56 protein-coding genes and 1 pseudogene (1 of these 57 running past the window's edge) are annotated in these 57,671 nt (G+C 47.3%); 42 read left to right on the top strand and 15 right to left on the bottom strand.

Annotated features, from left to right (window positions below):
• Positions 1-62: 62 nt before the first annotated feature.
• The gene (locus tag ACH59B_RS20040) at positions 63-818 is read left to right on the top strand and encodes an alpha/beta hydrolase (protein WP_318300684.1); all 756 of its coding nucleotides are present in this window, start codon (positions 63-65) and stop codon (positions 816-818) included.
• Positions 819-824: 6 nt separating this feature from the next.
• Here ACH59B_RS20040 and ACH59B_RS20035 read toward each other — a convergent pair whose 3' ends face one another.
• The 3 genes from ACH59B_RS20035 to ACH59B_RS20025 all read right to left on the bottom strand — a co-directional run bounded on the left by ACH59B_RS20035 (position 825) and on the right by ACH59B_RS20025 (position 3,525).
• Positions 825-1,565, bottom strand: a complete 741-nt coding sequence (locus tag ACH59B_RS20035) for a GTP pyrophosphokinase family protein (RefSeq protein WP_016820046.1) — start codon at positions 1,563-1,565, stop codon at positions 825-827.
• Positions 1,566-1,752: 187 nt separating this feature from the next.
• Positions 1,753-2,562: a histidinol-phosphatase gene (locus ACH59B_RS20030; protein WP_025674075.1), complete on the bottom strand. Its 810-nt coding sequence runs from the start codon at positions 2,560-2,562 to the stop codon at positions 1,753-1,755.
• A gap of 60 nt (positions 2,563-2,622) precedes the next feature.
• Positions 2,623-3,525, bottom strand: a complete 903-nt coding sequence (locus tag ACH59B_RS20025) for a LysR family transcriptional regulator (protein WP_016820048.1) — start codon at positions 3,523-3,525, stop codon at positions 2,623-2,625.
• 425 nt (positions 3,526-3,950) lie between these two features.
• On the opposite strand from ACH59B_RS20025, the gene ACH59B_RS20020 reads away from it, so the two are divergent.
• From ACH59B_RS20020 to ACH59B_RS20000, 5 genes are all read left to right on the top strand, one after another.
• Positions 3,951-4,409 (top strand): chemotaxis protein CheX, encoded by a 459-nt coding sequence (locus ACH59B_RS20020; RefSeq protein ID WP_025365744.1) that lies wholly within the window; start codon positions 3,951-3,953, stop codon positions 4,407-4,409.
• 39 nt (positions 4,410-4,448) lie between these two features.
• Positions 4,449-5,228 (top strand): SDR family oxidoreductase, encoded by a 780-nt coding sequence (locus ACH59B_RS20015; protein WP_016820049.1) that lies wholly within the window; start codon positions 4,449-4,451, stop codon positions 5,226-5,228.
• A gap of 121 nt (positions 5,229-5,349) precedes the next feature.
• Entirely contained in the window at positions 5,350-6,741 is a 1,392-nt protein-coding gene (locus ACH59B_RS20010) for a DEAD/DEAH box helicase (RefSeq protein ID WP_404302456.1), read from the top strand.
• 18 nt (positions 6,742-6,759) lie between these two features.
• Complete coding sequence (locus ACH59B_RS20005) at positions 6,760-7,506, top strand: ABC transporter ATP-binding protein (RefSeq protein ID WP_013372855.1); 747 nt, start codon at positions 6,760-6,762, stop codon at positions 7,504-7,506.
• Positions 7,507-7,508: 2 nt separating this feature from the next.
• Positions 7,509-8,732: an ABC transporter permease gene (locus ACH59B_RS20000; protein ID WP_045244881.1), complete on the top strand. Its 1,224-nt coding sequence runs from the start codon at positions 7,509-7,511 to the stop codon at positions 8,730-8,732.
• 122 nt (positions 8,733-8,854) lie between these two features.
• On the opposite strand, the gene ACH59B_RS19995 is transcribed toward ACH59B_RS20000, so the two are convergent.
• Entirely contained in the window at positions 8,855-8,971 is a 117-nt protein-coding gene (locus ACH59B_RS19995) for a hypothetical protein (protein WP_013372853.1), read from the bottom strand.
• Between the two features lie 206 nt (positions 8,972-9,177).
• Between ACH59B_RS19995 and ACH59B_RS19990 the strand changes: the two genes are divergently transcribed.
• The gene (locus ACH59B_RS19990; RefSeq protein ID WP_016820053.1) at positions 9,178-10,455 is read left to right on the top strand and encodes an ATP-binding protein; all 1,278 of its coding nucleotides are present in this window, start codon (positions 9,178-9,180) and stop codon (positions 10,453-10,455) included.
• A 107-nt stretch (positions 10,456-10,562) separates the two neighbouring features.
• Here the strand turns inward: ACH59B_RS19990 and ACH59B_RS19985 are convergent, their stop codons facing one another.
• Positions 10,563-11,861 carry an aminotransferase class I/II-fold pyridoxal phosphate-dependent enzyme gene (locus tag ACH59B_RS19985; protein ID WP_016820054.1) on the bottom strand — a complete coding sequence of 433 codons (1,299 nt, stop codon included), beginning with the start codon at positions 11,859-11,861 and terminating at the stop codon, positions 10,563-10,565.
• Positions 11,862-12,041: 180 nt separating this feature from the next.
• On the opposite strand from ACH59B_RS19985, the gene ACH59B_RS19980 reads away from it, so the two are divergent.
• Entirely contained in the window at positions 12,042-12,827 is a 786-nt protein-coding gene (locus ACH59B_RS19980) for an AraC family transcriptional regulator (RefSeq protein ID WP_016820055.1), read from the top strand.
• 140 nt (positions 12,828-12,967) lie between these two features.
• On the opposite strand, the gene asd is transcribed toward ACH59B_RS19980, so the two are convergent.
• Positions 12,968-13,765: an archaetidylserine decarboxylase gene (asd, locus tag ACH59B_RS19975; protein WP_016820056.1), complete on the bottom strand. Its 798-nt coding sequence runs from the start codon at positions 13,763-13,765 to the stop codon at positions 12,968-12,970.
• Positions 13,766-13,853: 88 nt separating this feature from the next.
• A complete protein-coding gene (locus ACH59B_RS19970) occupies positions 13,854-14,981 on the bottom strand; it encodes a YheC/YheD family protein (protein WP_016820057.1) in 1,128 nt (375 codons plus the stop codon).
• Between the two features lie 206 nt (positions 14,982-15,187).
• Here ACH59B_RS19970 and ACH59B_RS19965 point away from each other — a divergent pair, with 206 nt between their 5' ends.
• Both ACH59B_RS19965 and ACH59B_RS19960 read left to right on the top strand, forming a co-directional pair.
• Positions 15,188-16,351 carry a glycosyltransferase family 4 protein gene (locus ACH59B_RS19965; protein WP_016820058.1) on the top strand — a complete coding sequence of 388 codons (1,164 nt, stop codon included), beginning with the start codon at positions 15,188-15,190 and terminating at the stop codon, positions 16,349-16,351.
• Positions 16,352-16,465: 114 nt separating this feature from the next.
• A complete protein-coding gene (locus tag ACH59B_RS19960) occupies positions 16,466-17,251 on the top strand; it encodes a WIAG-tail domain (protein ID WP_029514348.1) in 786 nt (261 codons plus the stop codon).
• 140 nt (positions 17,252-17,391) lie between these two features.
• On the opposite strand, the gene ACH59B_RS19955 is transcribed toward ACH59B_RS19960, so the two are convergent.
• Positions 17,392-19,401 carry a serine hydrolase gene (locus ACH59B_RS19955; protein ID WP_016820060.1) on the bottom strand — a complete coding sequence of 670 codons (2,010 nt, stop codon included), beginning with the start codon at positions 19,399-19,401 and terminating at the stop codon, positions 17,392-17,394.
• A gap of 281 nt (positions 19,402-19,682) precedes the next feature.
• On the opposite strand from ACH59B_RS19955, the gene ACH59B_RS19950 reads away from it, so the two are divergent.
• On the top strand, positions 19,683-20,273 hold the full coding sequence (locus ACH59B_RS19950; RefSeq protein ID WP_016820061.1) for a sensor domain-containing protein: 591 nt from the start codon (positions 19,683-19,685) through the stop codon (positions 20,271-20,273).
• Between the two features lie 181 nt (positions 20,274-20,454).
• On the top strand, positions 20,455-22,068 hold the full coding sequence (locus ACH59B_RS19945; RefSeq protein ID WP_016820062.1) for a hybrid sensor histidine kinase/response regulator transcription factor: 1,614 nt from the start codon (positions 20,455-20,457) through the stop codon (positions 22,066-22,068).
• 166 nt (positions 22,069-22,234) lie between these two features.
• Here the strand turns inward: ACH59B_RS19945 and ACH59B_RS19940 are convergent, their stop codons facing one another.
• Positions 22,235-24,013: a M4 family metallopeptidase gene (locus ACH59B_RS19940; protein ID WP_016820063.1), complete on the bottom strand. Its 1,779-nt coding sequence runs from the start codon at positions 24,011-24,013 to the stop codon at positions 22,235-22,237.
• 556 nt (positions 24,014-24,569) lie between these two features.
• Here ACH59B_RS19940 and ACH59B_RS19935 point away from each other — a divergent pair.
• From ACH59B_RS19935 to ACH59B_RS19850, 18 genes are all read left to right on the top strand, one after another.
• Positions 24,570-25,508, top strand: a complete 939-nt coding sequence (locus tag ACH59B_RS19935) for a glycosyltransferase (RefSeq protein ID WP_016820064.1) — start codon at positions 24,570-24,572, stop codon at positions 25,506-25,508.
• Complete coding sequence (locus tag ACH59B_RS19930) at positions 25,505-26,440, top strand: glycosyltransferase (RefSeq protein ID WP_016820065.1); 936 nt, start codon at positions 25,505-25,507, stop codon at positions 26,438-26,440. The genes ACH59B_RS19935 and ACH59B_RS19930 overlap by 4 nt, the downstream gene beginning before the upstream one ends.
• A complete protein-coding gene (locus tag ACH59B_RS19925; protein ID WP_044787305.1) occupies positions 26,437-27,228 on the top strand; it encodes a glycosyltransferase family 2 protein in 792 nt (263 codons plus the stop codon). Before ACH59B_RS19930 ends, ACH59B_RS19925 begins: the two co-directional genes overlap by 4 nt.
• A complete protein-coding gene (locus tag ACH59B_RS19920; RefSeq protein WP_016820067.1) occupies positions 27,225-27,956 on the top strand; it encodes a sugar phosphate nucleotidyltransferase in 732 nt (243 codons plus the stop codon). Before ACH59B_RS19925 ends, ACH59B_RS19920 begins: the two co-directional genes overlap by 4 nt.
• Positions 27,957-28,028: 72 nt before the next feature.
• Positions 28,029-29,492, top strand: a complete 1,464-nt coding sequence (locus ACH59B_RS19915) for a glycosyltransferase family 2 protein (protein WP_285692571.1) — start codon at positions 28,029-28,031, stop codon at positions 29,490-29,492.
• Between the two features lie 118 nt (positions 29,493-29,610).
• Positions 29,611-29,898, top strand: a complete 288-nt coding sequence (locus ACH59B_RS19910; protein ID WP_016820069.1) for a hypothetical protein — start codon at positions 29,611-29,613, stop codon at positions 29,896-29,898.
• A 29-nt stretch (positions 29,899-29,927) separates the two neighbouring features.
• Positions 29,928-30,260: a hypothetical protein gene (locus tag ACH59B_RS19905; protein ID WP_013372833.1), complete on the top strand. Its 333-nt coding sequence runs from the start codon at positions 29,928-29,930 to the stop codon at positions 30,258-30,260.
• Entirely contained in the window at positions 30,260-30,610 is a 351-nt protein-coding gene (locus tag ACH59B_RS19900) for a hypothetical protein (protein ID WP_016820070.1), read from the top strand. The genes ACH59B_RS19905 and ACH59B_RS19900 overlap by 1 nt, the downstream gene beginning before the upstream one ends.
• The gene (locus ACH59B_RS19895; RefSeq protein WP_039269198.1) at positions 30,558-30,917 is read left to right on the top strand and encodes a hypothetical protein; all 360 of its coding nucleotides are present in this window, start codon (positions 30,558-30,560) and stop codon (positions 30,915-30,917) included. The genes ACH59B_RS19900 and ACH59B_RS19895 overlap by 53 nt, the downstream gene beginning before the upstream one ends.
• A gap of 183 nt (positions 30,918-31,100) precedes the next feature.
• A complete protein-coding gene (locus ACH59B_RS19890) occupies positions 31,101-32,192 on the top strand; it encodes a glycosyltransferase (RefSeq protein ID WP_016820072.1) in 1,092 nt (363 codons plus the stop codon).
• A 33-nt stretch (positions 32,193-32,225) separates the two neighbouring features.
• Positions 32,226-33,359, top strand: a complete 1,134-nt coding sequence (locus ACH59B_RS19885; RefSeq protein WP_016820073.1) for a glycosyltransferase — start codon at positions 32,226-32,228, stop codon at positions 33,357-33,359.
• A gap of 61 nt (positions 33,360-33,420) precedes the next feature.
• The gene (locus tag ACH59B_RS19880) at positions 33,421-35,070 is read left to right on the top strand and encodes a glycosyltransferase (protein WP_016820074.1); all 1,650 of its coding nucleotides are present in this window, start codon (positions 33,421-33,423) and stop codon (positions 35,068-35,070) included.
• Positions 35,071-35,191: 121 nt separating this feature from the next.
• Complete coding sequence (gene wecB, locus ACH59B_RS19875) at positions 35,192-36,283, top strand: non-hydrolyzing UDP-N-acetylglucosamine 2-epimerase (RefSeq protein WP_016820075.1); 1,092 nt, start codon at positions 35,192-35,194, stop codon at positions 36,281-36,283.
• Complete coding sequence (locus ACH59B_RS19870) at positions 36,276-37,262, top strand: polysaccharide biosynthesis protein (RefSeq protein ID WP_016820076.1); 987 nt, start codon at positions 36,276-36,278, stop codon at positions 37,260-37,262. Before wecB ends, ACH59B_RS19870 begins: the two co-directional genes overlap by 8 nt.
• Complete coding sequence (locus ACH59B_RS19865) at positions 37,259-38,113, top strand: SDR family oxidoreductase (RefSeq protein ID WP_016820077.1); 855 nt, start codon at positions 37,259-37,261, stop codon at positions 38,111-38,113. Before ACH59B_RS19870 ends, ACH59B_RS19865 begins: the two co-directional genes overlap by 4 nt.
• On the top strand, positions 38,074-39,072 hold the full coding sequence (locus ACH59B_RS19860; protein ID WP_019688493.1) for an NAD(P)-dependent oxidoreductase: 999 nt from the start codon (positions 38,074-38,076) through the stop codon (positions 39,070-39,072). The genes ACH59B_RS19865 and ACH59B_RS19860 overlap by 40 nt, the downstream gene beginning before the upstream one ends.
• The gene (locus ACH59B_RS19855; RefSeq protein ID WP_017427324.1) at positions 39,069-39,785 is read left to right on the top strand and encodes a glycosyltransferase; all 717 of its coding nucleotides are present in this window, start codon (positions 39,069-39,071) and stop codon (positions 39,783-39,785) included. Before ACH59B_RS19860 ends, ACH59B_RS19855 begins: the two co-directional genes overlap by 4 nt.
• Before the next feature lie 27 nt (positions 39,786-39,812).
• Positions 39,813-41,012 carry a glycosyltransferase family 2 protein gene (locus ACH59B_RS19850; RefSeq protein WP_044787316.1) on the top strand — a complete coding sequence of 400 codons (1,200 nt, stop codon included), beginning with the start codon at positions 39,813-39,815 and terminating at the stop codon, positions 41,010-41,012.
• Here ACH59B_RS19850 and ACH59B_RS19845 read toward each other — a convergent pair.
• Entirely contained in the window at positions 41,009-41,395 is a 387-nt protein-coding gene (locus tag ACH59B_RS19845; protein ID WP_237709738.1) for a hypothetical protein, read from the bottom strand. The two genes, ACH59B_RS19850 and ACH59B_RS19845, sit on opposite strands and share 4 nt — an antisense overlap.
• Positions 41,396-41,470: 75 nt before the next feature.
• Here ACH59B_RS19845 and ACH59B_RS19840 point away from each other — a divergent pair, with 75 nt between their 5' ends.
• Genes ACH59B_RS19840 through ACH59B_RS19825 form a run of 4 tightly spaced genes read left to right on the top strand, consistent with a single transcriptional unit; the run spans position 41,471 to position 45,475 of the window.
• Positions 41,471-42,799, top strand: coding sequence for a sialidase family protein (locus tag ACH59B_RS19840; protein WP_016820082.1), 1,329 nt, complete (start codon positions 41,471-41,473; stop codon positions 42,797-42,799).
• The gene (locus ACH59B_RS19835; RefSeq protein ID WP_016820083.1) at positions 42,799-44,025 is read left to right on the top strand and encodes a sialidase family protein; all 1,227 of its coding nucleotides are present in this window, start codon (positions 42,799-42,801) and stop codon (positions 44,023-44,025) included. The genes ACH59B_RS19840 and ACH59B_RS19835 overlap by 1 nt, the downstream gene beginning before the upstream one ends.
• 33 nt (positions 44,026-44,058) lie before the next feature.
• Positions 44,059-45,279 carry a glycosyltransferase family 4 protein gene (locus ACH59B_RS19830; protein WP_016820084.1) on the top strand — a complete coding sequence of 407 codons (1,221 nt, stop codon included), beginning with the start codon at positions 44,059-44,061 and terminating at the stop codon, positions 45,277-45,279.
• Positions 45,280-45,301: 22 nt separating this feature from the next.
• On the top strand, positions 45,302-45,475 hold the full coding sequence (locus tag ACH59B_RS19825) for a hypothetical protein (RefSeq protein ID WP_016820085.1): 174 nt from the start codon (positions 45,302-45,304) through the stop codon (positions 45,473-45,475).
• 65 nt (positions 45,476-45,540) lie between these two features.
• On the opposite strand, the gene ACH59B_RS19820 is transcribed toward ACH59B_RS19825, so the two are convergent.
• Both ACH59B_RS19820 and ACH59B_RS19815 read right to left on the bottom strand, forming a co-directional pair.
• Entirely contained in the window at positions 45,541-45,966 is a 426-nt protein-coding gene (locus ACH59B_RS19820; RefSeq protein WP_017427329.1) for a hypothetical protein, read from the bottom strand.
• 25 nt (positions 45,967-45,991) lie between these two features.
• Complete coding sequence (locus tag ACH59B_RS19815) at positions 45,992-46,339, bottom strand: hypothetical protein (RefSeq protein ID WP_017427330.1); 348 nt, start codon at positions 46,337-46,339, stop codon at positions 45,992-45,994.
• A gap of 242 nt (positions 46,340-46,581) precedes the next feature.
• On the opposite strand from ACH59B_RS19815, the gene ACH59B_RS19810 reads away from it, so the two are divergent.
• The 3 genes from ACH59B_RS19810 to ACH59B_RS19800 all read left to right on the top strand — a co-directional run bounded on the left by ACH59B_RS19810 (position 46,582) and on the right by ACH59B_RS19800 (position 48,905).
• Positions 46,582-47,226 (top strand): DUF1796 family putative cysteine peptidase, encoded by a 645-nt coding sequence (locus ACH59B_RS19810; protein WP_016820088.1) that lies wholly within the window; start codon positions 46,582-46,584, stop codon positions 47,224-47,226.
• Positions 47,219-47,845: a DUF1796 family putative cysteine peptidase gene (locus ACH59B_RS19805; protein ID WP_045244873.1), complete on the top strand. Its 627-nt coding sequence runs from the start codon at positions 47,219-47,221 to the stop codon at positions 47,843-47,845. The genes ACH59B_RS19810 and ACH59B_RS19805 overlap by 8 nt, the downstream gene beginning before the upstream one ends.
• 130 nt (positions 47,846-47,975) lie before the next feature.
• Positions 47,976-48,905 (top strand): NAD-dependent epimerase/dehydratase family protein, encoded by a 930-nt coding sequence (locus ACH59B_RS19800; protein WP_016820090.1) that lies wholly within the window; start codon positions 47,976-47,978, stop codon positions 48,903-48,905.
• A gap of 103 nt (positions 48,906-49,008) precedes the next feature.
• Here the strand turns inward: ACH59B_RS19800 and ACH59B_RS19795 are convergent, their stop codons facing one another.
• Positions 49,009-50,445 carry a glycoside hydrolase family 1 protein gene (locus ACH59B_RS19795; RefSeq protein ID WP_193190298.1) on the bottom strand — a complete coding sequence of 479 codons (1,437 nt, stop codon included), beginning with the start codon at positions 50,443-50,445 and terminating at the stop codon, positions 49,009-49,011.
• A gap of 409 nt (positions 50,446-50,854) precedes the next feature.
• Between ACH59B_RS19795 and ACH59B_RS19790 the strand changes: the two genes are divergently transcribed.
• Positions 50,855-51,325: a L,D-transpeptidase gene (locus ACH59B_RS19790; protein WP_016820092.1), complete on the top strand. Its 471-nt coding sequence runs from the start codon at positions 50,855-50,857 to the stop codon at positions 51,323-51,325.
• Positions 51,326-51,369: 44 nt separating this feature from the next.
• On the opposite strand, the gene ACH59B_RS19785 is transcribed toward ACH59B_RS19790, so the two are convergent.
• Positions 51,370-52,200: a hypothetical protein gene (locus ACH59B_RS19785; RefSeq protein WP_045244870.1), complete on the bottom strand. Its 831-nt coding sequence runs from the start codon at positions 52,198-52,200 to the stop codon at positions 51,370-51,372.
• Positions 52,201-52,539: 339 nt separating this feature from the next.
• Here ACH59B_RS19785 and ACH59B_RS19780 point away from each other — a divergent pair, with 339 nt between their 5' ends.
• The 3 genes and pseudogenes from ACH59B_RS19780 (at position 52,540) to ACH59B_RS19770 (ending at position 55,088) form a co-directional block, all read left to right on the top strand.
• A complete protein-coding gene (locus ACH59B_RS19780; protein ID WP_016820094.1) occupies positions 52,540-52,938 on the top strand; it encodes an RrF2 family transcriptional regulator in 399 nt (132 codons plus the stop codon).
• 113 nt (positions 52,939-53,051) lie between these two features.
• On the top strand, positions 53,052-53,957 hold the full coding sequence (locus tag ACH59B_RS19775; RefSeq protein ID WP_016820095.1) for an NAD(P)/FAD-dependent oxidoreductase: 906 nt from the start codon (positions 53,052-53,054) through the stop codon (positions 53,955-53,957).
• 50 nt (positions 53,958-54,007) lie between these two features.
• Positions 54,008-55,088 (top strand): annotated as a pseudogene (locus ACH59B_RS19770) (MFS transporter).
• 81 nt (positions 55,089-55,169) lie between these two features.
• On the opposite strand, the gene ACH59B_RS19765 reads toward ACH59B_RS19770, so the two are convergent.
• Positions 55,170-56,201, bottom strand: coding sequence for a LacI family DNA-binding transcriptional regulator (locus ACH59B_RS19765; protein WP_016820096.1), 1,032 nt, complete (start codon positions 56,199-56,201; stop codon positions 55,170-55,172).
• Positions 56,202-56,416: 215 nt separating this feature from the next.
• Between ACH59B_RS19765 and ACH59B_RS19760 the strand changes: the two genes are divergently transcribed.
• Positions 56,417-57,671, top strand: partial view of a DUF4038 domain-containing protein gene (locus tag ACH59B_RS19760; RefSeq protein WP_016820097.1) — the 5' portion only. Its footprint extends 26 nt past the window's final position; the window shows 1,255 of its 1,281 coding nt (coding positions 1-1,255); the start codon lies at positions 56,417-56,419; the stop codon falls past the right edge of the window.

The following is a 57,671-nucleotide window of genomic DNA, read 5'->3' as shown; positions in this document are numbered from 1 at the left end:
ATTAAGATAGACGGACTAAGGAATGTAAAAGATACAGGACGCAATAAAAAAGGGAGGATCACATGCCATACGTAAAAACTCGGGATTTAGAAATGTATTACGAAAAAATGGGTGTAGGAGACCCCGTCATATTTTTGCACAGTCATTATTCAAGGGGAGTCCTGGCTTTTTCATCTCAATTACTTGATTTTCAGCAAAAGTATACATGTTATTTTCCAGACCATCGGGGACATGGCAGAACGAAATGTGATAGCCTGGAATGGAGTACCCCTCAACTCGCAGAAGATGTGCTTGATTTTATGCAGGCGTTACATATTTCTAAAGCTCATCTTATTGGGTACAGCTGCGGAGGCAATGTGGCTTTATACTGTGCGGTGAAGCCCCCTCAAATGTTCGCAACCGTTACTACCATTGGGTGTAGTGGAGTCGCATGTCCTGAGGGGGCAGATGAGTTTGAGCCGGAGTGGCTCATTAAGAACGAACGCTATGAAATGATCCATCAAATGATGGAACGCCATGAGGAAGCACATCAAGGTAATTGGCAGGAATTTATGCGTCAGAGCGCTCAGGATTGGCGCCAATATCCGCAATTGACACGTAATGAGTTAAGCCGCATTACGTGCCCTGCATTATTTATCGCCGGTGAACATGACGACTTTGCCACAGAAGAGCAGCTTCAGGAATTATGCTCATGCGTCCAAGATTCACGTTATCGAGTTGCTCTGGGTTGTAGTCATCGACCGCATATGCTTAGAGAGCAGCCCATCTTAATCAATGATTCTATTCTTCAATTTTTGAATAATCACGCTATTAGTTGATTCAGATTATTCCCCTAGAAGCTTCAAAAAATTGGCTGGTACCGTAATCTGCTGATTATTAATCATAATCTTTCGAAGCTCTTCCATAGAGTCTTCTTCACCTCTGGCATCTTTAATCTCCTTGATTTCACGATGCAGACGTTCCATTTGCAGATCCAGCGCATTAGCGGAATCCGCTGCGTTCTTTAATTCACGTGTCAGACTCTCGGGAACAGACTGGTTGTATTTATAAAAGATTTTATGCTCCAGGCTTGCCCAAAAATCCATCGCAATGGTTCGAATCTGCACCTCTACGCAGACTAGTTCCTCACAGTCCGACATGAATACAGGAACTTGAATCAGCAAATGCAGGCTTTGATAACCGTTCGGCTTGGGATTCTTGATGTAATCCTTGATTTCCAGCACCTTGAGGTCACTCTGTCTCTGAAGCATGTTACTGACATCATAAATGTCAGAAATAAAAGAGCAAGTAATACGCAAGCCCGCGATATCCTTGATAGAATCTTTGATAGCATCCAGCGATAACTCGCTATTTTTACGAAGCATTTTGTTCATGATGCTCTCAGGAGATTTAAGGCGTGATTTGGTATGCTCAATAGGGCTGTAATCGTGCAACGCCTGAAACTCCTGCTTTAATATTTCAATCTTGGTTTCCATTTCATCGAGTGCAAACTTATAGATGAGCATAAAGCGCGTGATGTCATGCTTTAGCTTTTTGAGCTTGTCCATAGGATCTTCCAATTGCATATGTAATTCTCCTCACACAAGATGTTGTTTATTAAAAATAATGGAGCTGTACGGTTTAAGGCGATTGGTAGCAGAGCGAGGATTTGAATCTGGAGAAGCGTAGTGTTCGCCTTTGCAATGGGATTATTACTCTATAAAGAAATACCTAAGCATCCCATTGCATCAGCGATCCCACCTTTCATGCCTTTTAAAGCGCCACAGGGATTTTACGTTTTTCTTTAAAATAAACCCATTCCCGGAAGCCGATATCCTTCAGCATCGCCTTTACGTCTTCCCAATCGTCGCCTACCCGCGAAGGCTTATGGGCATCCGAACCAAAAGTAACCTCCACACCAAAATGGTGCGCTCTTTCTAAAATAGAAGCAGACGGGTACCATCCGCCACTCAGCTTGGTTTTACCCGAAGTATTAATTTCAATCGCCACATTGGATTCCGCAATCACTCGCAAGGTTTCGTCAATGGCTTCATCGGCAGGAATGTCTGAAAAGGCAGGGAAATTCCCCTTCATGGCGTCAATATGACCTAAAATCTGAAACATGCCGCTTCGCGCAGATTGCTGAATGAGCGCATAGTAGGCTTGTTTGACCTCGACTTTACGAGCGTCACTTAATTTTTTCCAACGGTTGCGGTTAAAAATGCTATCCCCTTCGACATTGTGAATCGACCCGATAAGGTAATCAAATGGATAAGGAGCCAAAGTGGAACGATACAATTCAGCAAAATCAGGGAAATAATCCGTTTCCAATCCAAGGAGCACGTCAATACGGCCCTCGTATTCCTGCTTAAGCTCCTGTACTTCTTTTACATATTCAGCAAGCTGTGACTTGGCCATATAAATTTTAGGAAAAGCCTGATCCTTTTCGCTACATAGGAAGGGGGAATGGTCGGAAATACCAATAGCTTGTAAGCCTGATTGAATACCTGCTTCGATGTAATCCCGAATGTTGCCGTCTGCATGACCGCAGCGGAAATGATGGGTGTGCAGATCAAATTTCATGGACTGTCTTCCTTTCGTAACCAAGGTTTATATTGTGTATGTTGTTCATAGCGAATTACGTTATTCAGAACTGGTGAAATTCGTCTCCGGCATCCCCTTCAGATCGCTTAAAAATTGCTGCATTGCTGAGTTTAGATAGCGGCCAGATTTATAAATCACCCCTACCGGATGACTAACTTCCAGCTCGGGAATATGGATCATTTTTAATGTGCCTGTACGCAGTTCAGAAGTGACTGACAATCTGGAAATGATGGCAGCCCCGAGATTGATTTCAACCATCCGTTTGACTTCCTCACTGCTGGACAACTCGATCACAACATGGGGAACGATTTGGTGCTTTTTAAAAACATCGTCCACGAATTTCCGTCCTACCGTATCGGGAGAGAGCAGAATGAGCGGAATTTCCCGAAGGGCTTCAATGGTAGCGTGTGGTTGCGAGGCCAGCGGATGAGTAGGAGACACGACAAGTTCAAAGGAATCATAGTACAGAACTGAAGTGCTTAGATTGGGATTACGTTCGATCAGATAACCGATACCAACATCAATAAGTCCGTTCTCCACCTGCTGATAGATCATCGAGGAAGCCATCGATTGAATGGAGGTTTTGATGAGAGGGAACTGATCCTGAAAGTAGGAGAGCACACGCGGTAAAATTTGAATGGCGATGGATGTTGTGGTACCCAGTGCAATGTGACCCTGCGGTGTTTCGTTTAAGTCGTACAATCTCTGTCTTAATTCCTCAACTACCTCTAATATGCGCTCGGCGTGTTCCAAAAAAACAACTCCCCGGTCGGTCAGGGTGACGGGCTGGTTGCGGTCAATCAGAATGGTTTTGAACTCATCCTCCAGACTTTTGATTTGGGCGGACACTGCCGGCTGCGTCAAATTGAGAAGTTCTCCGGCTTTACGGAAGCTCATCGTTTTGGAAATCATGATAAGCGTTTCAAGTTGACTGATGTTCATGAAGTTCCTCCTCTCTTTTCTTTAGCTTGTCGCAGCTGTATAGACTGAGTTTAGCCAATCTACTTGTTTATATGTAAAACCATCGTTATGCTTTATTTCATTAGATTATAGGTTATTCGAGCAGGAAGGGCAATGAATCGAAGCAGTACATCGTAAAGTGTGGTATATTGGGAAATAAAGACTAAAGTCCTGATATACTTTAAAATTAACCTGTCTAAATTCGGCATGGAGTAAAGATATAGGACATTATTCACATTTTTTGTGCTTTAGCTATAAAAAATTGCCGGACTGCTGTCGATAAGTGATAGAGAGAGCATTTTATTGCAGGTTGAGTCGTTATACAGCATTATTTGAATAAAAAACTCAAATTAAAATGGGACTTTTGTTGTGTGTCTAAAAGCCCATCGTAAAGGGGCGCAATGATCGTGAAGGCAGAAGTGATAAATCCTTTTTTGGAGTCGGCGAGACGGGTCATTGAACAATTGATCCAAGTATCTCCTTTACCCGGAAATCTCGGTGTGAAAAATGTCGAGCTGGTGGACGACCATATCTGGATTATGATCGGGATGACTGGACAGCTTAGCGGAAATATTGTGTTCGGCCTGAATGAACAGGTGGCGCTACGTATGGTATCGGCGATGATGGGCGGATTTGTGTTGACTGAAATTGATGAGATGGGAAAAAGCGCAATTTCGGAATTGGGCAATATGATTAGTGGCAATGCCAGTACAATTTTGTCCAGTCAAGGAATTGTCGTGGATATCACCCCTCCGCAGGTCATGAAATCAGAAAACTTGACCACTTTTGTGCCTCAGCGTGCCCTTTGTATTCCGCTTTCGGTGGAAGGAATCGGTGAGCTGGATATTCAGGTGATGATCTCTTAATATTAAAGGAGTAAGTTTCTTTAATGTGGAGGGATGTCCATGAGTACATTGCAGGATAAGGTAATTGTGATTACAGGTGCATCCAGTGGAATTGGCGCCCTTTGCGCTCAGTTGTTGAGCGCAAAGGGCGCGATTCCTATTTTAACAGCGCGCTCGCAGGAACGACTGAAGCAAGTATCTGCGGGAATCAGCGGCAGGCACGAGCTGATCCCACTGGACGTAACTTGCCAGGAGCAGGTAGAGGCTGTGGCTGCACGAGTATTGGAAGAATACGGACGGGTTGATATATTGCTCAACAATGCGGGGTACGGTAAGTTTGAGTATTTTAATGAGACCGACCTGACAGAGTTCGAACAAATGATGGACGTGAACTATATGGGGGTTGTTCGCTGCATCAAGGCATTTCTGCCACAAATGACAGAGCGGAACTGTGGGCAGATTGTTAATGTAGCATCGATGGCTGGGAAAATCGGGACAGCCAAATCGGCTTCTTATACGGCCACGAAGCATGCGTTGCTCGGTTTCAGTAATGCGCTCCGGCAAGAACTGCGCGGAAGTGGAGTGACCGTAACGACGATTAACCCCGGGCCGATTGATACACCGTTTTTTGAGCTGGCAGATCCCTCCGGGGGTTATGTGCGGAATGTTGGCTGGTTTATGCTAAAACCTGATAAGGTGGCACAGCATATCGTAAGGGCGATGGAGCTTGGTAAGGAGGAGGTTAATCTGCCACAGTGGGTATCTCCTTTTCTCAAGTTGTATCAATTAGCTCCCAGACTGATCGACAGGCTGGGGCATGGTGTGATGAATAAGAAATAATAGATGTCCCGTAGCCATTAGGTGTGGTGAGGGACATCTTTTATTTTTGTGATTTGGTAACAAGGCTATTTTCGCATATAATGGAGAGTAACGAATTTACGTATAGGGGTTGGACCTTTTCATGACATTGAATTTTGAAGCGCTCGGCGTTGAACAAGATCTGCTGGACAAACTGACCGAGCATGAAATTACACAGCCTTCGCCAGTTCAGGCAGAGGCTATACCGGAAATAATGAAGGGACAGCATGTATTGGCACGCTCGCAAACCGGCACAGGAAAAACACTGGCTTATTTGCTACCGCTGCTACAAGCGATTGACCCACAGAAAAAGGCTACGCAAAAGCTGATACTGGCTCCAAGCCAGGAATTGGCCATGCAAATTGTACGTGAGGGTCAGCGCTACGGAGAGCATCGTGGAATCCGTGTACTGGGTCTGATTGGTGGGGCAGCCATCAAGCGCCAAATCGAAAAGCTAAAGGATCACCCACAGCTTGTGGTAGGCACACCTGGCCGTGTACGGGAACTCATCGCTTCGAAAAAGCTGAAGATGCACAATATTACAACGATTGTCATCGATGAGGTGGATCAGATGTTCCAGCTCGGCGGAGCAGGCGATGTGACCAATATACTGGGCTCTGCCCAACGTGACCGTCAATTGGTATTCCTGTCCGCAACGCTGAATAATGAGATTCAGTCGCTGGCACAACGGGAGATGCCTGATTACGTAGAAATCGGGATTGATCCTGACCAGAAGACGGCCAGTGGACTGGAACATTACTACTTTGTATCCGAAGAACGGGATAAGGTGGATATGCTGCGCCGTCTGGTACGGCACTTTAATCCGAGAAAAGCGCTGGTGTTCGTGAATACAACCAATGCTATTGGGGAAATTGAAGCCAAGCTCAAGCATATGGGTCTAACTACGGCATCCTTGTATGGAGATGCAGATAAAGTCACGCGCAGCAATGTGTTGGCTCGATTCCGCGAGGACAAGCTCAAAGTGCTGGTCGCTTCCGATGTAGCGGCCCGTGGTCTGGATATTGAGGGTCTTGAAATGGTCATTCATTTTGACCCGGCTACGGATAGTCAAGCTTATGTTCACCGCGCAGGGCGGACAGGACGTATGGGACGCAAAGGATTAGTAGTGTCGGTTGTGACCGACCGCGAAACGTTCATCATGCGTAAGTTTTCTCGTGAACTGGGAATCGATATTGCAGAGCGTGCGTTGTACGGAGGTCGAGTTGTGGTGCCGCGCCCGGCGGATGCCAAGCGTGTCCCTGTAAGGCCGTCTGAGACTAGATCCAATTCCAATGGAACAGTGACGGAAAATCGCAAGACACCTGTTCGGACTGAAGCAGGACGTCCAGGCAGGAATTCCGTGAACGGTTCAGCTCCAGACAAGAGCAAAGGAGCAGCCTTATCCAAAGCAGGAAAGGCACAGCGCGAGCGTGATCGTAAAAACAAGGGTGCGCCAAGATGGCTGAAGGAAAAAGGATCAAAACCGAACGAGTAAGGGAGAAGAGGGGGAGCCATGGAACAACAGCCTGTGTTGCAAATTAACGGACTGACCGGTGGATACAGCGCCAAACGCCCGGTGCTGCATCAGATTTCGCTCGATGTGAAGCCGGGCGAAATGGTGGGACTGATCGGTCTGAACGGGGCCGGGAAAAGCACGACCATGAAGCATATTTTGGGACTGATGACACCGCAGGCCGGAGAAATTCGCGTACAGGGTCATAAGCAGGATGAGAATCCCGAAGCATATCAGGGAGCTATTGCTTTTGTACCCGAAGCTCCAGAGCTGTATCCTGAAATGACAGTGATGGAGCATATGGAGTTTACGGCTAGAGCATACGGAGTCAGCGAAGCAGATTTCCGCACGCGCAGTGATCAAATGCTGGATTTGTTTCGTATGCGGGATAAAAGCGGAAGTATGTCGATGCATCTCTCCAAAGGGATGCGCCAAAAAGTGATGATTATGTGCGCATTTTTAGCGGGACCGCCGTTGTATGTCATAGACGAGCCTTTTTTGGGTTTGGACCCGCTCGGCATTCGTTCTCTGCTTGACTTTATGTTGGAGATGAAGCGTTCGGGCTCGTCTATTTTGCTCAGTTCTCATATTTTGTCCACGATTGAAAATTATTGCGATCGTTTCATTGTGCTTCATCAGGGTGCCATCATTGCTCAGGGTACGCTGGATGAAGTGACAGCACAGGCGGGTAAGCCGGGCATGCCGCTGGAAGATGCATTTTATGAGCTGGTACAGGGCAGGGAATGAGCATGGATTTGCAACGTTTGCATAAAGAAAGACGTCTAGCGTTCTGGGGACAGGTGCTGCCTTATCTGGGCTATGTCATTCAGAGCGGCCTTGCAGTGGTCTTCGGCTTTGCGCTGATTGCCTTTGCCGCATGGTACACGTCGCTACTCATGCATATTCCGCCGGATTTGCCCATCCGCTGGATCATGCTTATTGTAGCTATTCCAATTGCGCATGCGAGCTTTCGAACGTATTTGAATGCGGCAGATATAGTCTTCCTTCGTCCCCAGGAGTACGCGATGCCACAATATTTTAAGGCCAGCCGGATTCGAGGTGTGGTGTACAAAATATTCGGTCTGCTGCTGCTGTCCATGATTTTGTGGCCGTTGTATATCCGCAGTGATGCTGCACCTAAGCCGCTGCTACTGACTCTGCTGCTGTTCGTGCTACTGAAGGTGCTATTTAGCTACGGCGGCTGGCAGGAGCTTCGCATGGTATCGGTTGGCGGGAGCATAGGCTATCGTCTACTGCGGTGGGTGCTGGCTGTGCTGATGGTAGCCGCATGGCTATGGCAGCCTCCGTTACACAGCTTGCCGTTTATCGTATTGGTTGGCGTGGTGTACGTGCTTGTTCTGCGTTTGCCGGTCAAACTGCTAGTGGCTTGGGAAAAACTGATCCGCACAGAGGCTATGCAGGCTGCCCGCGTGATGCGTACGTTGGGCTGGTTTGTCGATGTGCCTGCCCTTACACAGAGAGTGACGCCGCGTCGCTGGCTCTCCTGGCTGGGTGGCAACATACCTTGGAACAGAAAGGGAGCGTATCGTTACCTGCTGTTTAAGACGTTCTTGCGTACAGAACCAGCAGGCATTGTCATTCGGTTAGGTATTCTGGGTCTGTTAATTATATATATCACCCATGCTAGCTGGATTGGTATTGCCGTATATTTATTTTTTATATTCCTCATAGGTGTTCAGATTACTTCATTAAGACAGTATCATAGGGATTCGTTATGGCTTCAGTTATATCCGATTCCTGCGCATAGTCGCCGTGCGTCTTTTCTTGACTTTGTTGTTCGGTTGACGTTGCCGGCTGCGGCGGTGCTGTGGCTTCCTTTTCTGGCAAAAGGAACGGAGGATTTACTGTCTACATTGCTCACGTTGGTTGGGGGAGTCCTTGTTGTGTTCCTGCTCCGTGGTACTCAAGCCAAAAAATGGCGTTTGGACGGACAGGATGAGGAAGAAGTGTGATCCATATCTGTGTCAATAAAGTAAAGGCTAATTCGCAAGCAGCAAAAGCTGAGCTGCCTGCGGATTAGCCTTTTTTGTACATTCACTGCTTATGGTAGTCGTGGGTGCAGATATCGGTCTGCTTAAACGAAGATCGTTTTGCTGATGATAACTAACAAAATGAACAGTACCAAAATTGTTCCTGTACTTGTGAATGCGCCGTAACCACCGTAACCGCCTCTTGTTTCTTCTGCTCCCATGCTCATTCTCCTCTCGGTCATTGTGATAAAGGATACATCGTATCTTATGAAGTGGGTTTCCAGATTGCGTGGGCCAATGTTCTGGTGTGTTGCCGAATCGCCCTATATTTTTCATCAGATGCAGGAGATGAGAGAGGAAAAGGTACGTATTATCGAGAATAGAAGAAGTATGTAATCATTATCACTTGGAAAGTGGGAAAGACGAGATGCTGGTAGATAAGCTGCTCGTGAACATATTTCTTGTGTTTGTACCGTTACTCGTATATAGCGCTTTGTCGGATCATCGGCATAGGAAGCATACCCCGCTGCTTATGGGAGGGGTGCTGGGTGTTTCTTCGGTGCTTTGCCTTATGTTTTCGTACATTTGGTACGGATTATATTGGGATCTTCGGTATGTTCCTTTGATTCTCTCTGTTTTATATTTTGGTCCCAAGGCAGGTCTAATGAATGTGACGCTAATGGTAATGGCTCGTATGTATGTAGGCCCCGAGTCTATGGTGGTGGGGCTTCCGAGCATGATGTTGTGTTATTTGGGACCTCTCTTGGTAAGAAAAAAATTTATGCAGCTCAAAAGCATGTTGCTTCGAGTGGGCATGAATATGGTAATGAGTATATGGATCACTGGAGTTATGCTGATTTTTCTTTTAATACATTCTTGGATCAATGGCAGACTGGATGAGGATGAGATTGAGCTGATTCGCTCAATACTCTGGTTCGGTGTGATTCAATTCCTAAGTATTGGAGCCTCTTCTTTCTGGATGGAATTTAGTTTGGAGCGGGAAGAAATGAGAAGAAAAATTAAATATGCCGAGCGTCTGAATACGTTGGGTGAACTGGCAGCCTCGATGGCTCATGAAGTACGGAATCCTTTAACCGTCGTAAAAGGGTTCCTGCAAATGGTTCAGTCAGGATTAGAAGGGAAAAATCGCAGATATGTTGCTTTGGCACTGGCAGAGGTGGATCGGGCTGAAAGAATTATTAGCGATTATCTGAATTTATCCAGACCGCAGATTGGGAACACAGAACGGATGGATCTGTCTGGCATGGTTCAACAGATCGTTTTGCTTCTGAAACCAATGGCGACCAAGCAAGGCGTAAGGCTGTATACAGAGCTAAGGAATGAAATTTATGTACATACAGATCGTAACCAGCTGCTACAGGCGTTAATACATGTGACGAAAAATGCGATTGAAGCTGCGGAAGATGGAGGCAGGGTATACATAAAGCTGGCGATACAGGAAGAGCAGGCATGTCTGAGTATCAGGGATACTGGAAAAGGCATGAGCCAGGAGCATCTCGAACGAGTGGGTACTTTGTTTTTTTCAACCAAAGAGGTAGGAACAGGACTGGGAACGGTCGTTTCCTTTCGAATTATTGAAGCCATGAACGGGAGTATACGCTATGAAAGTGAGCCCGGAGTGGGAACGGAGGTCGTCATCCTGCTGCCACTGGCACAGGAATCTCTGCTCGCTGCGGAAGGATAATTGTGCGGACGTATGATGGACAATAGTCAGCCGACCCAAAAAGCGGTATGCCCTAATATCTGGCATACCGCTAGTTATACTATATATTCTAACCTGATACAGACAGATTAGGCGTTCAACAAATCTTGTGCACCACGATACACAATGTCATATAGGTCTTCCAGATACTCCTCTTCGATACATGAGAACGCGATACGAAGATCGTATTCACCCAGTGCAATCGTGCCTACCCCATATTGTTCCAGCAAATGTGTGCGCAGTCGTTCAGCAGACAAGCCGTTCAGCTTGAGACACATAAAATAGCCTGAATTGAAAGGATAGTAGCTCCATACATCCCCGTATTTTCCGCTATCGAGCAACGCTTTGACTTTATTAGCCCGCCCCTTCATAATTTGGAACTTTTCATTCTTCTGTTGTTCAAATTCTGGTGATTTGAGAGCATCCAGTACGAAGGTTTGAGATGGGTGAGGACCGCTCGAAATCGTTGCCCGGATAATCCCTAGTGTTTTTTGTTCCAGTGCGCTCAGTACATCCTGATGCTCTGAAGCAAAGGTAATAAATCCCACACGGAAGCCCCAAACGAATTCTTCTTTGGTAGCTCCGTCAATTTTGACTGGTAAAATTCTCGGATGAAGCCCGGCTAGCTGACCGAATAGTGATTCATGCAGAGAGTCCTCGAAGAACAGGCCAAAATAAGCGTCATCTGTCACAACTACGACATTGATGCCTGCTTCCGCCGCTTCCTGAATGGCAGCGACAATTGCTTTACCTTCTTCAAGGCCCGGTGTATAGCCTGTCGGGTTGTTCGGGAAGTTCAGTACAACGATCGCTTTGCCGTATTCTTTCTGCGCCAGTAGCGCCTCGCGTAGTCCCTCACTATTAAAACGGTGATCCTCTGTGAACAACGGGAAATTCACCAAACGTCCATGACGGCGAATACCGAAAGTTAGTTCATAGTTCTCCCAGTTTTTATCTGGATAAATGACAGCATCTCCTTCATCCGTAAACAGGTCGGCAACGATGCTCAAACCGTGGGTCAGCGCGTTGGTAACTACAGGAAGGCCGTAGCCTTTTCCAGCCAGCGAAGGATTTTCTTTCAGCATTTTGTCACGCCATACGCTACGAAGTTCAGGCTTGCCCGCAGGGGGAGCGTAAGGATACAAATCCTTGGGACTGTAAGCGGACAGCTTCTCCTGAATAACCTCCAAATGCATAGGACCATTGCCTTCAGTAGCAATCCCGATCGTAGCATTATACTTTTTGGCAAGTTTCCCTGCCTCGGCGGATTGACTCAAAATCCCTTCTTTTGGAAAATAAATCTCTTTACCTAAAAGAGAAAGCATTTGATATACATGCTCGTTGCCTGTCTGAATGTTTTGATTTAACTGCGCTGCCAGTGGATTCATTCCCGTTTCATCCTTCCAAGTCATTTTGATTACATATTATAGCATTACACACGGTAAGCGTCACGCACAAGCATTAGGGGCCATAAGAGCGTATTTTTTGCTTAATCGTGGCGCTGCGCTTATATTATAAAATAACGGGATAACAGGACAACCAGAGATGAACCAAAGGAGGTACAGATTTTGCTGGATACATCTGCGTCATCGTTTATCCTGCTGCCGGCCTTTGCCAAAATTGTGTGCGAGCCGGGCTGGAAATGGCAGGTACGCGAGAAGCCGATGCCAAACTATGATTTATTTTATGTATGGAGTGGAGAAGGAACGGTTGTATTAAATGGGGAAGCCTATCCGGTGAGCAAGGGCAGTTGTTTTTTGTTCAAGCCGGGAGACGATACCCGTGCCACACATAATCCGCAAAAGCCGCTCATACTTACTTATATTCATTTTGATCTCACCGAACAACCCAAGCAAATTCCAGCCAGCTACCGCATGCTGGAAGAAACGTTCGAGGTGGAGCATATGCTTGCCAGATATGTCCGTCTGCGTCTGGAGCGTGCCTATGGGGCTGATGAGGAGGGCCGGCTGATCCTGAAGCAACTGATGATTCATCTGCTGCGTGCAGATCGGAAGGAACCGCAGGAGCAACAGGCCAGTAACCAGCTCACCGAGGTCATTCGAGAAACGGCCAACTACGTGCGCCAGCATCCGGGACTTCCTCATCGAGTCGAGGATTTGGCAGCACGTGCAGGGCTGTCACCGCGTTATTTTTCGATAAAATTCAAGGAGCTGCTAGGTGTTTCCGTGCAATCCCATATAATCAGCATGCGGATTGAGCGCGCGCAGCATCTGTTGCTACATGCCGGAATGAATGTAACTGAGGTGGCGGAGGCTTTGGGGTACCGCGACATCTTTTTTTTCAGCCGCCAATTCAAGCAGTATACAGGAAAAAGTCCGTCTGAGATTCGATAAGCTATTAGCGCATGACGAATATAAAGGATAAATCAAAAAGGACCGAAGCAGTTACGCTGGGTCCTTTTTCGTATGAGCCATTTGAATCATTCGATCCCCATGCTCAAATGTGCAGCTATTTTTTTGTTACAATCCTTTATTTATGCTTTAGGATCGTGTCGAAAGCTACCAAGACGTTGTCCCATTTTCACCACGTCCCCCAGCTTCAATGCGGGGTCTGGCTCAAATGTGCCGTTTTCAGTCAGCAAAACGACGGTTGAGCCAAATTCGAAATAGGCGAGATCGTCACCTTTTGTCCAGGAAGTCGCTTGTTCATCGGTATATTTGATGCTGCTCACATTCATTGCGCCAACCTTGACGACCGCCACCTCACCATATTCGTGGGCCATGTACGTAATCTGTCGCTCATTGCGGCTAAGAACTCCTCTCATATGCTGCAAGCCGAAGTCATTCACTGGGTATACTTTGCCGCGCAGATGCTCCTTTTCTACCAGTGTACCGGATACCGGTGCATGAATACGATGATAATCCGTCGGGCTGAGATAGAGCACAAAAGCATAGCCGTGTGTGTACTTCTCAAGACGTGGAGAGCGGTTAAGAAGCTCTTCCAGCGTATAGTCTTGCCCCTTGACGTTTAAAAGAGTGCCAGACGTAATTGGGCCGGTAAAAGTAATCCGTGCATCCACCGGACTGGTCATCACCTCGGCGTTCGTATCAATCGGGCGCATGCCCGCTTTTAATTTGCGTGTAAAATAGGCGTTCAGGGAGCGGTATTCTTTCCAATCCTGTTCCGCCTCATGCGTCTGGATCTGGTACGTACGTATAAAGGTGGGGATAAAAAGTCGGCTTGCACCGCTTTGCGCGAAGGAGCCCACAATCCGGCACACCCACTTGCGCGATGATAGCTCCGTCATAAGCCGCAGCCACTGTTTTGCCATTACAGATCCCCCTTGTTCATTTCCGAGCCGTCTTGGCCGGAACCTGTCCGGCCGCTCTGAACTATATTGACACAGAATGTGACGTAAATCAATACAGGGGACGGCCTGGTGAACGTTCGGTGCCTGACGAAGACATTTGTTCGAGAAGCCAACGAGCGTAAGCCATCGGCTGAGCATATGTTTCTTTCCAGACATTACTCATGCCTGCCTGGCTAAAGCCATAGCGCTGATCACGACCGTTGCATTCGATAAAAATAATCTTGCCTTCATGGGTAATTCCCAGATCCAGTCCGACATCGGCGAGACGGGGTAGGTGTTGTGCCAATCGGTGGACGATTTGCAATGAGAGTCTCTCTAGCTCATTCATCAGCCGGGCTATGTTTGAGGTCTGCACCGTCTCTGTTCGTGATAACACCTCTGGTAGGGAACGGGCCGTACCGCCCTGGGCTACATTCGAGACGAAAGTGTGGGATGGAGCAATTTTGGCAAACATGCCTGTCACGCCCCAGATTCCGCCATATCCGCGCTGAACGGTCACACGGATATCAAATGGACGATTATCGCATAAAGCAAGCGGAATGGTTTCCTGAATGATATGAGGTACACGCATCAGTCGCTTATGCAGAAATAAAGGGAGTTCTCCGACATTCAACCGTAGTGTGGACCAACGCCCAGGTATCGTTGGATGAGCACATTGCAATGTCCAGCTTCCGCTGGAATGCCTCAGCCGCATAATTCCTCTACCCACGCTGCCGCTACTGGGCTTAATTACAACATCCCCGGTTTGCTCCATCAAGGTGCGGATGGAAGAAGGATCGCCTTGCAATGTTTTGGGCAGGTGGGAATGTAGCAGAGGGTCTTCCTGTAGAATTGCATGTATATGGTCTTTGCCGAAACGGTTTTGTTCATTAAAAATATAGAATCCCTTGTGTACCAGCCTGTTGATATCGCGGGCATTTTCATTTTGCCGATAGAGAGTGCGATTGTGGATGACTGGCGGCAACGGAAGAGTCATCTGCCGATACTCGTTGCCGTTTTTAACAAAAGCCCGGCATGTTCCGGTCGATATATGAATATCTTCCAGACGAAGAAAGCAGGGGATTAGCTCGTAGCTTAACCCGGCCTCCTCGTAATTGGCGATAGATTCATATCGCGTCCTCATGACGGGAATGCCCCGGTAAGTTGCCGGGTTGAGCATGACGCCGACATGCAACATGAGTATGTCCGCCCTCCTTATCGTCAATCCAACTGACCATATTGTGATTCTAGTCCATCATATGTATCAAAGATCGGCCAGGCATGGACGCTAGCCTTGCGATATGCCCAAAGTCATAAACCAAGCACCTTTCAGAGCAAGAGACGATATGATACAAGATGAGTGTTGAAGGGTGAAGGAATAAGGTAAGGAAAGTAGGTGAGGTGATGCAGAGGCTGAAGGTAGCAGTCATTACACCGGGCTCTTTTGTTATACCTTCGTCCCGCAGCAGTTCAGTGGAGAGGGTAATTGCTCGTATGGTACCACTGGCTAGCCATAAGCTTCAGGCACAGATCTATGGCATAAGAGGGGCAGAAACACCGGATCACGGCGATGTTGACGGAATTCCTTGTATGCGCTATACGCGGGGAGCAGGATATATTCCCGAGGTAATCGCTGATTTGAAAAGATGGTTACCTGCGGTTATAGATGTACACAACCGCCCCGCAGTTGCTTATGCCATTCGCGAGGCTTTGCCCAATAGCAAAATTGTGCTGACTTTGCATTCCACCACGTTCATCCGGGAGCCTCACCTCAAACGGAAGGACATGGGTAGGCTGCTGTTGCCGCTGGATCGTATTATTGTGAACAGTGCGTATTTAGGGGCTGTTGTGGCTTCTGACAGTCCCGATGCGGTCAGAGAGCGCATCGTCATCAACAAGCTGGGTATTCATCCTGGCGATTTCCTACCACGGTGGACTCCTGCAGCAGAAGCGATCAGGTCGGCTCGATTGGAAGATTTCGGCTGGTCAGGCCGCCGAATCGTGTTATATGCAGGCAGACTGGTGCCGGGGAAGGGAGTTCATCGGTTGCTAAAGGCCTTGCGGCGTATCGTCCATACCTGTCCGGACGTGCTGCTGCTTATAGCAGGGAGTGCCTATTACGGTCACGACCGCCTCACGCCATACACCGCAGCATTGCATCGGCAGATACGTAAACTAAGGTTGGCGAGGCATGTGCACTTCCTGGGTTATGTGCCGCATCCGGCATTGGCCTCGTTATATCAGTTAGCCGATGTGGCGGTTGTTCCTTCAGTAGAAGCTGAAGCCTTCGGGCTGGTCAATCTGGAAGCCATGGCGGCAGGCGTGCCTGTGGTAGCCTCACGAATCGGTGGTATTCCGGAGGTTATACAACACGGCAAGACAGGCTGGTTGGTTTATCCGTCACACGGCGAGCAGGAAATGGCCGACGCCATCATCAGGTTGCTCCAGCAGCCTGACTTACGGCAACGGATGGGAGAAGCCGGGCTGGGGGAGGTGCGGAGCCAATTTTTATGGCAGCACTCTGCAGAACGCTGGGCTCAAATTGTAACAGACTGTGCAATTGAGTGACGTGGTCGTGGTTACGTGCATAGGCTATCGCATAGGCATTAGGCCATGATTCCCACCTGGGTGAATGAAGCGGAGCGACCGCTGTTTCACTCCTGTGTCAAAGGAGCGGTCATCATGAACCATCGCACGAACCATAACCCTAAGGATAAAAAAATAGCACGGCGTAACCATTCCAATACTGTCCCCTCTCCCCGTGTAAACAAGGAGAAAACGGTTTCGCCTGCTGGCGCTGGCAGTCACAGACCCACTCAGCGTGGAACGGCAAGTATACCTGTCCCCGTAGAGAAGAATACCTCGCTTCAAGCTGTAGAGGAAGCGGCATGGAAAAAGCATAAGCTTCCCAAAACGCTAGAGGAAGCGATGCAGATGAATCGAGCATCTGTGCTGCTGTTGTCTGTGCCTGACTCAGATACCGAATGCGGAACGGAACACGACATTGCATCTATGAAGACGGAAGGTCAGACCGAGCAAGATTCGTTATTGGATTGTTCCATAACCAGTATTCACATTGCGGAAGGGAGACAGCGTCCAAAGCAGCGAATGCGCTTGCTAGAGCAAGAAAACCATCTAGCTTCTCAGACTGAAAAAGAATTAGGTCGGAATGCCATTCATGATGGCTCAGTGACCGATGACGGGACTACTGACAGTGAAGTGACTTCACCTCAATTTGGTAGCACTTCTTTTTATCTTCCTGCACAAGAAGTTACAAGCAAAGTGAACGTTGTGTTTGAGAAGCCTTTTATAGATACGCAATATGCAATCACCGCCAATGCGAGCTTACCAGGAATAACCGTATCTGTTACCCAGCGACAGAGGTATTCGGCAGTGCTTACAGTGGAACGCAGACAATCGGGTTCGACATGTGAGGGATGGGTTCATTGGATTGCAATGGGACACTAGTAAAAGGCCAGAATGTAAGTTGCAAATCAACTTCATAATGAAAAAAGGCGTCCCATAATGGGACGCCTTATACATAAGGGTGGAGGCGGCAACGCGTGGAGAAGTTAGAAGGGACGTCAGATAATTGGTGAAGGCATTTTTTACTTCTGTTTAATAGGCAAAGCATGATAGCCAAAAGCCAAATCAAGCAAGGCGCTCGCTTCTTGACGCAGCAATAAATTCTTTGGACGGAAGGTAAAGGAGCCATCAGTATTGATGATGGTATCCGGATCTACGATTCCCTGTGAGGCAAGGGCTTGAATGGACTGGACCGCCCAGGCATCTGCAGCGTCGAGCAATTTCACCTGAGTGGCTTGGTCAGGTTGAATCTGCTTCAAGTTTTGAATCATGGTTGCTGCGACTTGTCTGGTAATCGGAGTTGCGCGATCATATTTTGGTATGCCTACTTTGAGTTGCTTCTTGATTTTTTCGATTTCGTCTGGGAAAATATAACCTCCATGTGCGAGCAACAAGGCGTCAGCAAATTCCCCTTGTGTCATCGTGCCCTTCGGGTTAAATAGATTACCTGTTTTAGCATTCATGATGTTTAAAGCATGAAGATTGTCTATATGGCTTCTATAGTTACTCTTTTGCGGGACATCTGCAAAAGGCGGTTTGAGATTGATTTTCTGAGATTGAGCTACAACGCCTAGACCTTTAGGACTGGTGTAATAAAAATACGCGATTTCTCCAGCTTTGTTTTTCTGGAAAGCGAGCTTGTTTCCTTCTGCATCTTCAAACAACAATGGGTGAATCATTTTGAGTACTTGCTTTCCCGCAGTTTCATCTTCCATGACCAACGCCCCATTCTCATAGGAAAAGTGAGTACGAATCGCGAATACACGTGTATTTTGATACATACCGACGTATTTTTGCGCTTCTTTTTCCGCTAACTGGTGGTACGTTGGTTTCTTCACAGTGATAGTTCGAGGGAAGTAATGATCCATGAACGCATCGTACACATCTAGACTCATCATGGAATCATTATTGTAGGACATGAAAAATGCGGTTTTTTGTTCAGGCACCAAAACCATCAATGAAGAATGTCCCGGCATGTTTCCGCCTTTTAAAACTACATGTTGACCGTTGGCAAAGTCGTTGAAATATGTCTCAAATCCAACTGTCGCAATAGGAATCGTCTTATCTGCGAAAACTTGGTAGGCATGCATCATATCTATGCTTTTTTTACTTACGATTTGTTTACCTCCAAACTTTCCATTCTGTAGCTGCATAATCATGTACTTTGACATGTCTTCTCCAGTAGACAAAATGCTTCCTTGTGGTCCATCAGTTGGAGCGTGCCCATATGTTGGATGAGGATCACCAGTGGGACTGTAATGTGTAGCCATTCTCTTGAGAAGGTCAGGCGTAAAGCGCACACTGGTAGACTTCATGCCTAAGGGTTTAAAAATATTCTTTTCCATATATCGTGAGAAAGGTATGCCCGTAACATTCTCTACTGCATATCCTGCGAGTAAAAATGAGAAGTTGTCATACGTATAAGCTTCACCGGGCGATCGTACCACTGTCGGCATATGTTTAGGAATAAACTCCTTCATAGATATATTTCGATTAACGTATTCGGGTCCGGTTATCGTGGTGATATCGGGATAATCTACGCCGCTGGTATAGGTCAACATATCAAACAAGGTGAGGGCTTTTCCTGTTTTATTGGGTATTTTTAATCCACCGAGATACCGTTGTACATCTTGATCTAGTTTAAGCTTTCCTTTATCGACTTGTTGCATCACGGCCAAGGCGGTAAAAGTTTTCGAGACTGAAGCGATTTGGAAGACCGTGTCCTTATTGACTGGAATCTTCTTCTCTTTATCTGCATAACCGTACCCTTTATTGACGACGACTTTTCCATCATGGACCACGACAAAACTTGAACCGTTCACATTGTACTTCTTCATTTTTTCCGCGAATAACGGATCAGCAAAAGATTCTACTTCTTTTGCATTATTGGGAGCTTTCGTCATTTGAATATTGGCCGTAGATGTCGATGGTTTTAATTCTCCAACTTCTAGTGATTGTTGGGAACAAGCAGAGATCATGCTGGTAGAAATGAGTAGCAGTGCAAGGCTTGCTTTATTTATTGCTTTTTTCATTTTCGAACTCTCCTTTTTTATTGCGATGTTCTTGTCAGCACACCGAGTTGTCGACTCACCCGTGTATGAACCGAGTGTAGCAAGCGGCAAGTCATAGTAGCTAGTGACCTTTCGTCTTCTAATGCATGACATCAAAAATAGAGCGTAGTACGGCGTGTTTTATAGTCATGACCTACAAATCATGACACTTTGACACTACCGTATGTGACAGACAACAAGTTAGGATTCGAAGGGCAATCATAACGTATTAGCAAATAAAATAAAGAGTAGGAGAGAATCAAATGACGAAAGAATCAGCTCGAAAAAGGTTGCAAGATTTCTACTTTTTGTTGTTTACCTTCGGATCTGGACTGTTTTATTTTTGCTTCTATTTGGCCAGCATTACATTTGCGTTAGCGATGACGGTTATCTTCGTGGGTATTCCCTTGTTGGCGCGTGTGTTGCGAACAACTCACACGTTTGTCCAATATGAACGCATTCAGACGAAGGTTTATACGGACATATCAATAGAGCCAATCCTGACAAGGACAAACAGTGGAAGGGATAAGTGGATGAAAGCGAGAGAAGCAATTCTTAGTAGTAGCAATTGGAGGGCCGTTTTTTGGCTTATGCAGAAATTTTTTATTGGTGTGATTAGCCTCATATGTGCCGTTATATTGTACATAGCTCCGCTCGTATTTATCGTTACACCGATACTTTTTCAACATCTTGAGCTATACTTATTGGGATTCGCTGTGGATTCATGGGAAAAGGCTATAAGTGTCATGATCGCTGGGTGTATTCTCGTCTGGATCAATACCCGCATTGGAAAGAGCCTAGTTCAAATCGTTGGAATGTACACGCGCTCTATGTTCAAAGCTATTAAGGAGTGATAATTTGTTTACAGCCTGGAAACAATGGCTCTGGTATGACTGGTTATTGCTTTGTATACGTTTTGTCATCTGGTTCTCATTGATGATAACTACGATCCAACACCAAGACCATTTAACTGTGCCCCTTTGGATCATCATTCTTTGGGAAGTTGTCTCATTTTCAGTACCTTGGATTTGTTTAATGTTCAGTTATCGCTACTATCTGCTTACTGAGATGGTTTTGTTTGGCGGAGTGTGCTTCTACTTAACCTTATTATTTCCGGGGGCGTATCTTGCATTTTTAATGCCAACTTTCATGATCGCGGCAAATAGTGCTCATAAATCATTCCGTTGGTCGGGTTCTATCACAATTGTTTTATTTCCGTTGCTCATTGCAATGTTTTCCCCAGGAACAGATCTATGGGCGATTATCCCACAAATCGGTCTGACTTTTGCGATGGGATTTTCCTTTCACTTACTAGTTTCTAATTACCGCCAAAATGAAGTTATTCGCAATCAGAAGCTTGTGCTGGAACAGTACCTATCTCAGATTGAGCAGATTACTTTGTTGGAGGAGCGCGATAGACTTTCCAAAGATTTGCATGATACGATGGGGCATTCCTATACCTCGATCATTATGGGGTTGGAAATATTGCGTACGGAATTAGCGACAAAAGATGGAGAGCAAAAAATCGACTCATTATTGCAATTGGCCCGTAACAGTATGGAGGAAGTGAGAGCCTATTTGCATCAAATAGATTCACCACAAGAGTCACTTCCCTTGACTGTTACTTTGCAACAATTAGCAGAGGAGTTCCAGAAACATGCACAAGTAAATGTACGCACTCGAATAATAGGGGAAGAGTACATAGTCTCCAAACAAGCGAAAATGACGTTCTATCGGAGCTTGCAGGAATCGCTGACTAATGCCGTGCGCCATGGACAATCCACTGAAATCATTGTGTCACTGCATTTTGAACCGCAACAGACGAGATTGGATGTGCAGGATAATGGCGGCGGAGTGGAGGAGTGGAAGGATGGCTTCGGATTAACTGCAATGAAAGAACGTGCGACACAGTTACAAGGAAGAGTCACTGTATACTCCGAAAAAGGCGAAGGGACGTTCATTTCATGTGTGTTACCCAGACTGGTACAATTGTCCGATGAACGAATCCGCTTGTGTATCGTCGATGATCATTCGTTTATCCGAGACAGTCTCCATACCATCTTGGACGGACAGGAGGACCTAGAGGTGGTGGGGGTGGCCGAAGATGGGGAACAGGCTGTGGAATTGTGCAGAAGCCTGAATCCGGATTTAATATTAATGGATTTGGAGATGCCCAATCAGGATGGGATTCGAGCAACCCAAATAATCAAGGAGACATGGCCTGACATTCGCGTCCTCATCCTGTCAACGTTTCAGGATACAGAGAGGGCGAAGGAAATCATGCGAAGCGGCGCTGACGGCTATTTGCTGAAATCCATAGAATCGCGTGAACTGGCTGAAACGATTCGCCTCGTCTATCGGGGAGGCACGGTAATTAACCAAGATTTGTTCCATAGAATGTGGGACGGAAATGATGATGAAGAGTCAGTCGGACCGAGGTCAGATGGAGAAGAGTATGGCTTAACGAAACGTGAACTAGAGGTTTTGAATCTTTTATCTCAAGGAAACCGTTATAAAACAATTTCTGAGAAACTTTACCTATCCAACGGGACAGTAAGAAATTACGCCTCCACTCTCTATGACAAGCTGGGAGTCAACAATCGAGAAGAAGCTGTGCAAAAAGCAAGAGATACAGGATTACTTTTATAAGAGAAAAGGACGCCCCTTTGAGGGGGCGCCATAAATAAGGGGGGAAGGGGTGCAGACTTGTACACTGCACCCCTATTTTTCGTCCATGGTATGGGCAGAGCCAAGTGACAGTTGCACAATGGCAAAGGTCTATGGACGAGAAAATGAGGAGGATCGTGTATGTGATTTAGTTTACGCCTACAGCGTCAAAAGACTTGGCAGCTGCAGTTGCTTCTGCTGAGTTCGCCCCGTACAGATCTTTTGCGGCTTGGATCACAGCAGCACGTGCGTTGGAGAAATCGGAAGAAGAAGTCAGGTAGTTCGTAAAGGCACTATAATAAATTTGCACCGCAGCATCGCGGCCAATTCCATTTACAGTAACGCCATGGAAAGTACCGCCTTGTGCCAACAAGTAGTAGGCTTTATTGATAATACCGCTGTTTGTATGAACGCCGCCGTTATCGGAGCTGCCTTTATACAGGTTAGAATAGTGATCTGGTTGATCGTACAGAGTAGGATTGGACATTGAGCGAAGGGCATCGCCCGCAATGTTTGGCGTATAAATATCATCGCCTACAAGCCAGTTTTTGCGTTGAATGTCATTACCGATAACGTCCGAGAAAGCCTCATTCAATGCGCCGGACTCTCCGTAATATTCCAAATTCGAAGTATACTCTGTGACACCATGTGTAAGTTCATGTCCTACTACATCGGGGTCCCCGCTGAAGGCGATAAATGTGCTACCGTCTCCATCTCCATAAGTCATTTGGGAGCCGTTCCAGAAAGCGTTGTTGTAGCGGCTGCCGTAATGGACTGTCGAACGGAGTTGCAGACCACGTCCGTCAATGCTGTTGCGTCCAAATTTGGATTTATAGTAATCATAGGTTTTGGCAGCATACGCATGGGCATCCACACCGGCTGGATCATTCCATACATTATCAGCATCTGTCAAAAGGGTGCCTGGGATGCTTTGGCGGTTGGAGGCCGTGTAAGTCACGATACCGTTACCGCGTGTGGTATCTTTTAACTGGTAGCTACTGCCGGAAGCGGTAGTAGTGAACGATTTGGAATCACCAAGCACACCTTTACCTGTGCCTGTCGCTTCATTAATGATGTCATACTGGAATACGATGCTGCCGTCATTGGCATCAATAATGTAGCGGGTACGCAGTGGGGCAGGTTCTAAAACATTAACTTCTGTCACATAAACTAGCAGCAGGTCATCCCCTTTAGGGTAGTAGTAGAGTTCTGCTTTAGGATCTACTTCAGGCTGTAGATTAGCGATTTTGGCAATGGAACTTTTTTCGGCCTCCACTGCTTCAATTTTGCTATCTTTCAGGACAGATGCCTTATCAAGACTCAGCTCGTCCTTATCAACAGAAAGCGTTTTGTCGTTGTTAGCTGCTTCGGCGTAAGTATCTTTACTTACACTGCTTGGCTCCTCAGCGTCTTTAGAAATAGTATCGTCGGAGGTAGGGAGGGCTTCAATACGTGCAGCTGCTTCTTTATATGCGGTGTAAACCGCTTCAGAAGCGCTGATTTTTGGAGTTGTACCTTGCGTAGCTTCTTCCTGCTGATCCTCATTAATCACCGCTCCTAAGTAAGAGGTGACCTCACCAGATTTGCCCACATGAATAGTTTGCTCAGCTCCATATACGGGAATCCCGTTTACATACTGCTTCAGTCGATAATGGCTCACACCGGACTTGTCGCTTGTGCGATCAACGATTCGGAATTGTTCACGTACACTGGAGCTATCCACACCCAGTAACGATTTCTTTTGTCGATTCAAATAGCTCCATACAATGTCGTCCCCTGATACCGAGGAAGGAGCTTTCCATTGCTCGGCGTGGAAGGTCGGTGTAAGCTGTGCTGGTCCCGAAACGGAACTCTCCGCAGATGCACCAGACGCCACAGACCCTAATAACATAGCTCCTCCAAGAAGCGAAAACCATACTTTTTTCATAAAAATTCACTCTCCTCGATTAATGTCAGGACGAATTATCCTGCTTTGAATAAGGCATTACGCCATTTATGTAGGTCGTGTTGTCGTCTGGAATAGAAGAATGGAACATGAAGTGAAATACCGAAGTGTTTTTCATGAAGCGTGCGTGAAAAGAGGGTACTGCATTTGAAGCAAGTAGCCTAAAAAGGTAACAAACTCCTCCCTTCCTGTCGTATAAAAAGATAGTGGAATAAAAGCGGATAATGGAAAAAAGTTGCCTTATGCAAAAAAAACAAAAGTTGATTTTTCGAACTCCCATCATCTGGCTCTGATATTAGCACAGAGAATGACGGACGAGAAGATCTATGTAACAAATTTATCCAAAATGATTCTTTAGACCCTAAAAACTCATTTATTTAATAGGAATAATAAGTTTTGTAAAATAAAGTCGAAAATTGCTGTGTCGAAAAGACTCCACGCTTGCCGTTACACACGGCTTTTGGACCGCATAGGTTATGTTGAACTGTCCTAATCATGCTGTTCATCTATACAGCAGCAAGGGAGGTGAGACGGGAGCATGAAAAAGCGTGGAAGAGCTGGATTCAAGATTAATCGGAGGCGGCATTCAAGGGCTTATTATCATTCTAAGATGTGGCTGCCGTACCGAATGCCGAACATGGATAAGAAGCCGATAGTCTCTGACAAGAGCGATGTACTCGAAACGGAGAGAGGGGCACAAATCGGCGAAGCGCGGCCATCTGAACCATCATCAGCGGGAAAGATTATCGTATCTGTCATTATTCCGGCCATGAATGAGCAAAGAACAATCGGAGCTGTGATTCGCGAAGCGCGCCATGTCCATCCACATACAGAGGTTATCGTCGTTGAGAACGGATCACACGATAGAACGGCGAAGGTGGCTGCGGCGGCGGGGGCTCGTGTACTTTCCTTCCCGGAACCGCTCGGACATGATGTTGGCCGTCGTATTGGAGCGGAAGCGGCATCCGGACAGATCCTGCTTTTTCTGGATGGTGATATCGTCATTCCCTGCGTCAGACTTCGGCCATTTATACAGGCCGTAAGTGCAGGAGCGGATGTGGTGCTGAATGATTACCATGGACCTGTGAATCGCACGCCCATACATCCTGTAGTTGAGGCAAAGCATGTATTGAATATCTTGTCGAATCGTGCTGATTTAGGGGGAGCCTCTATGACTGGTATTCCACACGCCATAAGTCAAAAGGCTTTAAAGGAAATAGGTCTAAAGTCCTTGGAGAAACCTCCGCTATTTCAAGTGATGTCTATCGTCTCCGGGTTGCGAGTGGTGACTGTACATGGAATAGCTGTCGGTAAAATGAACGCAACACGTAAAAAACAGAACGGCAAGGACCCGCTGGCAGATGTAATTGTCCAGGATCACCTGGATGCTATTGCCTGGCTTACATCACGTCTGGGAGCACGTGCGGGATATACAGATTTGGAGCGCAAACGGATCAGAGACGAGGTGAAAACGTGACTAGAGTATATCGTAGAAGAAAGCGTGAAGACCCGGGCTGGGGGCTAAGACGTATACAGCGAAAACGAGAAACGACGGCTTCGATGCATAGCCGCAGGGTGAGAAAACTCTCACCTCGGGCAAAAGAAATGCCCGAAGTCCATCTGACTGAGGAACGTGAAGCCTCCAGTGATATTGTATTGCAGGGGACCGCAGCAGCCGTGGTCAGCGTCTGTAATGAGGAGACTACGATTGACCGGGTACTGGGTGAGCTGGAAAAACTTCCGCTTGCGGATATCGTGGTCGTATTAAACGGCTGTACGGATGGTACGCGCTCCGCCGTAGCCAAACGTCATCCTGGCGCGACTCTCGTCGACGTACCGGGTCGTCTGGGGCATGATGTTGGCCGTGCGGTAGGCGCACGTCTGACGCAGGCTGATATTGTGCTGTTCGTGGACGGAGATTTGCCGATCCCAGCGTCTGATTTGCTGCCTTTTCTTCAAGCGGTGGATCAGGGAACGGATGTGGCGCTTAATGATCTGGGCAGACATTTGCCGCCTTATACCCAGCAGGACAGCGTAACACGGTGCAAAGGGTTTCTGAACCGCGTACTGCGCAGGTCGGATCTTGGAGCAAGCTCATTGACCGCTGTACCGCATGCATTATCTCGGCGTGTGCTGGATCAACTTGGGCCAGCCGTGCTTGCGGTACCGCCGAAGGCCCATGCGATGGCGATTCTGCATGGCATGATCGTGGCAGCCGTACATGCTGTCGATGTGATTAAAACAAACCGCAAGCGGACCTTCAATGTCGGGAAAGGGAACGCTATGGAGCAATTAATTATCGGCGATCATGCAGAGGCGCTGACGGCCGTGTTTCAGGTAGCCGGGTATTCTCCGTTAGGGCCTGTTCCAACACGGGTAGACGTTGCCAAAGGGAGGAATGCACGATGAGTCTGACGAGCATCATTATTCCGACTTATAATGGCCTGCATTTATTAAAACCGTGTATCGAGGCGATTCGAACACATACCATAGATGCACCGTATGAAATTATTGTTGTGGACAACGCTTCGAATGACGGGACGGATGATTTTTGCGCATCTGAGCGGCTAATTAGCATACGTCTTCCTGAAAACAGGGGCTTTCCGGCAGCTTGTAACAGAGGAATTCGTCTGGCTTCGGGTGACCAATTCGTCATTTTAAACAATGATGTGACGGTTACACGGGGATGGCTATCGAATATGTTGGCTGCTTTGCATAGTGAAAGCACAGTGGGATTGGTGGGACCGGTGACGAATTACGTCAGCGGTATTCAGCAGATTTACGGAATAGAAGGAGATATGGCCAGCTGTCTGAGGTATGCGGAGCAGAATAATGCAAGTAATCCCTCCAGATGGCAAGAGGTCAAGCGGTTGGTCGGGTTTTGCCTGTTATTCCGGCGTGAGCTGATGGAACGGATCGGATTGCTGGATGAACGGTTCAGCCCCGGACATTATGAGGATGACGACTATTGTCTGCGTGCACGCGTGCATGGCTACAAGCTGCTAATGTGCAATGACTGTTTTGTCTATCACCAGGGAAATGCGAGCTTTTCGCGCTCGGAATCTTCCTGGCTCAAAGAGCTGATCGAGCGGAATTATCGATTATTTATAGAAAAATGGAGCGTAGATCCCAGAGTGTTTATCGAAACGGGAATCCCATGCACTGAACATGCTGTCGAAGGAGGAAGGAAGATATGAAAGGGGTTATTCTCGCAGGAGGAACCGGGTCGCGCCTTCATCCGTTGACTACATTACTCAACAAGCATCTGCTTCCGGTCGGCAAGTATCCGATGATCGTATATGGTATTGAAAGGCTGCGACAAGCGGGGATTACCGATATGCTCATTATTATTGGTAAACAATCGGCCGGACTGTACACTGATTTTTTAGGCAGCGGCAGTAATTATGGTGTCCAATTGACATACCGGATTCAAGAAAAAGCGGGCGGCATTGCGGAAGCACTCGATTTGGCAAGAAGCTACATGCAGTCAGAGGAGAAGTTCACTGTTTTATTAGGTGATAATTTGTTCAAGGAAGACTTGGGACCTGTCATCGAACGCTTCAAACAACAGCCACCGGGGAGTGCCAGAGTCTTGCTGAAAAAGGTGGCAGATGCCCGTCGTTACGGGGTACCTGTGTTTGATCCCGAGCGCCCGGAGAGCATTACGCGGATTGAAGAGAAGCCGCAGCATCCCCAGTCCAAATATTGCGTTACGGGTATCTATATGTACGATACTGCCGTATTCGATAAGATCCGGGAAATAACGCCTTCAGCACGTGGTGAGCTTGAGATCACCGATGTTAATAACTGTTATGCTGCTGAAGGCAAGCTGGAATATGATATTTTACGGCGCTACTGGAGCGACGCAGGAACCTTCGATTCCCTTCAGGAAGCTGGAGTGAAAATGAAGGGACTTCTACCTTGATTTCAATGAAACACCATCCAGCCGGGCCAGGCATATAGTATAGGCATAATGCCACCCGGAGGAGTGAACGGCATGAAACGCCTGAGTACGCAAAGGAAACACAGCAAACGGCTCGGAAAGAAGGGCTATTGGTCAGGATATAACAGGGGCCAGGAGCAAGGCAGGAAGTTGGGGCAGGCTTCGTTCGGCAAGATTTTTGAAGGCGTAAGTATTATCATTGTGTCCTGCAATCAGCTTCAACAGCTCCGTGCTTGCATTCATCATATTGAGGAGAATACGAGCCATCCTCACGAAATTATTGTAGTGGACTGCGGCTCGACGGACGGGACACCTACCTATTTGCTCCGTAAAAGCATCGCTGTACGCTATGCGCTGCTAACAAAGGATGTTCAGATGATCGGCAGTCTGAATCAGGGACTGATGATGGCCAAAGGTACAACTATTGTTGTACTGGACCCAAACTCGATGGTGACTCCTGGCTGGCTGGACCGGTTGATGGGCTGTTTATACAGCGATTCGCGTATGGGAGTTGTCGGCCCTGTAACGAATGGTCCATTCGGAGAACAGCAGATTGAGGTTCCTGATATGAATGAAAATGAAGTACGTCCATTTGCCACGGCCCATAATATTCCCAACCCGGATGCATGGCGAGAGACTGAAAGCCTGGCCGCATTTTGTCTACTACTGCGCAGAGACACTTTGGTAAAGACGGGATATTGGGACGAAGGATGCCACAGTATTGAGGAAGCCCATGCAGATTGGCTGCTGCGTGTACGCTTGTTGGGGATACGTATGGCAATTGCCGGAGATGCGTTTATCCATTTTGCAGAAAGTGATCGGGATACGGTTTATGGTTTTCCTCAAACGGCCGAAAGCATCGGTTCAACGGAGGAAAGGAGCCGGAACCGATCCTTTTTTGTCCAAAAGTGGGGGGACGCGGATAAGCTGTTCCACGACCCGGAATTTGGAACAGCAGAGCCGCACGGCCAAGGATTATCAAGTAAGGAAGCCTACTTATCAGCAGCAAGTTTTTATCCCGTCGGAGCGCTTGTTCAGGGACCTTCCGGTGCAGTATTTCGGATAGAGCCGGGAAGTAGACGGCGGCTGCATGGAGCCAGTGATGCGGGAGATAAACATGTGCGTCTCGTTAGAGTGTCTCAGCTTGATTTGTTGGCGCTTCCCTTGGTAGGTGAGCCGGAGGCGACAGTCTCCGGCAGCGCTGACGCCCCGCCTGTAGCTGTGGCGCCTGAGGAACCCTTGCCCGTGCTGGCGGCTCCTGAGCTGGGGAACATGTCCATGTTGCCCACACTTCATATCCCGGCTCAACGCAAACGATGGATTGAGTTACTGTATGCTGAAGGTGGGCAACTGTACCAAATCGGCAACGGCTGGAAAAGACCGTTCCTTTCCCTCTACGCTGTGATGAGCTGGCAGGCTGAGGACTATCCAATTCAGTTTTTGTCCTCCGAAGAATTGTCGGCATTGACGGAGAAGCAGCCTATTATTGCTCCACCGGTGTTGCGAGGGCATTTATGATGATCGAATAGGCTTTTTTAGGCGGAACCGACTACTCGCTGCGGCATACGCTGTAGTAGCGGAAAGCCCGTAGGTATTTCGTGCGTTCCGCACGGCGGAACACATAAAGGAGGGGCTTATGCATAACGAGTTAGATGATTTGCTGATCCATATTTCGCACTCGCAGCAGCAGATGTCTAGGCTGTTAGATGCGGAACGGCAGGTGGTCGTGCGCATGGCACAGATCATACATGAACTGCCGGATGAGGAGCCGCGTTTTGATGGAATTCCGGGCATTATTGATAGCTCGGGACAAGTAAACAAAAGCATTGTTGCCTATTTGAACGGTATTGCCGACCTTCAGGAAGCAATGGCTGAAATGCTCGTTCGTGTCGTGAAGGAGACGGCATACTCGGAAGAGGAGTAGTGTAACAATCGAGGGTAGGGAGTGAACACATGAGTAGGGAAAAAGCAATGATTCACATGTTGGACGCAGCCTCCAAGATGCAGCGGAATGTGTCTATGATCCTGGAGGCCAAGGCGGTCGAAGCAGAAAAAATGCGTAATTGGACGCTGAACCATCTGGCGCCTCACGCATTTGACACCGATGAAGAGCAACTGGGGCGGCCTTTGGAAATTCACGAGCAGATGGTGGAAATGCTGGAGGGATTAACCCGGCTTCAGACTGGACTATGCAGCAATCTCAAAGCATTGCTGGACCAGGATGAGCAGCAGGGTGGCGGAATGGAAGGGATGATGGGAGGCATGGGCTCGGGGGATATGAACTAATGAGCATGAGGCGTGAACGTGAGATTAAGCTGGATATGATGGAGTCTATTGCTGCCAGCCAGCACGCCGTTGCCCGGATGCTGACCAGTCTTGCGGACTTGACGCCCCATGCGGATATGTCGGCTCCCCGTCTGGAAGAGACCATCCGTATACTCAGCAACTATCAGGGAGAAATCACGAAAATGTTGGCAGGTATTCCTTTAAGAAGACAGGTATATGGGAAACCGACGAAGCCGTGGCTCCATGTGCCTGTTCAAAAAAATGAAACCCAGACGAGAAAGCAAAGGAGGAATGAAAATGAGTACAAGGTGGGAACGCACTACTCGAGACAAAGCGCGCAAAAGACGTAAAGATGCCCGGCGTTCTAGCATTCGCAGGTTAAAACGGAGAAGAAGACGTCTGCTTGCTCTTAGACGCCGTAAAAGGGGGCTTCATTCAGTACGTAGAAGACGTTCTCTTCTGCGGCGGCGGAAAAAACCTCAAGCTAATCCAACCGCAGCTCCTTCTGCGGAGAACCCACAGCCCGTTCCTGTTGTATTGGAGCATGACCCGCAGGCATTCCAGCAGGGATATGATGCTGCTTACAATGAGGGTTTCAATTCAGGCTTTGCCAAAGGTTATGAAGATGGCCACCAGGTCGCTTACAAGGCACAGTAAACTATGAAAATCATCTATTACGGTTAACCCCCCCGAAGCCTAGCAGCTTCGGGGTTATTTGCGTTTCGGTAGTTGGACGGGCAAACGCCAATTTTGTCCGGGCAGTGGCAGTCGTCCATGATGCGTTTGACCCCTGTGCATATAGTTTAGGAGTGACAGAAGTTTATCCTACAACAGGACAGGGTGAAGGATGTGAATGATCAACGAAGCGGAAATGAACGCGAAGCACACCGATGCGGCTATCGGGAAGGGCGCAGAATGGGCGGTTGCACGGCTGCTCTGTCACAGGTCGTGGCAATACAACCTGCGGTTCGCCAGTTGAAAGTGTTGTATATTCCGCAAGGTTTCGCAGCTATAGACACAGGTGTGCAAGAAGCATTGAGCCAAATATGCAGCTCGTGCGCCATCGGTACTCCTGCCACGATGCTGGCTGACGCTGAGGCTCACCGTCCAGACCTCTTATTGGTCATGAACGGGCTGCATGTTTTTCCAGCGGATCATCTGGAACAGGTACAACAAATACGAGCCATGGGCATTCGGACGGCCATATGGTTTGTAGATGATCCCTACTTTACGGAGGATACGGCGTTGATCTGTCAATCCTACGATGTCGTTTTTACGCATGAAATTTCTTGTCTGCCGTTTTATCGGGATCAAGGAGTAACGAGGGTTCACTATATGCCGCTTGCTGTGTCAGCCCGTATCTTTTATCCACGTCGGGTAGAGCGTGAGCATCAGCATGATATTTGCTTCATTGGGAATGCCTTCTGGAACCGTGTGAAGCTGTTTGACTACCTTGCTCCCTTCTTGGCGGATAAAAGAGTGCTGATCGTAGGTGGGCACTGGGATCGGCTAACCCGGCGGGATGTGCTGGAACGCTTTATCCGTCCGGGTTTTATGGAACCGGAAGAGACCGCTCAATACTATAACGGCTCCAAAATTGTTATCAATATGCACCGCCCGACAGAACCCGGACTGGATAATCGGAATACACACCAGTTGTCAGCGGAGTCCATCAATCCTCGGACATACGAAATTTCTGCTTGCGGAACGCTTCAAATGACGGATGTGCGGAAGGATCTGAGCCGTTATTACCAACCAGGCTATGACATTGAGACCTTCTCGGGAGCAGAGGAATTGAAAGTGAAGCTGGACTACTATCTCAAGCATGACTGGGAACGCGAACGCATAGCCTGGCGCGCATTGCACACAACCATGCAAAAGCATAGGTACTCGAATCGTATGGAAGAATTGCTGGACAAGGCGATGGCCTAAAGTAAACACCATAAACAGTGAGGAGTGAAAGTGATGACGATATCTACGACAGGACCGTATGACCCAGCTGTTCACCAGACGGCGGCGGCCTCCTGGGAGAAGGGGAGAGCTGCGGGAATCCATGACGGATACGACGAGGGATACCTGCGCGGACGTGCTAACGCGATTATGTCGCGAACCAAAGCAACGTTCCCTTCTCGACAGATCCATGTACTGTATGTCGTCTCGGGCAAAGGCCTTCCGTATTCTCCGCTGGATGAGGCGGTCATTACCACGTTGCAGAGCATGACGGCTCAGGTTACCGTAACAGACCCACGCCAGCCGGTAGGAGATATTGCCGCTCAGCTTCGTCCGAATCTGATGCTGGCACTGGATGGAATGGATCTACCGTTAGAACAGGTGGCTGCAGTACGCCAGTTGGGCATTCCCACTGCCATCTGGCTGACGGACGATCCCTATTACACCGATACGACGACCAAAATTGTGACGAATTATGATTATGTGTTCACCTTAGAAATGAACTGTATAGAACTGTATCGTCAGTTGGGTTGCACGTCTGTACACTATTTGCCCTTTGGAGCATTTTTGACTCACTATTTCCCACTCAGCTCGCCTGCTTCAGTCCGGCGTGAGATTGGATTTACAGGTTCAGCCTACTGGAATCGCATCTATTTTTTCAATCCGATTATGCCGCAGCTCATGGCTCGTAACATTAAAATCAACGGAATCTGGTGGGATCGTCTCCCGGATTATCAGTCGTATGGTGACAAAATTGAGCTGGGACGCTGGATGTCTCCGGCTGAGACAAATGATACGTATAACGGCAGCAAAATCGTAATTAATCTTCATCGTTCCCACCAGGATGATTCAGTGAACAACAACTCACTGAAAATTCCGGGGGTTTCGCCAAATCCTCGCACGTTTGAAATTTCCGCCAGTGGCACGTTGCAACTGACGGATACAAGAGACGATCTGGCTCGTTTTTACAAGCCAGGCGAAGAGATTGAAACTTACAGTTCTCAGCAGGAACTGCTGGAGAAGGTTGAGTTTTATCTAACGCATGAAAAGGAGCGCCGTGAGATTGCTCTGCGTGCGCTGGAACGAACCCTGCGGGAGCACACGTATGGTCACCGGATTGACCAACTGCTATCGGTCATATTCCCATAAGGCCATTCACACGTCCGATGGTTGCTATTTTTAAAGGAGGTGAACTCCGATCAAGCCGAAAATGATGCTATTCAGCCATGTCAGCAACGTTCGCAGTATTACAGGGGCGGAAAAGCTGCTGCTGCAATTTTGCCTAGACGTTCGTACGTATTTCGATTGCATTCTGGTAACGCCTGGTGAAGGACGGCTAACCTCAATGGCCCGCAAGCGTGGGATCACTGTCCAGATTCAGAATCTATTCATGCTGCATGGCATGTATACTCCGTACGAGGGATTGGCGCAGGATGCGGAGAATTTGCGGAATCATGTGGCGTACGCGCCGTTGCTCCAGATGCTTGGGCAAGCTCGGCCTGATGTGGTGCTGGTCAATACCTGTGTGAACGTCATGCCAGCTATGGCTGCCCAAGAGCTTAATATTCCGGTGATCTGGAAAATAACTGAGGTCATTAATCAAAATGCGCATACGCCAGTTTCTGTCTCCATTATTGAGCGCTATAGCCAATGGGTCATCGGCATTTCGCAAGCGGTTATGCGTCCTTTGTATGGCGGGGGATTGACACGTCAGCATACGGTGTTGTCTCCATGTCGGGATATGGAAATGCCGTCTCCCAAAGAGCATGTGCTGGAACGGAAGAGGAAACGTGAAAAGCTGGGACTGCGGGATTTTCATATCTGCATTGGTTATATTTCATCCTTTATCTACGAAGCCAAAGGGCTGTTGCCTTTTGTCCAAATGGCTCTAAAGCTGTGTGAAACCAATTCGCAGTGTCGTTTCTGGATCATCGGCAGCTCAGTGGACTCCGAGTATTACGTAAAATGTGTCTCTTTGATTCGCCAGTCTCGTTATAGCCGCCGCTTCCAGTTCAGTTCATTTGAGGAGTCCGTCTCAACAGCCTATAGCGCAATGGATATTGTTGTGATCCCTAGCATGGTGGAGGAAGGCTTTGGTATGACGGCCCTGGAGGGTCTGGTTTACGGCAAGCCTGTAGTAGCCTTTGCTCAGGGCGGGCTTGTGGAATTGATGGAGGCGACTGGAAATACAGATTTTTTGGTAGAGCCGGGAAACAGCGACATCCTGGCGCAAAAAGTAGGCTACCTGCTCGATCATCCCGAGGAAATGGAACGAATTGGTGTGCGTAACAACAGTGCGGCTACGCGTGTGTACGGACCCGATTCCTACCGAAGCAGTCTGCACGTCATGGTCAGTCAATGGGTATGTCATCATCCGCATTGGTTCCCATTGATTCAGCAGCCGGGTGGACCGGTATGGACGAGGGAAAGCGAAGGACTGCGTCAGGTCACTGCTATACCTGAGGCTTATGCCCACACTGTTCGAGAATTTCCCGAATCGGTGGTTAATCAACTGCCGGTGCTGGGCCTGCCGCCAATTGAATATGCAGCTATTCAGGGCTTGCCACAACCAGCTCCCCCTTTGCCTGAGGCACCATCTGAGTTGCCTCGCCGCAAGCGTAGTATTCGGGCAAGATGGCCAAAGGGACGCAAGCATACCAGACTGCGGAATCGAAGGTACAAGAAAAGCGCTGGCAGAAGCCGTCTCAAGAAAATTCACGGGTCCCCGTTATATCGAAGATCCAAGTCCAAACAGAAGCTCAAGCGGAAACTCAAACTCCTGTCACGGCGATCCAAAGCGCACAAGCAGAAGCGAGTCATACTCAAGGCCAGACAGCATTCCAAACAACGGTCCGGGTGAACATACACCGGACCGTTGAGATGAACGTTTAGCCGGAGCACAGCCAGTCTGCTGGATGGCTATTATTCATTGAACTCCACAGTTCTATGAAACAACGACAGCAAAGGTGGGTTCCAAAACCATGAAAATATTGACCGTGCTCGGCACAAGACCGGAGATTATACGGCTCAGCCTGATTATTCCGAAGCTGGACCATTATGCAGATGAACATGTGCTTGTGCATACGGGCCAAAATTATACGGAAAGCCTGAGCGGACAATTCTTCCGCGAGCTGGGTTTGCGCGCCCCGGATTATGTGCTTCAGGAGAAAGCGGGAACGCTGGGCAAACAACTGTCTGCCATGTACTCGCAGATGGAGGACATTTTAAACAAGGAACGCCCGGATCATGTACTTTTGCTAGGTGATACGAACAGCGCCTTATGTGCCCTGCTTGCGGAACGTATGGGTTACCCCGTTGTGCATATGGAGGCAGGGAACCGCTGCTATGATCTGGATGTGCCAGAGGAGAAGAATCGGCGCGTCATTGATGCGATTTCTACCATTAATATGCCTTATACAGAGCAAAGCAAGCAGCATCTACTACGCGAAGGCTTTCCAAGCCAACGAATTATACTGACTGGAAATCCGATCTATGAAGTAATGCAACACTATGAGAAAGAGGTATCCGGCAGCGAAATTCTGAAAAAGTTAGGACTGTCGCCCGGAGAATATTTCCTGGTCACTGCCCACAGAGCTGAAAATGTCGACCATCCGCCGCATTTGCTGGCTATTTTGGATGGTCTTAACCGAGTAGCCCGGCAGTTCGGGCAGCGTGTCATTTGCAGTATTCATCCCCGCACGGCCGCCCGGATCGCAAGCCACCCGCCGATCCAGCTTGATCCGCTGGTAGAATTCCACGAGCCGTTCGGTTTTTTTGACTTCGTTCTGCTGGAGCGACATGCCCGCTGCGCTTTGACGGACAGCGGTACCGTACAGGAAGAATGCTGTGTCATGGGGGTGCCGACGGTCACGATGCGTCGCACGACCGAAAGGCCGGAAACGGTAGATTGCGGCAGCAATATCGTGTCCGGTCTTGATGGCGAGGTTATAGCAAATGCGGTAGCCTTAATGACCGGGATAGCTCATAAGTGGCAATGTCCCGCAGGCTATCTGGCGGAAGATGTGTCGGATAAGGTAGTAAAATTTCTGCTTGGAGGGAAACGGCATGTTTGAAAACAAACGTATCTTGGTTACCGGCGGTACCGGCTCCTGGGGGCATGAGCTGGTTGCCCAGTTATTGCCGCGTAACCCCAAAGAAGTCATTATCTTTTCACGCGGAGAATCGAGTCAGGTTGCAATGAACAGGCAGTTTGAGGATGAACGACTCAGCTTCTGTATTGGGGATATTCGGGATAAGGATGCGCTGACTACCGCTTGCCAAGGAGTAGACTATGTATTCCACTTGGCGGCTCTCAAGCACGTACCTGTCTGTGAGGATCAGCCCTATGAGGCGCTCAAAACGAATGTCGTAGGCACCCAAAATGTAATCGAGGCCGCTGTCGCCAATCAGGTAAAGAAGGTCATATATATATCGACTGACAAGGCGGCCAACCCTTCCAATTTTTATGGTATGACGAAGGCGATTGGAGAAAAACTGATTGTTTACGCCAATTTGCTGAATAGTGATACACGTTTTGTGACGGTACGCGGCGGTAATGTTTTGGGTACAAACGGAAGCGTGGTGCATTTGTTCCAAAGCCAGATTCGCCAAAAGGGCAAGGTTTTCATCACAGATATGAACATGACCCGCTTCTTCCTGACCTTGCGTGATGCCATCAGTCTACTGTTCAAAGCTTCCGTAGAAAGCGTGGGCGGCGAAATTTTTATCATGACCATGCCAACCTGCCGTATTGTGGATTTGGCTGAGGTGCTCATTGAGGATTCAGGCGTGGAAAATGTAGAAATCATAGAAAAGGGCGTCCGTCCCGGTGAGAAAATACACGAGATTTTGATGAGCGACTTTGAAAGCCTGACAACGGTAGTATATGACGAGCAATATTTGGTCATTCTCCCGACACTGAATATTCCTCAATTAAAGGACCGTTATAATCAGTGCCCTCCGGTATCGTTCAGCAGCTTTAGTTCGGAATTCAATTTGATGTCAAAAGAGGAGATTCGAAGCATTCTCCAAAGCGGGGGGTTCATCAAATGAAGCTGCTTATTTTGGGCGGGAACGGCATGGCAGGCCATGTTCTGGTTAAGTATTTTCAAAACCAGAGCGGGTATAACGTGTTCTATACCACCCGTGATTCCGCAAATAAAGGCGGTCTCCTGCTGGATGTAAAGGACAGCTTTATGGTGGAGCAGCTGGTACGGAGTGTACAGCCAGACGTAATTATTAACGCGGTTGGCGTACTCAATCAATATGCCGGGAAAGATCAGATTGCGGCATACCAAATCAATGGATTGCTGCCGCATCTTCTCCGGCAGACGGCGGACAGTATCGGTGCCCGATTGATTCATATCAGCACGGATTGCGTATTCGAAGGAAAGCGGGTTCCTGGCTTATATGAGGAGACAGATCAACCTGATGGGACAAGTGCCTATGCTTTGACAAAAATACTCGGAGAAGTAAAGGCACCGCGGCATCTGACCATCCGTACCTCTATTATCGGACCGGAGATTCGGTCAGGCGGGATTGGCTTGCTGCACTGGTTCTTGCAACAGAGCGGAGACGTTGACGGATACCGCCGGGTCTTTTGGAATGGAGTCACAACGCTGGAATTAGCAAAAGCGATACAAGTGTTGATGAATGAGCCGCTGGACGGACTCATTCATCTGGTTCACCCTGAACCGATCAGCAAGCATGATTTGCTGCTTCTGTTCAAAGATATCTGGAAGAGAGAGGATATTCGGATCGTGCCGAAGGATGAGCCGGTGCAGGACCGGACGCTTCGTTCTACCCGGGCCGATCTGCTCTACGATGTTCCTCACTACAGCATCATGCTGAAGGAGCTGCTGGAATGGACAGAAGCACAGCGGAACAACGTCGGCCAGTCATAGCCATTACCGGAGCGGCGGGCTATACCGGGATGCATGCCTGCCGCTATTTTGCAAAACTTGGCTGGGAGGTGGCAGCGCTGACTCGCACTGCCGCTTCTGCTACAAAATTGACCTCACAGACTGAAAATGATGGGGATTTCAGCCTGGAAGCGGGCACACGTGGCTGTATTACACCTTATGTGTGCGACTTACTCGACAAGAAACGTCTGGGCGAAGTGATTCGACACATTGCTCCGGATTATGTGCTTCACCTGGGTGGCAAAAATTCCGTACCTGAATCTTGGCAGAGTCCATTGCTATATATGGAATCCAATGTACTGTCCACCCTGTATCTGCTCGATGTACTGCGACCTTTCCCCCAAGCCAGAATTGTTGTTGCGGGTTCTCGGCTAAAGACGGCTTTACAGGCACCATACCATCCAACGCATCCATACAGCCTTAGCAAAAGCATTCAAGAGGCAGTCGCGCTCTCGTGGGGCGCGCTGTTCGAGCAATCTGTCATGTTGGCAGAGCCTTGCAACCTGATTGGCCCGGGTCCATCCACCGGCTTTTGTGCATTACTCGCGGGGTATATCGTTCGGACAGAACGCATGAAAGAGCAATTCGTAACGGAGGCAGCCCCGTTTCGCGTGTCTTCCCGACATGCGCAGCGTGATTTTCTCGACGTTCGTGATGCAGTTCGCGCCTATGGCGTGCTATTGGAAAAGGGAGTGCCAGGCCGAATTTACTCGGTCTGCACAGGCCGCATTGTGGAACTGGGAGATATCGTGGAACGTATGGTTGCGCTGGCGAAAATATCTATTCCCATACAATGGGGAGATATAGCCGAGCCAGCGGCAACGGAGGCATATCGGGCGCAGGAGCTGGAGGAGATGGGCTGGAAGCCGACCATACAGCTGGGGCAATCGCTGGAGGATATGATTCAATACCGCCGAGCTGGAAAGGAAGGAACGATATGAGACCAAAAGTAACGATCGTCATTCCCTTTTATAACTGTGCATATGTGGATCAGGCTTTGCAAAGCGCATTGGAGCAAACCTATGGGCCGCTTGAGATTATTGTCGTCGATGACGGGTCCACCACACATGTTAATATGCTTCAGCCCTATCTTCCCTATATACATTATTTGGGCAAATCTAACGGTGGAACAGCCAGCGCTTTGAATCATGGTATCCGGCATGCCAGCGGTGAATATATTGCGTGGCTCAGCTCCGACGATACCTACCATAGGGACAAAATTAATAACCAAGTTTCTTTTATGATCGAACAGGGTGCATACATCTCTCATACTAATTTCAATTTTATCAATCAACACAGCCAAGTCACAGCCTATCAGGCAGCTGCTGTATTTCCGTCCCTGACGGAGTTTTACCGTTTTTTCCAGCAGGGGAATCCGGTCAATGGATGTACGGTGATGTTCAAAAAGGAGCTGTTTGCACATATCGGTTTGTTCGATGAACTGCTGCCGTACACCCATGATCTGGATATGTGGTACCGAGTAATGCTGGCAGGATATCCATTTCCTTTTCTGAACGAGTCCTTGGTTAACTACCGCTGGCATGATGAAATGGGAACCAAAAAATATTGGCCTGCTGTGGAACAGGAGTACAACATCACCCAAGCACGTTATCGAGATCGCTTCAGTCAGATGTTGGGCGGTTTATCCTCATGAAGCGAAAGTTTGTCAGGGGGGATTGATATGGTAGATACGGGGATTGTTATGCCGCTGTACAAACAGGATATTGGTTATCTGCAAGCCGCGATCTCATCCGTACTAGCCCAGAGCTACAGGGCATTTCGCTTCATCATTGTGATTGACGGGGCGCCGGAAATGATAGAGCCGGCGCTTCACGCAGCAATGGGAGACCCGCGCGTTCAGTTGGTTACACTCCCTCAGAACCAAGGAGTATCCCATGCCCTTAACCGGGGATTCGATGAGTTGTTTAAAGATCCAGCGATCAAGTATGTGACCTGGGTATCCAGCGACAATGTGTATCATTCATCCTTTATCGAACGATTGCGGTGCGAGCTAGAGCGGGGGCCCGATTCGCTTGGACTTGTGTTCTCCACCTTCCGTCAGATTGACGCTGCGGGTAATCCGTTATACGACCAGCAGCATCAACAAGCGCTGATTCGGTACCAAAGTCAGCCGCATCACGAATTGTTGAACGCCAGCATTGTCGGGGTGTCATTTATGTACAAAAGCCAATATGCCCGTCTGATCGACGGCTATCGGCTGCAACCTGTAGAGGATTATGATTACTGGCTGCGGCTGACCGAGACATGCAACATGAAATTCATCCCGGATATCCTGATGGATTATCGGGTGGATTCTGCTTTTAGTGTATCGGCCAGCTTGCGCAGCCAAAAAGAACATCGACGCTGGCGGCATGCATTTCAAATCGCCAAACATGAGGCCAGGGCCCGCCGGGGTATCCCACTTGAAATGACCATTTTAATGCCTATTACAGATATGGCTCAAGCTGAGCCGTTGCTCGATAATCTGCTGGAGCAGCATTACAGTAATTGCATCGTGCGGTTGCTGGATATTACGCCGGAACAGGGAGCTTCTTCCTTTCTGGAAATGATGCTTGACCCTCGGCTAATCGTAACGCCGAGACCGCATTATTCCGTCAAGGAAGCACTGATTCAGGCGATTGGTGAAACGACAACACGCTTTGTTGTATGCTTCGGTGTCAAACCTTATATTGCCGTGACAGATTTGTTGTATCTTACGGATTTATTGCGCCCTTTGCAGGATACACATGCCTTTTCCTACTATACAGATGACCACTCAACCATCGGCAGCGGCCGAGGAGTTCAGTCCGTGCCGCCGGAATGGAATTACGTGTATTATACCCACAGATTGCATCAGGCACTGGAACAGGGTGGCTTTTAAATAACAGGGGACAGTGCCGGGATTGTGGTCAGCTCGGACTGGAGAACACGATGCTCCTGTACAACATTACCAAACTGATCCAGTCCAAAGTTGGAAAGCACAACATTGGCTGGAGCGACGGAGACTACGTTGTATTGCACCTCATAGGCAAGAACCCCTTGTATAAAGAAGGTCCGGCGTGCAATCGAGTTTGCAGGCAAATTAACCGATGTTACGTATAGTGGTGTCTTGGTATCCGGTACGAGTGAGAAAAAAATTTGGATGGTCACGGTTGCCGCGTTCACTGTGTCCTCATTGACCAAATTTACAACAACATTGGAGCAGGCAGTACCAAAATCCCTTGTGTTTGTCATATATCCGGTTGTAAAAGCCAATAGAATCATCCTCTCAAAACAGTATGATGGAATCCCTCAATAGGGATGCTTCTATACTATGAATCTATGGAGAGGAAAGCTTGTATGGTTGTCTGTAGGCTATACCGAAAAAAGTACATTTTGATAGAAGCACTTCAGGCATATCTATATATAATGAAGGGAATGCTCGCGATGCCTTTGAATTTTCAAGTAACACCCAGCGGCCTGCCCAAGTTTGAGCCTAGTGTTGCTGTTAATTTGCTGAATCCGAATATCGTTGTGGCTGTAGCTGTTGACTTTAGCAGCGGGCCCCCTTTAATTGGACTGTATCGCTCACTGGACGCCGGGGCGAACTGGACCGATACGTTACTGCCACTCCCACCGGGATATACAGGAGCAGAGGCAGGAATGGTGGCCTATCTTTTCCCCAATATTTTTATCGTATCGGCGCATGTGTTTCCGGGAAATGAGAACGGGGCTGTCGTGATCTACCGTTCTACGGACAATGGGGCCAGTTTTGATCCTCCGGTGGTCATTAACCCAGGCTATGGAGATTACATTAATAATGACTGGACCAATATTACGACAGATAACGCAGGGGCAAGTCCGTATCTAGGGCATGTCTACGTTACGTATAACCGCCAATACAACGTAGAGGTTAATGCTCGGTCAGCGGCCTTCTACCAGCGCTCCACTGACGGAGGATTGACCTGGGATCGACCGTTAATGCTTTCCAATATCCAGTCCTCCACAGAGCGGCCTGAGCCTGCGGTCGACAAATATGGCAGTGTATATGTCAGCTGGATTCGTACGGGGCCGCAAACACCGGCTTTCTTTATCCGGCGTTCTTTTGATGGAGGGTCCACTTTTAGCGGGGATATTCTTGTGTCCAACATAACACTGGTACCTAGTCCGTTGCCCGTCCCCGGATATGATTTTCGTGTATTGAATTCTCCCTGCTTGGCAGCAGACTGCTCGGGGGTGCCTTCTACAACAAATACGCTATATGCCGTGTGGCAGGATTTTGGTCAGGGCTACAGCAATGTGTTGTTGTCCAAATCCAGTGATTTTGGCGGTACCTGGAGCGCCCCAGTCATTGTGACAGACAGCCCGCCGGGTTCTCAAAATTTCTTCCCTGCGATTGCAGTGTCGCCCAAGACGGGGCTGGTCGTTGTTGTCTACTATACGAATCGCCTGGACGGCTTTAATCTGGATGTGTTCGCCGCTCAATCATCAGATGGGGGCAATACCTTTACGAACAGTCGTCTCACAACGACTTCCTTTAACCCGAATGTAGGTGGGGGCGAATCAGAACTGATCGGCGACTACATTGATATCGCCATTGTACCACCGAACAGCTATATATCCGTCTGGACGGATACGCGCACAGGCAGTTTAACGATTTTTGCTGGCGTACCGGGAGGTGAAACCTGATGCCGAACGTACAGCTTACGCCCAGTGGAAGGCTGGCACAGGAGCCGAGTGTGGCTTTCAATCTGCTCGACGGTACCATAGTAGCTGCTGCCATTGATTTTACGACCGGACCGCCGTTGACAGCAGTATACCGTTCAGATAACGGCGGTGTCTCCTTCACACAGCAGATTTTACCGCTGCCAGTCGGTTATGTAGGGGCTGAATCCCATAGCGTCAGCTATGGTTTTCCCAATTTGTTCGTCATAGCCTGTCACGTATTTACCGCAGACGGCTTGAGCGGTACCATCGCTACCTATGTGTCCAGAGACAATGGGAATACATTTGATCCACCCGTGATTGCCCAACGAGGGTATGGGACGTTTGTCAATAATGTGGAAGTCAGCGTGAAATTCGATACTTCACAGGTCAGCTCCTATACTGGCAACATTTATTTATGTTATACACATCAGTATAACCCCGACTTTTTCGGCGGCTCAGTCATGTTTTTTCAACGCTCGCAGGATGGAGGAATCACATGGGATACACCTGTGGTGCTCACTCCTGGTTCCAATCAGATCACGCGCGGAGAAATCACTGTGAGCATTACAGGGGTGATTTATGTCGGGTACATTGTGACGAATCCGGTTAACCAATATCAGGTCATTGTGTCCTTCAATGGGGGGACTTCGTTCAGTTCCTCGCTGCCAGTGTCCTCTGTCGTCCCGGTTCCAAGTCCGCTGCCTGTGGTCGGTTTTGGCTTTAATGTATTGCCGACGGCCAACATTGCCATAGATCGTTCCACCAGCCCGAATCAGGGGACGCTTTATGCGGTTTGGCAGGATAATCGGGCAGGGTATGCGGATGTGCTGCTTGCCCGGTCCGTGGATGGTGGATTAAGCTGGACTGCGCCGCAATCGGTGACAGGAGCCAGTGCAGGAGCACAGCATTTTTTCCCGGCCATTGATGTTTCGCCCGTGACCGGTGTGATTAAGATTGTGTACTACACCAATCAAATCATAGCCTCTTTATTAGATGTATTTGTTGCAGAATCATCGGACGGAGGGAATACATTTACGAACCTCAGAATAACAGACAGTTCCTTTAATCCTAACGGGATTAGTCCCGTTCCAGTGGTCACGATTGGCAATTTTATTGATGTAACGATCGTGCCGAATAACGGTTTTTTTGCGGTCTGGACAGACGCATTATCGGGTTTCCAGCAAATTTACGGAAGCAACGGAATGTAGCTTAACGTACGAGACAGAGGAGGTGGGGCTGTTTTGAAAATTTTGTTGGCTACGTACTGGCCGATTCCTCATTTGGGTGGTGTGTGGCCCTTTATGCTGCAAATTAAACGAAGACTTGAGCTACTGGGTCACACGGTAGACTTGATGGGGAACGGACCGGATACCCCTAAATACCATATTGTTTTTGAAGATAAGGAGTTGCTGAAGGATCAATTGCTGCCCTTGCTGCATACGAAGCTGAATGAATCGGCTGCCCCTGTATTACATTTGGATTCATGGGTGCAGACGGTGGAAAAGGATCGATACTGTATGGAACTGGCGGCAGCCTATTTCGGGGTTGAGCAGTATGATGTGATTCATACGCAAGATGTCATAGCCACTCGTGCTCTAAGTCGGGTCAAACGCAAAGACAGTGCGTTGGTAGCAAATATTCATGGCTCGCTGGCTCGTGAAGTCATGATGGCTTTGGAGCGGGATCATGAAGAGGGTTACCGCGAGACGCTGATGTGGAAATATTATTGGGCGCTGGAGCATTATGGCGCTATTTCCGCTGATATTACGATTACGTCTACAGAATGGATGAAGCAGACGCTTGTGCGTGAGTTCGAAGTGCCTGAGCAGCAGATTGCCACTTTCCAATATGGCTTAGACACCGAACACTTCTGGGAAGTCCATGCCAGGGGAACAGACATGACACGACCTGAGGGGAAAAAAGTTATCATTTGTCCTTCTCGGCTGGTCTATATCAAAGGGCTACATTATTTAATGAGCGCTCTTGGCCTGTTGAAAGCAAGCCGTACGGATTGGGTTTGCTGGATTGTTGGGGAGGGAGATAAGAGGGAAGAGCTTCAGGCACAGGCGAAGGAGCTGGGGCTGGAAGAAGACGTGGTATTTCTCGGACATCGTGAAGATGTACCTGCCCTTTTACAACTGGCGGACCTTTTTGTACATCCGAGCATACAGGATAATCAGCCGTTTTCGGTCATGGAGGCACAGATTATGGGGCTTCCGGCAGTGGTATCGGATGCGGGTGGACTGCCAGAAATGGTGAAGCATGAACACACTGGACTGGTTTCCCCGGTTGGCGATGTGGAGGCACTTGCAGCTCATTTGCAGCATTTACTCGCTCAGGATGAAGTACGGATAGCTATGGGGAATCGTGCCAAGGCATGGGGAACCGCGCACTGGTCGCTGGATGTTATGATTGAACGGCTCGTCAATATTTATGGGCAAGCGCTTAATCAAGTGCGTTGATTCGATAGTTAGGAGGGAGAGCATGACTTTTCCTATCGTTGGAGACTTGTACAACCGTATTTTTGAAATCCAGCAGTCACACCCAGATCAGATGGTCGATTACGCAATCTGGAACCGAATTAATACCTCGTTGCCAGAGGATTATAAGCTGCCGGACGCTGACATTTTGGAACGGCTGAAACAATCCGCGCCATGAGCATACAGACCATATAAAAAGGCAGGTCGGGCTTACATTCCCACCTGCCTTTAGTTTATTTCAGCTCATTGTTCATCCGGGTTGTCATCCATTTGGTCTACATAAACCGAGCCTCGCATCATAAGTGGTCCCGTAACAACAGCACGGTGGTCAGCTGATTGTACAGTCAAGCAGTATACATGAGTCTCTGCCTGTTGTGCTGTTTCCTCATAGCTTAACTCGGCAAATCCCTCCTGATAACAGGAGTCCTGCAGCCAATCCAGCACGGGTCCCTGCTCATCGTTGCGGCGCAATCGAATATCCAGCTCCCCAATATCCCAGTTGAGCAGCGGATTCTCCCATGCCAAAGAGACTTCGATGAGAATGTGGCCCTCAGCTTCACCTGCAGGAATGATCAATGTAGAGAGCACGATCTCCTGTTCGGTAACCTGAAAAGGCAGTGCATATGTGCCTGCTTCAGCTTTGTTTTGAACTGTATATTTCAACAACATACAATTTTCCTCCTCTGCCTGTTCATTAAGGTGTTACGGTAAAATGACTGGCTGTCCGCTTAGCGACTACGTTCCCGTTCTCCACAAATTCCGCCAGGATAAACAGCGTTTCGGGATTGTAAATATTCGTGACCACTCGCAGATAAAATGGATTTTGGGCTGCCTCCATATCCTTGATCTCCAATACAGATCCAGCTTCGGGAGAAGGGCTCAGCCGAAGAAGTTGCCGCCTGAAAACGCCACTGTCATTCCCCATTTCCAACAGCACATCAACAGATCTCTTTTCACGATTGAAAAAGGTTACATGGCAGCTTTGTATATGGGCGCTGTGGTAAGCGAGATGATGATCGACAGTTAAAAGAAACACGGACATATCATGATGCCTCCTTGAATTCCGTTAGGTTACCAGCCTTATATGATATGAAAAATAACCGCGAGTGGACTGGATAGTTGTACGCCTCTTTGACAAAAAGCGCGCCAGTGTCCAACCCTTTTTGCCATGCTGTGCATGTAATGTAGAGTGGAACAATCTGCGGCCTGAAGCCCCTTTTCGACTACAGAAAAAGCAAAGAGTAGATCGGGGGGAAGGGTCGCTTTAACAAAGGAGGCACGGCTATGAGACTCGCACAGCTGGCAGGGGAATATGACGCGGTCTTCAGTCTAGGGCAAAACTGTACACCTGCCATTCAATTGGAAAAGAACCGTTTGCGGCCGTTTGCCGGGGTGCTGGACTGGATGATGTCTGACACGCTCTCTGATGTGAACCGCTTGCTTGAGAATCGGTTTGCAGGTTTTATGGATTTGCCTAATTTAAGTGTCGTTGGTACGAGCCAACTGAATTATATGGTCAGAGATATTGCTTATAATGTGATCTCGGTACACGATTTTCCGCAGGAACGCAACACGTCCGCAGATCTGGTGACCTATCCCGAGTTCAGGGAAAAGATAGACCGTCGTATCGAACGTTTTTTTGCAAAAACACAGATGGCCAAGCGCAACTTGTTCGTCCGTATGCTGGGCACCTATGAAGAAGTAGAGGAACTGGAGCGGATCTTGTCGGGGATCGTAGCGAATGAATTTCGGTTGTTAGTGGTGAATTGTTCCGGTGTAACGGAGTTGACGGAGGTGGATTGGCAGCTTCCTCATGTATGCGCAGTGGAAATGCCTTTTGCCGATGTATGGAATTACAAGAGTGATCCACACTGGCGCACCCTTTTTGAGGGAATGTCCTTGTCGAAAAGGGGAGGTCGTCGTGCTTGAACGGTTGCAAGGGGAATATGACGCAGTGTTTAGCCTGGGAGGGCATTGCTTACCTTCGATTCAGCTGGATAAAAACGGACTGCGTCCGTATGCAGGTCCGCTGGATTGGATGATTTCTGGCAATTTGTCACAGATCAGTCGTTTACTGAATGAGCGATTTGCCCGTTTTATGGATGTTGAAAGCCTGCGTGTCACAGGGCATGATTACGGAGGTCATAACTTCCTGGTTGAGGATGCGTCCTATGAGGTTACAGCAGCACACCATTTTCCGGTTAGCCAGAATACATCAGAGCAGCTGGCGTCTTATCCTACATTCAAAACGACACTTGATCGCCGCATCGCACGTTTACTGGAGAAATTCGCATTGGCTTCCCGTCTGCTGCTGGTTCGTGTCGGTGGCAGCCGGGAGCAGGCGGTAGAACTGCATGATGTGTTGTCACAGAGAATTACCCATGATTTTCGCTTGTTATACGTGGATTATACAGGGACTGAAGGTGTGACGGAGCTGAATTGGGGACTGGAACGATTGGTTTCAGTAGCGCTGCCACCCGAGGATATATGGAACGGTCAGGATGAAATGTGGCGTTATATGCTGGACAACGTCAGACTTCATGTCTGAGGTGCGGAGACTATAGGAACACGTATAGATTGTCTTCCACCTGTGCTTGCGCCTGCGCCAAGCTGTAGAGCATCGCATAACATGATGCGAAGGGAAGATACATGCTTCGGTTTAAAAGGAGGGTGCGCTAGTGAAGGCTTTGGTCACCGGAGGAGCCGGATTTATTGGTTCCCAGCTGGTACGTGCGCTTGCTGACTCGGGCGTCAGAGTGCTTGTGCTGGATAATCTGACGACCGGGAATGCTGCAAATGTAGACCCGCGCGCGGTCATGCATATTGCAGATATTCGCAGCCCTGAAGCCAGGACGCTGCTGATTCGGGAAAGCCCGGATATTGTGTTTCACTTGGCTGCACAGGCTGATGTGCAGCAATCCATCCATCACCCCGATGAGGATGCGGATGTGAATGTGCTGGGGACGATTCATTTGTTGCAGGCCTGTCGTGATGCGGGTGTGTCGAAAATCATATTTGCCTCCACATCCGGCGTATATGGAGAGCTGCAAAAGCAATGTATTCAGGAAGACGATCCCGTGGAGCCTATTTCAGGCTACGGACTGTCCAAGCTGACCGCAGAATCGTATATTCGGCTTTTTTATCGGTTGTACGGTTTGAACTACACGATTTTGCGTTACGGAAATGTGTATGGTCCCGGTCAGGCAGCGAAGGGAGAGGGCGGTGTCGTCGCTATTTTTATAGAGCGGCTGAAAAAAGGAAGCCCCTTGCTCATTCACGGCGACGGAACGCAAACCCGTGACTTTGTGTACGTCAAGGATATAGTTCGAGCCAATATGGCGGCTATGCATGCAGCGGACCAACGCACGGTGCATGTAAGTACGGGACGAACGACGTCCATCAATCGGCTGGCCTATGATTTACTAAAGCTGCACGGTTCGTCTGTGCGCCCTGTGTATTCACCGGCGCGGGTGGGAGATATTCACCACAGCTGTCTGAGTAACGCAGTCGCCAGACATTGGCTTCGTTGGGAACCGCTATACGGTATCTCTGCCGGTCTAAAGGAAACGTACGTGAGCAGTATGGGCACAGGCAAAGAAGGCGTATAGGGCTAACGAGCGCGCGAATCAACCAAGAGACTGAGAAAACCTCTCAGCCTCTTTTTGGTTTGGACGAATTTATATGTTTTCGCCAGCCAGCTTGTCCATTTAACTACTTATACTCTTCATCCAGATCAGCAACAAATGAGCGCTCCTTGATAACAGCTTGATACCAGTAGCCCGATTTCTTCAAATGCCGACTTCGATCATTTTCCAGATTAATTTCCACCAGTCCATAACGATTTTTAAAAGCATTCATAGGAGAAACGTTGTCTGTGAAGGCCCACAGCATATAACCTGTACAGTTGGAGCCTGCGTCTACAGCTTGTAACGTGTAGTATAAATGCTCAGTTATAAAGTCAATCCGATAGTCGTCCTGAATGATGTGTTCCTCATTTTTGAAAGCAGCTTCATTCTCAATGCCCATGCCATTTTCCGCGACAAACCACTCGATATTGTTATATTCGTTCTTGATACGTATGCCCATATCGTAAATGATCTTCGGATAAATTTCCCAGCCCCGTGACTTGTTCATTCTTTTACCCGGAAGATCGAAATGCTCATAGTAGTAAGAGGGGTGAAAAGGATTGTTTTCGTTCCACGCTTTACTCTGCGCTTTGACCCGGTGGGGATAATAGAGATTGATCCCAACGTAGTCCACGGTATTTTCCTTAATCAAGGCCAGCTCTTCCGTTGTAGCCTCAAATGCAATATCATGCTTGCTCATGAGCTCGAACAATTCTTGCGGGTATTCGCCTTTTATAAGCGGGTCCAGAAATATCCGATTGTAAAATAAATCATACACATGTGCTGCGTACTGGTCATGAGGGGCGCTGGATCGGGCATAAGTCACTTCGGGATTCAAAATAGCACCTATTTTAGCCCCGTTCTGACTATAATTTTTGGCTTTGAAAAGCTGTACGCACTTTGCGGTAGCCAGCGTTTTGTTGTAGTTCCATTGCATCCACTTCCGTGTGTTTTGTTCATAGGGATAGCGAAGGGCATCCAGATAGACGCGAGTCTGTACAACAATGGGCTCATTAAACGTAAACCAGTGCTTGACCCGATCCCCGTACCGTTCAAACACCTTTTCCGCATATTTCACAAACAGCTCTACCACATGCTTGGAAGACCAGCCCTCATATTTGTCGAGCAAATAAGCAGGTAATTCATAGTGTTCCAGACAAATCATCGGCTCGACTCCGCTTGCAATTAATTCGTCAATGACTTTGCCCATATAATCCGCATAGGTTTCATCCACCACCACATGCTCATAATCCGTTAAGAAGCGGGACCAATTAATAGAGGTGCGATAATGAGTCAGTCCAATCTGCTTCATCAGCGCAATATCCTCGGCGTAACGATTATAAAAATCGGTTGCACCCGCGGGTCCATATCCATTGTGCCAGACATAGCGGTCATTTTTGTACCATACGTCCAGATACGAGTCCTGACCTTCCTGTTTACCGCTCCAGCCCTCTGTCTGCCAGGCGGAAGCCGCTGCCCCCATAATAAAATTCGGTGGAATTTGTATTGTGTGTTTAGCCATGATATGCTTCTCCTTTTCATTCTATAGATTTCCCATAGCGATCCTCTGCGGGGGTATCTCTACATTAGCGCATTATTCAGTCGTTCGCTTGTTGGCAATTTCGAGGAACGAAAAATAGATGAGATGATGAGTTTATGAAATTAGTAGAGCTTGCTCAAACAAATCCAACGTAGAGGCTATGAACGCAATTTTTCAATATTTCGATCCAGAGCTCATCATACAAAAAATAAAGAGCCCTTGACGATAAGCTGCTTCTGGTGACGCCACGATTTGGTTGTAATTCGCAGCCTTAAATCACCTACATAAGTGAGAGGGAATTGAAGACTAACATTAAAGAATGTGGAGCCATTTAGATGTTAGCGACTCTATCAAATCTACTCTCAACTAAACTAAATGGAGGCGTTTAACAATGGGTTATCACATTATTGCTAATTTTCCATCTAATCGAGATTACAAAGGAACACTGAAAGTTTATAACGATAGTGGTAGTTTGGTATTTGGACCTGTAGAAGCTTTAGGCCGTGGATCAAATGATCCGAAGAATGGTAACGACCATACGAACTGGAGACTTAAATATGCAGACATTCCTACGGGGGTTGCGAAAACAATTGTTTATGCGAAAGGTGACTCTGACTATTCTTATGGTCCTTATAAGCGTGTGTGGCTGAATCAAGCAGTAAGTGGGAACTTCCTGACTGCTACAAATAATGGCCGCGACGAAATTATGATTCATGGCGGAGACCCTGCTACAAGCACATCTCTGACTTGGTATCCTCTGCGTCCAACATACGGTTGCATCCGACTTTCTAACAGTGACCAAAGAGCACTAATTCAAGTGCTTGAGCAAAACGGAAGTTCCGGCAAAATCACAATAAACTAGAACAAAAAATTCAAAGGGCGGGATTTACTCCGCCCTATTTGGTATTAATTTGTACTGTATTTATCAAGTTTGAACCATTTTTGAAATTCGTTCTGGCTAATTTTTTTAACAGGTTTCACCTTTTTGCTGTCCATTGAGTATCTGTACAACTTCTTTTGGTCAGATGGATACTCACTTATATAGTCTAAACTTTTTCCATTTTTATGCCATAAAATCAGACTTGTGCTAATGTAATCCGTTTCCCTAGGAAGATATATAAAGGCATCCTTCTTGGTGTTATAAATGGCTATGGAGCTGCTTGATGTATCACCGTACGAAAAGGCAATTTGATCTTCTTTAGGTGACCAGTTATAAGCAGCAATGGATTCTACATTTTTTTTGCCTTTAGCTTTTAAAAGATCATTTACAATGGTAGATTTTCCAGTTTTAAGATTGATCAGTAATAACGTATCTCCTGCACTGCGCCGTGCCTGGATAGCCAACCATGTATTAGAAGGAGATAATACTGCGCTCGATATATTACGCAGTTTATCATTATATCCATCTGTTTTAATGGTGTAATTCTGTTCTCCTGTTTTGATCGTTATAGATGTAATAACACTCTTCTCAGAGCTTGGTGCATTTTCTAGCTCCATTTTTTTGGCCACTAACGAAACGTTGTTCTCCTTCCAAATCACCTGATTTGGGGTCTCGCTCTTTTTAAATTTGGTTATAGACTGGTAAACAGATGGATTTATAGTATTAACTGAACTTTGAACATGCGTATTAGGGCGTAAAGTGCTATTAGCATTGGCAATAGAAAAGCCACTTACACTTCCCACAAGCACTATACTAGACAGGAAAGCAGTAGCGTATTTTAGTCTTGGATTTTTCATTTTAATTGCTCCTTTGTAAAAAAATATTGGGCTTCAGGACTTGATCCAAGGTTTTCCTAAAATTAAATCTATATACATAGACGTGGAAATCGTGAATTTGTTTCTTGTTTATTGAAAAAAATTACATAACAATTGGAAAATATTAAGGAGCGAGTGATACTTTCGCCCGCTCTAGCAGGCCAGCCCAAGTCAAACATTCTGTTATAAGGTTGGATGTTATTGAGGTGAAGGCAACATGCAATTTTTCCCTTCGATTTTCTATACTTAACCTATAATCTTGACATTCCTGCAGATTCAGAGATATTATAGATACAATAAGTCTGTGAATGAGGTGTAGTTATGAAATTTACCAAAGCAACCAATTATGCACTGCACACCATGCTCATGCTCGTTGAGGATTCGTCGGTGAAGCCCGTAGGTGTCCAGCAATTGGCCGAATCCCAAAATGTCTCACCCACGTATCTTTCAAAAATTTTGACGAGGCTTGTGAAGGCGGGGATGATCGAATCGGTCTCTGGAGCCAATGGGGGCTATCGCTTATCCCGCAATAAAGACGATATTACCTTTTTGGATATTATCCATGCGATTGAAGGGACGAATTCTTTGTTTGAATGTGATTTTGTCCATGGATCAGAATGTCTGATTCAAGCTGTAATGAGGGAAGCGGAGGAAAAAATGGAGGGCCATCTTAAAAATACGAAATTGGTCGATTTAGCCCAAAAGCAAGCGCAAGTATAAAGGGGAGCGGCTATAAATAGAGAGAAGGTGATCGCCAGTTATGTGAAGTGTTTTTTTGTTTTAATTATAGATATAAAGAGTCTTTAATATCTTTGTAAAAGGAGCTGGATGTTATGCTGTACGATTGCGCTATTATTGGGGGGGGACCTGCTGGATTGAATGCAGCCCTTGTACTGGGCAGGGCAAGAAGAAGTGTGGCTTTGATCGATAATAACCGGCCCAGAAATGCGGTTACGCATGCGTCGCACGGTTTCATTACGAGAGATGGCGTAACGCCGGCCGAGTTCCGCCGCGTAGCTTATGAGGAAGTACTGCGGTATCCATATGTGCATCATCTGCAAACCGAGGTTATTTCAGTTACGAAAAATGAATCCGGATTCGAAGTATTTGATTCTTCAGGCCTTCGTGTTCAAGCGCGAAAATTGATACTGGCGATGGGTGTAAAGGAGATATTCCCTGAGATCGAAGGTTTTTACACGTTCTACGGAAGAAGTTTGTTTAATTGCCCTTATTGCGATGGCTGGGAGTTACGGGATCAACCGCTTGTCCTCGTCTCTGAGTCGCCAGCTATATATCACACAGCCAAACTGCTCCTGAACTGGAGTAAGGATTTGCTTGTCTGCACGAACGGTCAGGCATTCTTGTCGGACGAGCAAAAAGAACGACTTCAATCTAAAGGAGTCGCGGTAATGGAGCAGCCTGTTGCCGCGTTCATTGGTCACCATGGACAGCTGGAGTATGTGTCCTTTACGGACGGTACTCAAGTCCCAAGGGCCGGCGGCTTTGTGACCCCCCAATTTGTGCAAAGTGCACCGTTTGGAGAACGTTTGGGCTGTGAAAGGACCGAGTCGGGCGGGATTCAAACAGATGGAGCGGGGAGAACCTCCATTCCTGGTGTATATGCTGCGGGTGATTCTTCATACTTCATGCCTTCTCAGTTGATTTTTGCTGCGGCCGACGGTAGCCGAACCGCTGCGAGTGTAAACCTGGATTTGACAGAGGAAGACTTTAACGAATGACGGGAAATTGAAGCTCTCATGATAGTTAAAGATAATGAGGAGAAGTGAGAATGAATCGTATTGCCATTTATTTATTAGCTTTAGGCGCTTTTGTATTAGGAACCGCAGAATTTATCGTTTCCGGTATCTTGGAAATGATTTCTCATGATTTGGATGTATCTATTTCATTGGCTGGACAATTAGTTACCATATATGCCTTATCGTATGCTTTTGGTGCACTTGTGCTGGTCATGCTAACTGCAAAGCTTGAAAGGAAAAGAGTGTTATTGTATTCCATGCTTTTCTTTATTTTAGGGACGGTCATTGCTTTCTTCAGCTTTAACTTTACGCTGCTCATGCTTTCCCGTATTGTACAGGCTATGAGTGGTGGATTGTATTTTGTGGTTGCTACCCATTACGCTGCTCAACTGGCTGAACCTGAAAAACGTGGTAGCGCCATCGCAACAGTCATTACAGGATTTACAATATCTTTAGTGCTGGGAGTTCCCCTTGGAACCTTAATTGCTGCAAATATAGATTGGCGTTATATCTATATTATTATTGCTGTCATTGCTCTGATCATTCTGGCACTACTCAATCGGTTTATTCCAAAATTACAGGGGAATGAACCGGTATCTTGGATACACCATGGTCTTTGCCTATATTGCTCCGCTTTTAAGCACCATAGCAGACTTTTCTATAAAAGAGATTAGTACAGCTCTTTTTGTACTAGGAGTGTTTGCTTTTATAGGGTCACGTATAGGCGGATATGCAGTGGATAAGTGGGGACCTGTCCGGACGATTTCCATTAGTTTAATAGTTCACGCAGCGGCTTTATTCGTATTAACAGTAACAGCAACTTCTACGATCGGTGTTCTTCTGACGATTATGTTGTGGGGGATGGCTGCTTGGACAACAACTCCTGCAAATCAATATTACTTAATTTCTTTAAAGCCACAATCTTCAGAAATGGTTCTAAGCTTCAATACTGCGCTAATGAATATCGGTATGACCTTAGGTGCAGGATTAGGGGGAGTCATAATTGAGTATACATCCATACAGAATTTGGGCTGGATTAGTGGGTTAGTCGTATTCATAGCACTTGTTGTTGCATCTTTTTCGTTTACATTGAGCAAAAAACAAGACGCTTAGATTCATTCGCTATAAAATCACAATTCAGAAGTATAAAAGCTGAAAGGCCGCCTATATGGCGGCCTTTTTCTATTCACTTGATTATAATTCTGCGTCTATACAAGACCTTCTTTCAATAACCTCTGTATTTACAAGAACCTGAGTATGGTGCTCCTGATTGTGATTAAGCCTTTCCATCAGCAAGTTTACAGCCGTTCGGGCCAAAATATCCTTTTTCACATGAATGGTTGTGAGTTCCGGGCTAATGACCTTAGCTTCATGAATATTATCAAACCCCATGACGGAAATTTGTTCAGGCACTCGAATGTTCATTTCCTGAAACGTTTTAATAGCACTGATCGCCATATAATCATTCTCACAAAATAGGGCCGAAGGCAGCTCATTCAGTTTATGAATAGCTGTTTTAAATGCGTCCTGTGACATGACAAGCATCGGGTGCATATCAAATGTAAGCCCATGATCTATGGCAAGATTGTGCTCCTCTAAAGCAGCCATGAACCCCTCTTTTCGTTTTGTAAAGTTAAGAATTCTGGTACTGGATTGTACGTATCCTATATTTCTGTGTCCGGACTGGATTAAATATTGGCCTGCCTGGTACCCCCCAAGATAGTTATTAATCGATACAAAACTGGCATCAACGTGTTCAAAGCAGGTATCCAAAATAACGATATTGGAATGAATGGATTGTAAGGAATGAATAGTCTCGGATGTTAAATTGGTGCCCAGCAGAAGTATACCTGAAGAAGGCTGGTCCTTCTCCAGAGCAGACAATTCTTCTTCAAGGCTATGGCTATCAAATGACGAGAAAATCAAAGTATTACCATGTTCTCTCACCTGATGGGTAATATGATGGATCAATTCATTGAAAAATGGAAGTGATTCATATTGCTCGGTCACGATGCCTGTATTTTTGCATGCAACAAAACGAATGACATGGTGATTCTTCGTAAATTCCTTATTTGACTTCATGGTACGTGGTCTATATCCATGCTCGTGGGCAATTCTTAATATATGCTCTTTGGTTTCTTCGCTAACACCGGGTTTGTTATTAAATGCTAAAGAGACGGCTGATTTTGAAACACCGGCAAGCTTCGCAATATCATCTATTTTCAACGTGGAACCTCCCATTGGACTAAACTATATAAATTATATCATGATTATATAATAAAGTTTAGTTTATAAATTAAACTAAACAAACAACAGATAAAATGAGTTGACCTTTTCGGATACATAGTGTTAATATTCAATTGTGAACGCTTTATTTAGTTTATTTTATTCAATATCGTATAAAATTATACATTAGTTTAGTTTTGTTTATGAGTGAAAGGGTGATTTGTTTGAGCTTAAGCATGGCTGAAAATCAAAGAAGTTTTGTGAAAAAGGGCAAGCCTTTCTTTTACTTGGCAGATACCGTCTGGAGCGTATTTACCAACGCCACTATTGAAGAGTGGAGCGATTACCTGGACTATCGAAAAATGCAGGGTTTCAACGTTTTACAGATCAATATGCTCCGACAATGGGATGCCAGCGAATCAGACCTGAATCTACAGCCATTTGCATTACTGGAAAATGGAGATTTTGACTACCATACCTTAAACGAAGCTTATTTTGAGCGGGCGGAAGTCATGATCCAGATGGCTGTCGAGCGCGGCTTTATTCCAGCACTGGTTCTGTTGTGGTGTAACTATGTACCGGATACATGGGCTGAAATGTTCCAGAAAGGCAATAAAATGCCGCTGGATTGCGTTGAAAGCTATGTAACTTATGTTGTAAACCGCTATTCTCGATTCGAGCCTGTTTATTTGATCAGCGGAGACACTGATTTTCCTACAGAACGTGCTAATGCGTACTATTTGAAGGCGCTGGAAACGGTACAACAATTAAGCCCGGCAAGCTTGACTACGCTGCATATCCAAGGGAGATTGAGGGAAATTCCTGAAGCTTTTGAGCAACACAAGGGTCTTGGATTTTATATGTATCAATCAGGACATAATTCGGAGTTTCAGCATGTCGCCCATGAGATTGCCCAGCATTTTTATCACAAGCCGGAGATACGTCCCGTCATCAATGGAGAACCTTGCTATGAACAGATCAGTTACAGCCGCAATGTGTATGGAAGATACACTGCACTAGATGCCAGAAAAGCAGCATGGCACAGTCTTCTGGCAGGCGGGGGAGCGGGAATTACCTATGGAGCGCATGGCATTTGGAGTTGGCATAAAAAAGGCAAGAAGTTCGGAATTGTAGAAGGAGAGGGCTTTGATAGTCCCTATGATTGGAGAACAGCACTGCGTTTTGAGGGCGCATGGGATTATTCCTTTATCAAATATTTGTTTGAAATGTACAACCTGATTGGCATAAAGCCGTTGGATATTGTTTTAAACAAGACAGAGGAGATCAGAGCTGCGGGGAACGAGAATACCCTCGTCTTGTATATCCCGGTTAACACGAAAGTGCGGCTAAATATCAACGTGCAGGACTACAAGTTTACAACCATTGATTTAGCGGAGAGACGATTTGCCCAAACGGAGGTGGATGTCCAGGCTGATCAATCCGTCATTGATATGCATGGTTTTGAAAGCG

Source organism: Paenibacillus sp. DP01, from assembly GCF_044784315.1.
GTDB lineage: Bacteria > Bacillota > Bacilli > Paenibacillales > Paenibacillaceae > Paenibacillus > Paenibacillus polymyxa.
The sequence above is the reverse complement of the archived record's forward strand: the minus strand, read 5'-3'. Positions and strand labels throughout refer to the sequence as shown.

What these genes read in the sequence shown, in the direction of transcription:
- ACH59B_RS20040 (WP_318300684.1), top strand. Translation starts at nt 63, where the DNA reads ATGCCATACGTAAAAACTCGGGATTTAGAAATGTATTACGAAAAAATG.
- ACH59B_RS20035 (WP_016820046.1), bottom strand. Translation starts at nt 1,565, where the DNA reads ATGCAATTGGAAGATCCTATGGACAAGCTCAAAAAGCTAAAGCATGAC.
- ACH59B_RS20030 (WP_025674075.1), bottom strand. Translation starts at nt 2,562, where the DNA reads ATGAAATTTGATCTGCACACCCATCATTTCCGCTGCGGTCATGCAGAC.
- ACH59B_RS20025 (WP_016820048.1), bottom strand. Translation starts at nt 3,525, where the DNA reads ATGAACATCAGTCAACTTGAAACGCTTATCATGATTTCCAAAACGATG.
- ACH59B_RS20015 (WP_016820049.1), top strand. Translation starts at nt 4,449, where the DNA reads ATGAGTACATTGCAGGATAAGGTAATTGTGATTACAGGTGCATCCAGT.
- ACH59B_RS20010 (WP_404302456.1), top strand. Translation starts at nt 5,350, where the DNA reads ATGACATTGAATTTTGAAGCGCTCGGCGTTGAACAAGATCTGCTGGAC.
- ACH59B_RS20005 (WP_013372855.1), top strand. Translation starts at nt 6,760, where the DNA reads ATGGAACAACAGCCTGTGTTGCAAATTAACGGACTGACCGGTGGATAC.
- ACH59B_RS20000 (WP_045244881.1), top strand. Translation starts at nt 7,509, where the DNA reads ATGGATTTGCAACGTTTGCATAAAGAAAGACGTCTAGCGTTCTGGGGA.
- ACH59B_RS19995 (WP_013372853.1), bottom strand. Translation starts at nt 8,971, where the DNA reads ATGGGAGCAGAAGAAACAAGAGGCGGTTACGGTGGTTACGGCGCATTC.
- ACH59B_RS19990 (WP_016820053.1), top strand. Translation starts at nt 9,178, where the DNA reads ATGCTGGTAGATAAGCTGCTCGTGAACATATTTCTTGTGTTTGTACCG.
- ACH59B_RS19985 (WP_016820054.1), bottom strand. Translation starts at nt 11,861, where the DNA reads ATGAATCCACTGGCAGCGCAGTTAAATCAAAACATTCAGACAGGCAAC.
- asd (WP_016820056.1), bottom strand. Translation starts at nt 13,765, where the DNA reads ATGGCAAAACAGTGGCTGCGGCTTATGACGGAGCTATCATCGCGCAAG.
- ACH59B_RS19970 (WP_016820057.1), bottom strand. Translation starts at nt 14,981, where the DNA reads ATGTTGCATGTCGGCGTCATGCTCAACCCGGCAACTTACCGGGGCATT.
- ACH59B_RS19965 (WP_016820058.1), top strand. Translation starts at nt 15,188, where the DNA reads ATGCAGAGGCTGAAGGTAGCAGTCATTACACCGGGCTCTTTTGTTATA.
- ACH59B_RS19960 (WP_029514348.1), top strand. Translation starts at nt 16,466, where the DNA reads ATGAACCATCGCACGAACCATAACCCTAAGGATAAAAAAATAGCACGG.
- ACH59B_RS19955 (WP_016820060.1), bottom strand. Translation starts at nt 19,401, where the DNA reads ATGAAAAAAGCAATAAATAAAGCAAGCCTTGCACTGCTACTCATTTCT.
- ACH59B_RS19950 (WP_016820061.1), top strand. Translation starts at nt 19,683, where the DNA reads ATGACGAAAGAATCAGCTCGAAAAAGGTTGCAAGATTTCTACTTTTTG.
- ACH59B_RS19945 (WP_016820062.1), top strand. Translation starts at nt 20,455, where the DNA reads ATGTTCAGTTATCGCTACTATCTGCTTACTGAGATGGTTTTGTTTGGC.
- ACH59B_RS19940 (WP_016820063.1), bottom strand. Translation starts at nt 24,013, where the DNA reads ATGAAAAAAGTATGGTTTTCGCTTCTTGGAGGAGCTATGTTATTAGGG.
- ACH59B_RS19935 (WP_016820064.1), top strand. Translation starts at nt 24,570, where the DNA reads ATGAAAAAGCGTGGAAGAGCTGGATTCAAGATTAATCGGAGGCGGCAT.
- ACH59B_RS19925 (WP_044787305.1), top strand. Translation starts at nt 26,437, where the DNA reads ATGAGTCTGACGAGCATCATTATTCCGACTTATAATGGCCTGCATTTA.
- ACH59B_RS19920 (WP_016820067.1), top strand. Translation starts at nt 27,225, where the DNA reads ATGAAAGGGGTTATTCTCGCAGGAGGAACCGGGTCGCGCCTTCATCCG.
- ACH59B_RS19915 (WP_285692571.1), top strand. Translation starts at nt 28,029, where the DNA reads ATGAAACGCCTGAGTACGCAAAGGAAACACAGCAAACGGCTCGGAAAG.
- ACH59B_RS19910 (WP_016820069.1), top strand. Translation starts at nt 29,611, where the DNA reads ATGCATAACGAGTTAGATGATTTGCTGATCCATATTTCGCACTCGCAG.
- ACH59B_RS19905 (WP_013372833.1), top strand. Translation starts at nt 29,928, where the DNA reads ATGAGTAGGGAAAAAGCAATGATTCACATGTTGGACGCAGCCTCCAAG.
- ACH59B_RS19900 (WP_016820070.1), top strand. Translation starts at nt 30,260, where the DNA reads ATGAGCATGAGGCGTGAACGTGAGATTAAGCTGGATATGATGGAGTCT.
- ACH59B_RS19895 (WP_039269198.1), top strand. Translation starts at nt 30,558, where the DNA reads ATGAGTACAAGGTGGGAACGCACTACTCGAGACAAAGCGCGCAAAAGA.
- ACH59B_RS19885 (WP_016820073.1), top strand. Translation starts at nt 32,226, where the DNA reads ATGACGATATCTACGACAGGACCGTATGACCCAGCTGTTCACCAGACG.
- ACH59B_RS19880 (WP_016820074.1), top strand. Translation starts at nt 33,421, where the DNA reads ATGATGCTATTCAGCCATGTCAGCAACGTTCGCAGTATTACAGGGGCG.
- wecB (WP_016820075.1), top strand. Translation starts at nt 35,192, where the DNA reads ATGAAAATATTGACCGTGCTCGGCACAAGACCGGAGATTATACGGCTC.
- ACH59B_RS19870 (WP_016820076.1), top strand. Translation starts at nt 36,276, where the DNA reads ATGTTTGAAAACAAACGTATCTTGGTTACCGGCGGTACCGGCTCCTGG.
- ACH59B_RS19865 (WP_016820077.1), top strand. Translation starts at nt 37,259, where the DNA reads ATGAAGCTGCTTATTTTGGGCGGGAACGGCATGGCAGGCCATGTTCTG.
- ACH59B_RS19860 (WP_019688493.1), top strand. Translation starts at nt 38,074, where the DNA reads ATGGACAGAAGCACAGCGGAACAACGTCGGCCAGTCATAGCCATTACC.
- ACH59B_RS19855 (WP_017427324.1), top strand. Translation starts at nt 39,069, where the DNA reads ATGAGACCAAAAGTAACGATCGTCATTCCCTTTTATAACTGTGCATAT.
- ACH59B_RS19850 (WP_044787316.1), top strand. Translation starts at nt 39,813, where the DNA reads ATGGTAGATACGGGGATTGTTATGCCGCTGTACAAACAGGATATTGGT.
- ACH59B_RS19845 (WP_237709738.1), bottom strand. Translation starts at nt 41,395, where the DNA reads ATGATTCTATTGGCTTTTACAACCGGATATATGACAAACACAAGGGAT.
- ACH59B_RS19840 (WP_016820082.1), top strand. Translation starts at nt 41,471, where the DNA reads ATGGTTGTCTGTAGGCTATACCGAAAAAAGTACATTTTGATAGAAGCA.
- ACH59B_RS19835 (WP_016820083.1), top strand. Translation starts at nt 42,799, where the DNA reads ATGCCGAACGTACAGCTTACGCCCAGTGGAAGGCTGGCACAGGAGCCG.
- ACH59B_RS19825 (WP_016820085.1), top strand. Translation starts at nt 45,302, where the DNA reads ATGACTTTTCCTATCGTTGGAGACTTGTACAACCGTATTTTTGAAATC.
- ACH59B_RS19820 (WP_017427329.1), bottom strand. Translation starts at nt 45,966, where the DNA reads ATGTTGTTGAAATATACAGTTCAAAACAAAGCTGAAGCAGGCACATAT.
- ACH59B_RS19815 (WP_017427330.1), bottom strand. Translation starts at nt 46,339, where the DNA reads ATGTCCGTGTTTCTTTTAACTGTCGATCATCATCTCGCTTACCACAGC.
- ACH59B_RS19810 (WP_016820088.1), top strand. Translation starts at nt 46,582, where the DNA reads ATGAGACTCGCACAGCTGGCAGGGGAATATGACGCGGTCTTCAGTCTA.
- ACH59B_RS19795 (WP_193190298.1), bottom strand. Translation starts at nt 50,445, where the DNA reads ATGGCTAAACACACAATACAAATTCCACCGAATTTTATTATGGGGGCA.
- ACH59B_RS19790 (WP_016820092.1), top strand. Translation starts at nt 50,855, where the DNA reads ATGGGTTATCACATTATTGCTAATTTTCCATCTAATCGAGATTACAAA.
- ACH59B_RS19785 (WP_045244870.1), bottom strand. Translation starts at nt 52,200, where the DNA reads ATGAAAAATCCAAGACTAAAATACGCTACTGCTTTCCTGTCTAGTATA.
- ACH59B_RS19780 (WP_016820094.1), top strand. Translation starts at nt 52,540, where the DNA reads ATGAAATTTACCAAAGCAACCAATTATGCACTGCACACCATGCTCATG.
- ACH59B_RS19775 (WP_016820095.1), top strand. Translation starts at nt 53,052, where the DNA reads ATGCTGTACGATTGCGCTATTATTGGGGGGGGACCTGCTGGATTGAAT.